Origin of the sequence: Cryobacterium sp. TMT2-18-2 (assembly GCF_004402245.1) — a bacterium.
In the GTDB taxonomy this organism is placed as follows: Bacteria; Actinomycetota; Actinomycetes; order Actinomycetales; family Microbacteriaceae; genus Cryobacterium; species Cryobacterium sandaracinum.
Genome location: NZ_SOFU01000030.1, coordinates 1 through 52,254, shown reverse-complemented (window position 1 = coordinate 52,254; position 52,254 = coordinate 1). Strand labels below are relative to the sequence as shown.

Genomic DNA, 52,254 nt, shown 5'->3' with positions numbered 1-52,254 from the left:
TCGTCCACGCCGACCGAGGCACGTCGATGACGAGCAAGACCGTCGCCGCGCTCCTCTCAGATCTCGAGGTCACCAAGTCGCACTCCCGGCCCCGGGTCAGCAACGACAATCCTTATTCGGAGTCGTGGTTCAAGACGCTGAAATTCGCCCCCGTGTTCCCGGAACGCTTCGGCACCCTCGGCGATGCCCGCCGCTTCATGAACACCTTCGTCGAGGGCTACAACCACAGCCACCGGCACACGGGCATCGGGCTCAACACCCCTGCCGACGTCCACTATGGCCTCGCCGCCGGCAAGGCCGTCGAGCGGGCGGCGACCCTCGCCACCGCGCGCGCCCGAAACCCCGAGCGCTTCAGCACCAGCTGCGACCCGAAGATCCTCGCCACCCCCGACGCGGCCTGGATCAACAAGCCAACCGAAGCTCAAAACGTGGAGCCGAAACTAGCCGCCTAAACTCACGCTGGCCTCATTCACCTTGACAAATTCCGGGCCGGCAGGTGGGGACCGGTACCTCAGGGATTAGGTCAGCACGTGTTTGAAAAGCGCTGGGTGCTCATCATCAGCTAGGTCCAAAGACGTCGCCTCGTCCAAACTGAACCGGCTTGAAGCGTCGTGTCCATCGGGCGCCGCATTGACGATGTTGCCGACCCACCCGTTGACCCTCCACGCCTCCAGGAGGGCGTCAGCTGTTCGACGCGTTAGCAAAGCGTTTCCATCAGGTGGGGTGATCTCCACGCCCAATTCTGCTCGACGTTCTCTCACGAGAGCCTGTCGACTACTCTCGCCTGGTTTGACGTGACCTCCCGGCAGGTCCCAGACATCGGGGAACCACGCTTTCGATGGTGATCGGTGTACGAGGAAAACGTGCCCCGGGCGTACGAGCAATCCGCACGACACATGATGCGTCATGTGTTCATCCATGGCACGAGCCAACGGACAGCCCATCCGTTGAGATCACAGGACCGCCGCTCAGGAGCGGAACGTCTACATGGCTTCTCCTAAACTCGGACCAATGACTGGCAATGTGGTTCGGGATGCATACGCCGGTCGGGCGAAGGAATACACGGCGCTGCTCGGATCGATGGCTCACACGCACGAAGCCGATCAGCGGCTTGTCGCCCAGTGGGCGCGCGACCTGCAGGGCGCGGTCATCGACGCGGGGTGCGGTCCTGGACATTGGACCGATTTCCTCAAGCAGCGTGGTGTCGATGTGGAGGGTGTCGATCAAGTTCAGGCGTTCATCGGGCGAGCGAGAATAAGATTCCCGACGGTCCCGTTTCGAGTCGCATCACTGTGCGATCTCGAGGTCCGAGACGGATACACAGCTGCAATTCTTGCGTGGTATTCCGTTATCCACCTTGCCCCGAGTGACTTGCCGGCGGTTTTGCGCGAGTTCGCCCGCTGTATTGTTCCTGGAGGCAGCCTCCTCCTCGGTTTCTTCGCGGGCGACACCGTCGAGCCGTTTCCACACGCCGTTACGACCGCCTACTTCTGGCCGATCGGAGAGATGAGCACGCAGCTCGAGGCCGCAGGGTTTCACGTTCACGCGGTGAACACCCGAACCGATCCGGGCAAGCGGTCCCACGCCGCGATCATCGCCCATCGATTAGATGGTTCAGTGCCCTCAGAAGCTCCGTGCTAGCCACAAGCTCCGGCGCCGATTCGTCCAAGGAACTTCAAAGATCTAAATCTGAGCAGCCTGTGTCAGGGGCCAAACCCTGACCGGGTACTGTAAACCGACTAAGTCCTTCGCTGGCCCTCAAGAATCGGAATTTACGCCAGTTCTTTCCGGAACCAGTGGTTCGCGTATGGGTCCGTGTTGTGCGGCGCTCCTTCGATGTAGCCAAGGGACGCGTACAGGCTTCGCGCTTCGACGAGGTCCGTGCGTGTGTCCAACTGCAATGCATCGAGTCCTAATTCGCGGGATTCGCGTTCCAGTTCCTTCATGAGAAGGCGTCCGACGCCCAAACCCCGTGCCGCCGGTTCCACGAAGACTCGGGTTACCTCGCCGATGTCGCAGGGGCGCAGCCGCATTCCTGCACAGCCGAGAACGGTGGCTCCTTGGCGGGCCAGCAGAAGGATGCCCAGCGGTGCGACCAGGTCGTCACTGGGGTATCCGGCCTGGGCGTCCAGGGTCTCCTGTCGAGAGGCGGGGCGCCCGTGGTAGCGACTCACAATGTCCTCATAGTACCGATGTGACACCACCTTGGCTTCAGCAGACGTCGGTGATGTCGCAAAGACAAGGATCGGCATCGTTGAAGTCATGCGTTCCACAGTAGTTCTCGAGCCACCGTCCAAGCGTGAGCCTGCTCCTACAGGGCGGCGTCCGGCTGCTGTTAGCGGGTGCCAGGCCCGGCGAGCCTGCGGCCCAGAGACGCTTGGAATCGGATCAAGTATCCATCCGGGTCCTGCACCAGGAACTGGGTAACGCCGGCCTCGGTCGTGCCGGTCCGGTACCACTTCGTCTCCGGCTCCATGAAGTGGGCCTAGCTCGCGCCCTCAAGAGCACTTAACAGTGGTTGTATCGACGCCACAGTGATCTGTAAGTTGATCCCGCGGCCGAGAGGCGGCTCCAGCGGGGCAGGTATCCAGTTCCGTCCTGATCCTCTTTGTTCGAGCATGATGTGCGCCGTGCCGCTGGTGATGTAGGCAGACCCCGCGTCGGGGCGGTCGTAGAGCACCACGAATTCGCAAAGGCGGCACCAGAAATCCAGGCTCGCCTCGAGAGAGGTGATCAGTAGCTCTGGGACTAGGGCCGGCCCTGGGGTGCTGTCCGCGTCTGGCACGACTTCGGTTTATAGCGAGATTTCTACCTCGCGGACGTGGGCCGATGCCGCTGGGACAAGGATCGGCACCGTAGGCATCATGCGGTGCACCTTACGCCGGGCGGATGTCTCGCGGTTTGGCCCTCGAAACCGAACATGATCAGCATCAGGGCATCCGATGCATGTCGTTCTGGTCGTACCTGCAGGAAGGATGCGTTCTCATTGTCGAGGGACAGGACCGGCATGCTACCCGCCGATCGCGAGCGGTCTTTGGAAAGCGAAGCTCACGGTTTCCGAGGTGCCTTAGTGTCAAACCATGGATCTCTCTGTACCGCGCACGCTCACAGGTGCGCTCGTGACCCTTGAACCGCTCTCTCTGGATCATGTGGGTGATTTGTGTGTGGCGGCGGACGAGGATGAACTCTGGCGTGCTTGGTACACCGCGGTACCGCACCCCGAGTCGATGGCTGGAGAGGTTGCCCGCCGGCTCAGTCTTCACGCACAGGGGCTTGTCCTGCCCTGGGCCACCCGGCTTACATCAACGGGACGGATAGTCGGCATGACGACCTTCATGAATCCGAACGCCGCTGCCCCGCGAGTGGAAATTGGATCGACGTGGCTGGCCAGAAGCGCTCAGGGCACAGGGGTGAATCGAGAGGCCAAGCTTTTGCAGCTGGGCTACGCCTTCGACGACTTGCACTGCATTGCGGTGGAATTTCGCACTCACTGGCACAACCGCCAATCGAGAAAAGCGATTGCGGCATTGGGCGCGAAGCAGGACGGGGTACTTCGCAGCGACTCCGTCGGACCAGACGGTGCCCTTCGGGACACCGTCGTATTTTCAATTATTCAAAGTGAGTGGCCCGCCGTTCGGGTCGGTCTCCGACACTCCCTGGCAATGGGCGGATTCTCCGCAGAATAGTTGCGCGATGGCAGAGACCGCCTCACCAGCTTGGATTCGTCTCCATCCCCGAACCTCACTCAATTCCGCTCGACGTTAGCGAAAGCGCTCCTCGTCGAACTGCTGAGTGCCGCCTTACATGGTCCATGCTGCGACAAACGGCATCAGGCCTCAATTGTGGCGACGCGAACGCCCTCGGCGGTCGGAAGAAGCACCCTGATGCCTGGGTAGTAATCGAAAAGGACCTGCCTGTCACGCCCGCACGGGCCGACAACGCCGCGTCCGTGATTGCCAACAGCGACGATTGTCTTGATTTCTCGGCCGCCCTGTGCACGCGCCGCGCCCAGTGCATCCAGCTCGGCGCACGGACCGCCGGGGAAGTGGAACAGATGCACCCCAGCGAACATACGGCCGTCGGCGTCTCGAACTGCCGCGCCCATAGTGTGTGCACCATCTTCATCGGCTCCGGCATCCGTGTTCGCGTCGATGACCTCTCTTGCGAGCTCAACGAGCTCAAGGTCTTCGGCCGTCGGCACTGCGAGTTCAGCGTTTGGGAGCATGAGGGTGATCCTACGGATCGAACCGGATCCAATTCCCGGCTACCCTGTCCGCAAGCCGGATCCTTTGGGACTCAAATTCAGCCGTCAGGCCATTCGGTCTCGCGAGTGCAGCTGGGGTCTCATTGTGGAACGCCCTACGGCACAGGGTCGCGAGCCTCGGCACGTAAAATCACCCCATGACTGACCACGGAGAATTCCAGATTGCTGAGTACGGTTTTCCGGGCCCACTTCGGGATCGGCTGGTCGCCTCAATCCTGGCCGGCACAAAGACATCGACAAGCTCGACCCGCGTGGAGTACTCGATAGAGGACGAACCGTTGCCGGTCATCGGGAACACGCAGACGGTCGTTGATTCACACAATTTCGCCGTGGCGACCATTCAGACAGTTGGGGTCGAGATTGTCCGACTCGCTGACGTCGGCCTCGAGCATGCGCACAACGAGGGCGAAGGATTCGTCTCCGTAGCAGCCTGGCGCCGCGGTCACGAAGCCTTCTGGCACAGCACGGAGATGCGGGCCTTCCTCAACAGCCCAACCTTCACAGTCGATGACGACACGCTCGTCGTGCTGGAGCGGTTCCAATTGATTGAGGCGCTCGGCCAAGCAAACCGATAGCCCTCAAACCGGCAGCCCGACGCCGTGCGGGCGATTACTCGTGAACGTTGGCTTCTGGTGTGCTGAGTTTGCTCACGGGTCGGATCAGCGCCACGCGCGGCCAGGCTTCGAGCCCTCGCGCAGCTTCTGAATCCATTCGAGCGCTCATCGTCGGGCCCCAGTCACGTGGCAAAAAAGCACGGAAGCCGAGGCGCTCGTAGTATGGCGCGTTCCACGGAACGTCTCGGAATGTGGTCAGTGTCACAGCGGGGAGTTCGCGTTCCCGTGCCCAAGAGTCAGCCAGGACAATCAGTTGCGCTCCGATGCCCTGACACGCGTGCTCCGGGTGGACCGTGACCTGCTCAATATGGGCAGCTCCGTCCACCTGCTCGAGGAGCACGTAGGCGACGATCACACCGTCGACCAGCCATACAAACGCTCCATGGTCCGTGACGAAGTGCTGGAAATCCTGCCTGTTGATCGGTTGATCATCGGCGACTATCGCCATGTTGATGTTGCGGAACATTTCGCCAGCGGCTCGCTCGATCTCGGTGATCCGGAAGTGGTCCTCGAGACTGGAAAGACGTCGCACCTTTCGATCCTCCCACTCCAGCTCAGGACCTACCCACAGGTCGAACCTCCATCGAGACGGTCCGGGTCTGATTCTTCAGAGCGATGCGTGCCAGGTTCGTCGAGTGGCGAACCGGGCGGTCAGGAAGAGCGCAACGCCAATGACTCCGAGGATCGCGGCGAACGTGATTCCCCAGTCCCACACGCTCGACTGGGTATGCACAAGGAGAAGTTCGCGGTCGCTCGTGAAATAGGAGCATCGGACCCCGACGGGAAAGAACGAAAATGCACCGTTCGCGGTCCAGCCTGCCGATGGCAGAGCCAGATTGCCTAGCTCGGGATTCTGATAGCAGGATTCACCGATACCCGCATGTGAGATGAACGCGAACTGCAGCGCAGCCATGGCCATGAGGGCCATGGACGGAATGCCGAGGATCCACGACCGCGCAGTCACGGCGAGGAGCACGGGGAAAGTCGGTCTTTGCAGTTGCATTCGCACCCCCCCTCCTTAACGAAGTACGTGCTTCCCGACACCGGGTAAGCGGTTGAAGACTGGAAGGAAGAAATCGCCGGCCTACAGAGTCAAGGCCCGTAGCCGAACCCTACGCGGGGCGCCTCCCGCCCACTACCTTCCTGGGCCAGTGCCTCCCTGACCTTTTGTTGATTTGTTTGCTTCAAGAATCGCGCTCCTGCGCCGTCCCCAGCGAATGACGAGCGCCAGAGCCACGATGATCCCACCCACAAGGAAAACCTGAACGACTACCCAAAAGTTCCACCAAGACAAAGAACCGAATTCCATCTCGACCATCCCTCGGCTCGCGGGCATTCGATTGCCCTTTCTAGCGCGAGCCTACGACCCGGTGGCGGCCCCGGGCAACGCGCTGCCGATTGCAAGCCAGGGGAAGCGTCTCGCGCAAAAGGCCAGGGCGCTACCCGCCCAAGGACACCTTGTGGCTTGATTTCGCAAACCGATAGGTTTGCCTCAATCAGGGGAGAAAAATGGCCGGCAAATGGACGTTTGTGTGGCTAGTCGCAATGTCGGCCACGGTATTCACACTGATGGGCTGTGCACCGGCCGAGGGCTTCTCCGACCTGCGTAGTACGCCCAGCGCTGAGGATGCCGTCCCTAGTGGCCTTCCTGATTACGCATTAGAGGATTTCGACGCCGACAGCCTGCGGTTTGTCAGTGCCGTTGACGAAACGCGGCTGTACTTGGCACGAGGGCGCGACTTCCCGGTCTGCCTGCTCGCCTATAGGACGGCCACCGACTGGCAAGGCGCGTGCGGCCAGAGTATGACGACCATGAAGTCGCCAGGATTTGAAGTCATGGTTGTGCAGGATGGCATGCCCAATCGAGAGGGCTGGAGCAAAGCAGGCGAGAACCTCCGCATCAAGGACCAGTAGGTCCAGTGTCACCGAAAGAGAACCTTCGCCGGGACGTGGTTCCCTGGGGACGGTTCAGCTGGTGGGCTGGCCTGCCCGCCAGGTGCGTGCATGGGTCAGTATCTGCTGGATGACGGCACTCTTGGCATCGGCGTAGTGGTTCATGTCGCTCCAGGTGTTCGCCGCGAGCATCCGCTTCGTGGATTCGTAGAGTGCACGGTCTGCAGCGCTGACCCGGAGCCAGTCGCGGAGGTCGAGGTAGTCGATCTGCTCAGCGGTCTCTGGCGGAAGGACGTGCACATGGAAGTCCAACTCCGCCGTGCGGAGCATCCGGTGGCCGTGTTCTCGGACACGGAGCCGCAACCCGATGGATTCCAATGGCACAAGGTAGGACTCTTCGTCGTCAATGTCGGCCACGACAAGCAACATGTCGATCACCGGTTTCGCAGCCAGGCCAGAGACTGAGGTCGAACCAATGTGTTCGACCGACAGCGCAGCTGGGCCCAAGGAGTCCTGGATCTTGCGCGCCATGGAAGCTGCCTTCGAAGGCCAAGTGTCGTTGTAATCGACGATGACGATCGCCCGTTGCTCACGACCACCGATCAGGATGGTGTCGAGTTCCGTGTCTCTTGCCTGGTCCATCCAGAGAGTCTGGCACGACAGGCTCGGCCGTCCAGGCCTGACGGAAGTCCCTCAGCAGCGGAACCGTGACCGCGTCACGCAGTCACCAGGTGAAACGTCGCTATGTCCACGACGGTTTATCCCTCAGACGGTGAGATCTGCCCAAACGAAGTTTGTGGTCTCGCCCGATCCCCAATCTTGACGAGGAATCGCTTAGGCGGCTGATGCCAACGGGCGCGCGCCGGTCACGGGCCAGCCCTCGCGGTAGTGAGCTTCCTTGATGACCCTGAGCGACGCAAAGTCTTACGCATCGCGATGTTGTCTTCGCGGGTCTGCCCCTCGAATCGATTGCCATCGCTTGAATACATCGGCGGTGAGGGCCTGCAGAATGGGCGCGCCCAACCCGCGGCCCCGAGCGTTCGCGGATAGCCGCAGGTCGAACAAGGGTGCGTCGTCGAGGAGGTCTTCGAGGATCACGAGGCCTACGCGCCCTTCGGATTCCGACTGGACCCAGAAGCTCGCGTGATCGGGGCCGCCACATGCTCCCTCGGAGGTCTTTCGCTCGAGATCCGTGCGGGACGGTCTGGCGTTCACGTGGAAGGGGAACTCGTCAGACATCATGAACTGCATCAGTGCAGCGTGGTCAGCTGGCAGGTCGAGCGCGGTAAACGTGATGTCCAGGCTGCTGTCTCCTCAGTGATCGCGTGAGAGGGTACCGTTTGGGCTGAATCGAGCCCGTTCAAGCTGGGCCCGATGTCGTCAATGACTCGATCTACCCATTCGAACCGATCGAGCTGTTGATCTGGAGGGGAAAGAACCAGACGACAGCGGTCGACTCCTCCGTTTCGAGGACTGGCAGTTCCTCGGCAAGGCGGCAGAGGTAGGCGGTCGTAAGGTAGCTCACGACGTCACCGTTCGGATACTCGTTCGTCAAGTCGACCGGCGTAACCTTCGATTCTGCATCTGGCGTCGTGACCAACAATCGATCCGCGATAAACAAAAGCGAACCTTGGGGAGCAGCCCGGGGCCACTCCGCCCACAGCTACGTCGGGAGACAGGCCCCAGCTTTTTGCCGTGTAGGAGCTTCGGATGTCCCGTGAGAGGTCGCTCAGTCGTAATTCGTTCAGGGCCGCTGTGAGATCGGTAATCTGCATACCTGATCGGTATTGGACCCGGCATTTGGATACTCGCTAATTAATTGCATCCTCCGTGCCTGCAGAGGCAAGAACCGCTCTCGGCCTGCAACTTACCGTCCTCGTGACGGGAGAAATCGATGAACCCGAGTACCTTTGAGGAGCGGCTGAATGGTTCGGCGGCGTGCTCGGGGGAGGACACGTGGTGGTGGATCCGGTCGCTGCAAACGAGGCAAAGCTCAGCATTGAAATGACTGATGGCGGGCTTCTCCATCTGCGCTGGCTGCCCGGGGTCCACGTTCAGGTCGAGGACGCTCGGGCAGCGATGGCGAAAGTCAACGAGGTCTGCCAGCAGGAAGAGCATCCCATGCTCGTCGATATGGCAGCAGTCGGTTCGGTTAGCCGTGAGGCCAGGGCTGTTTGGTCCATTCCTTGCAGCGCCTCACGCATTGCTCTGTTAGGCGAATCGCCTGTAGATCGGGTCCTGGCGAACTTCTTCCTCGGTGTGCACGTCCCGCCTTGTCCGACTCAATTTTTTACATCGCGCAGCGAGGCCTTGGCCTGGCTTAGTGCCCGTGCGTGAGCGCCGGGAAGTGCTGCCTGCCGAGATGAGGGCCACACCGGGCGTCTGTCCTTCGAGCGGGGAACCGCCGGTGGCGGTTCCCGACACGTTCCGGCCAACCGGCAGGGTTACTGACCGCCCGTCGGGCTGGCAGGCGCCTTCGGGTGGGTACTCCTCTTGGCGGAGTATCGATAGTGGGCCCACATCCGAGGTTGCTGGTGACCGCAGGATTCAGGACGTGACAGATCGATTCAGGGCGACCCCGGGGCAGTTGCCAGTTCTTCAGCCGGGGTCTGCAAAGGGCCAGACTTCCCGTCGTGGATTGCACCTTTGGACGTCATGAGCTCGGGAAAGGCCGCTGAGGACCCGCGCCTGCAGCAGTTGGTGGAGGGCATTGTCCGGTTGGCTGCCGGTGAGCTGGACACACGCATGAAAACTTCGGAACGTAGGGATGACATCGATGCTGTCATCACGGGTGTCAACCTGCTCGCGGAGGAACTTGACCATATTTATTCGGATCTGGAACGGCGGGTTGCCGACCGTACGGCCATGTTAGGGCGAGCGCAGGCTGAGCTGGAACAGATGGCCAAGACGGATGCCTTAACAGGCCTTGCGAATAGGACCCTGCTCAACGAGCGGATCCAGGAGGCAATCCTGGCCAGTGCGGACAGCGGGAAAGCCCCGGCCGTGCTGGTGCTGGATCTGGATTCTTTCAAGGCCATAAATGACACTCTGGGCCATGGTGCCGGTGACGCCGTGTTGGTCGAGGTTGCCAAGCGTCTCCGGTCCGCCGTCAGGGCTGCCGATACAGTGGCCCGTCTGGGTGGGGATGAATTTGCCATCGTCATCACTGAGGCCACGGAAGAAGAGATCCTGCAAATTGCACACCGGGCATCCGAGCAACTGCAGGACAGTGTGCGTGTCGGAACCGAAACGGTCTGGGCAATGGCCAGCATCGGGGTTTGCATCGGCACGCCGGGGTATCCGGCCGAGGCGCTGATGCGCGATGCTGACATCGCCATGTATCAGGCGAAGGAGCAGGGTCGCAACAACGTCCAGCTCTTCCACCCCGATATGCTCGAGGCTGTCCGGGAACGCTCACGCATAACCGCCGAACTGCGTAGCGCTGTTGCCGGCGGCGAACTGGCACTGCGGTACCAGCCGGTGGTCGAATTGGCCTCCGGCAGGGTCATAGGCATCGAAGCCCTCCTTCGGTGGCATCATCCCGTGCGCGGAATTATTATGCCGGACAGCTTCATCCGCATCGCGGAAGAAACCGGCCTGATCCTAGAGCTGGGGCGGTGGGTGCTGCATGAAGGAGTCGCCCAGATGAGACGCTGGAGCGAAACCGCACCTGACCTGACGGACTTCCGTCTGCACATCAATCTTTCCGCTGCCGAACTGCTTCGCAGCGATCTGCTGGAGGACATCAGGGATACGCTGGACCGGCATCACGTGCCTCCGCGGCGTTTGGTTTTGGAGATCACCGAGACCGTGTTGATGTCCAGGGGAACGGCGGAAGAACAGGTCTTCAGCGGGCTGCGGGACATGGGCGTGGGGCTGCAAATTGACGACTTCGGTACCGGCTATTCGTCCATCAGCTATCTCCGGTCGCTTCCCGCGGACACGGTGAAGGTCGACCAATCCCTGATTCAGGACATGGGCTCGGACCCGCAGCAGCTGAAATTCATTGCTGCCATTCTTCAGCTGATTTCCTCTGCGGGACTGAAAGCGATCGTGGAAGGCATCGAAACCGCCGAGCAGGCGATCCAGTTGCAGGCCATGGGTTGCCTTTACGGGCAAGGCTATTACTACAGTCACCCGCTGCCGCCCGCGAAGGTACTGGATCGGCTCCGGGGTCTCGCGCAGCGTCGGTAGAGTTAGGGCATGTCAAAGCTTTGGGAACAGATGCTGCTTGTCCCAACAGTAGTACGCCTCACTTCCCGGGTGCCGAGAGACCCGGCGGCCGCGTGGGATGGGTACTGGCGCGGAATCCACACCACCGGCCGTTCCGGAGACGTGCTGTGGGACTCCGGATCCCGGACCGAGCATGCGCAGTACTCCGACGCCGTCGTAGCCCACTTTGATCCGGCTCTTCCGGTGATTGACGTTGGGTGTGGCAACGGCACCTACACCCGCTGGCTTGCTGGTCTTTTTCCAAGCGTTCTCGGCATCGATGTTTCAACCGGCGCGGTCGAGTTGGCGAGGAGGGAAACTGAAGGCGTCCAGAACGCCGACTTCATGGTCATGGATGCTGCGGAAGTAGGTGCGGGAGAGCACCTGTTGGAGTGGATGGGGCCTGCCAACGTTTTTGTCCGCGGAGTTTTTCACGTCCTGAAACCCGACAAGCAGTCCAGCTTGGCTGCCAACCTGCGAACCGTCATCGGGCGCAGCGGCCGGGTGTTACTCGCCGAAACCAACTTCCAAGGAAACAGCCTCGCCTACCTGCAGCAGCTGGGCGCCACGCCGCGAAGCATACCCCGGCAGTTGCAGAGCGCCCTGGAAAACCTGCCCCGCCCCGGGCGTTTCGGCGCCCAGGAACGGCACCGCACATTTTCGGATTCGGACTGGCAGTTGATCGCGGACGGGCCGGTGAACATCGAAGTGGTCCTGATGAAATCCACCGGTCTTTCGCAGCAGATTCCGGGATATTTCGCTCTTCTAGCCGGCAAATAGATCTAGCGAACGTCCGCCCTGAGCGTCAAACGGTGGACTTGCTCTGAGGTACTGGCGAAGCGAATCGCGGTCCGCCTCGCCATAGCCAACGATCTCGACTGTGACGGAGTCAAAGGTAAAGCTCAGTGCGCGCAGGGGGGTTCTGCGACGTGATGTAGAACAACCCTGGCCACGCGAGGCCGCCGATCGGCGGCCCATCAGGATCGGGGTTAGCGAGAGTGACGCCAAACTCGGCGGCTAAGTCACGGCCGACATGGAACGGGAGCCCGACAGTATCCGGCACAGTCACACGATCCGCCAACAGCTCATCCACAGCAACAAGCTACTCGCCGCCCGCCACGAAAACACCCCGCACCAGATCCGCGACCGTTGCATCGGTGGAACCGTCGCCGGGACGTGGGTACGTGGGGACGGTTCAGCTGGTGGGCTGTCCTGCTCGCCAGTTGCGTGCATGGGCCAGTATCTGCTGGATGATCGCACTCTTGGCGTCGGCGTAGTGGTTCATATCGCTCCATGTGTTCGCCGCGAGCATCCGCTTCGTGGATTCGTAGAGTGCACGGTCAGCCGCGCTGACCCGGAGCCAGTCGCGGAGGTCGAGGTAGTCGATCTGCTCAGTGGTCTCTGGCGGAAGAACGTGTATGTGGAAGTCCAACTCCGCCGTGCGGAGCATCCGGTGGCCGTATTCTCGGACACGGATATCCGCCGTTCTTGGCCTACTTTTCAACCGTCGCTGACAGCCGTAACTGCGTTAAGCAAGTGTCTCGCCCTTTGTGACCTGGGCTTGTGATCCGCCAAAGGAAGGCCCGTTCTCCGGTCGAGTCGAGAACGGGCCCAGGCCAGGGGGAGGTTGTGAGCACTGCGCCGCAACGGGGTGCTGACTGTTTGTAAGCCGGACTCTCACGGGCTCTGTGCTGAGCCTCTTCGTCGTGAACCACGACGCCGCAACCGTGGCGGTGCTATTTTTACTTCTTTCGCGACGGGAAAAGACCAAAACATGACTCCAGCGCCCAAAGCGAATGCCACGCCAAGGGCGATCGCAAGATCCATAACTTGTCCCCCATATGGTTGTGATCGAGAGCCTACCGGGGGTGGATCCCCCTAACGACGAGCTACCGCGCAATCAAACCCGTCGCCGCTTCAGCGGCCGCTTTCTCTTCGGCTAGCCAGTCGAATCCCAACGGCAGCAAGTCGGTGATTGACACATTTCGGACCCCCATCGGTGTGGGGACAATAACCCGAATGTTGGGGTGGTAATCGGCAAGGACTTGGCGATCGCGGCCGCATGGGGCTTTCACACCGCGACCGCTGTCGCCCACGGCCACAATCGCCGTTAGCTCGCGCGCCCCAGATGTTCGTGCCGTTCCCAGCGCGACGAGCTCAGCGCAGGGCCCACCCGTGAAGTGATAGACATTGACTCCCACGTGGATACGCCCCGCAGCATCCCGAACAGCAGCTCCGACTGTGTGCACCCCACCTTCAACGTCCGCGTTGGCATCAATAGCCTCCTCCGCTTTCGCAATGAGTTCCCGGTCTTCATCGGTGAGTTGGCGCATATCCATGTTGTTGAGCGTATTGCGCGTGCAAGCTCTGTGCGCGGAACGAACCCCTGTGGATCGCTGGAGCGATTCCGTCTTCTACAAGGGCGAGACCTGCGAGACTCACCACATGACAACTCCGACAAGTGCTCAGATACGACGTGCTGTGTCTCCGGTGCTCATCGGGTTCGTGGGGATGATCGTCGTTCCACTCTGTATTGTGCTCGCGACCACCTCTTGGGATGCACCAGACGGAGCAGATTTCGTACGGATGGCCTTCGGTATCGTAATCGCCACCACCTTGGCGACGGTGGCGGCGTGGTGGCTGGCGTTTAACCGGATGAAAGCGGGTCGTAGTGACCGCTACTGGTTCTGGGGTGTTGCTGGGATCGTCACTCTCTCCTCGGTCGGCAGCATCTTCAGTGTGGCTGAGAATCTGCTGGCGCAACTCACCCATCTATAGAGCGCCAATCCGCCACACGGCAAGTAGCGCTAAGCGAGCTCTGGGCGCCACCGTCCTGGTCCTCGGACCAAGGGAACTGTCAGCTGTAGTTCGCGGTGACCGTCCGCGCGCGACCGTCGAGGCGAATTCGCCCGCCGTACGGCAGGATCCACTGTGGGCGGGTGTGACCGAAGGGCACACCGACGCAGACCACGGCCTCCGGGTTGTAGCGCGTGATCTCGCTGATAACCGCATTACGTTGAGCGGCGCGACGGCGCGCACGCTCTTCCGCGGTAGGGAGAACCTCAGGGCTGCTGACGGGAGGTCGCGCAACGATGAGACCGTCCACTGCATTGAGGATGCCCCGCTCTCCGAGGGAGCGTATCCATCGCTGCACCCACACGGCTGGTGGTAATTCTTCGCTGGACTCGAGGATCAGGATTGTCCCTGCCAGATCTGCCAGTGGCGGCAGACGGTCAGCCATCGCCATCTGGTCGACAACTTCAATGCAACCGCCCCAGGTGCGACCGTTGACCTCGCGTTCCGGCCCGGCCCAGGTCCACGGTTCTGTGGGTTCTCTGTCGCCGAACTCGGTCAGGGCTCGCGGGGACAGCCAATCGTGTCCGAAGTCCTCCGACTCTCCTGGCTCGAAAATGTTCAGTTCTCCGCCGGTGAACAGTGCCGCCCTGAGCGAAGCGAGGTGGACGTCGTCGATCTGCGGTCCGGGCCCGAGGTGCACCTGCGTCGACCCGCCGTAGAAGCCGACTATTCCGAGTGACCAGAGCCAGTTCAGGATATGGGTGTTGTCGCTGTAGCCAAGGAAGATCTTGGGGTTTGCTGCGGCAAGTTTCGCATCAAGGTGAGGGATTACGGTGATTTGATCATCGCCACCAATGGTCGAGAGGATCGCACGGATCGTGGGGTCACCAAACGCCGCATTGATGTCAGCAGCACGACCCTCGGGTGTGGCGCCCAGTCGGCGGGTGGTGGCATACTCCACGGGGACAAGTCCAGCTGCCGTGATGAGTCGGCGCATCGCCTGCTCGTGGACCGCTGGCGCGAATCCGGGAGCAGCGAACGAAGGCGAAAGAATAGCGACCCGATCGCCTGGAATCAGTTTGGGCGCGGATGACAGCGCGTGATGCTCAACCATTGCCTCATCTAATCAGCACGAAAATCGAATCGGTCGCGGACACACGCGCGTACGTGATCTCGGTGCCGAAGGCAGACCGTCGCGCATTTGTCCAACAGGCCGTCGGACAAATGCTCCACAAGCTGAAGTTTGTGACACTGGAAGCTGAAGGTCGAATGCCTGCCTGCCTGCCTTCTGCACTGCGCCCAGCAGATAATCCCGCAGCAGTGAGCCACGATCGCTCCGGCAAACTCGTTTTCTTCCGGGGCGCGACACAACGGTCGCACTGACCGCCGCGGGGTCCGAAACCAGATGGGACGATTCCGAACCGGTCCCGTCATCCGCTCTCGCAGGCGTGGATCAGCCCGGGAACGCCGCGTCGTAGACCGCGCGGAGCTCGGCACTGTCGGCCCCGGTGACGCCGCAGCCGGTGATCGTTCCATCGACTGCACCGACGAGGTAGCTCTGGCCGACCTCGAAGGGCACGCCCGAGAAATCGGAGGTGATCGCGTCGACCTGCGTTACCTCCACACGGTCGGCGACGTTGCCAGCGAAGCGCTCCGTGACCTCTAGAAGAACGGTGTCGCCCTGGATCTGCAGCACCGTCGCGGCGAAGGCCTGCTCCTGCGCCGCGACGGTCGCCGGCTCAAGTCTGAGGCAGCTGCCGCTCGCGAGGCCTCCGCCCAGGGGAGGCTGGAGCGCCTCGACGGTGGGTTCCGGGCCGCCGACGACGAGGGGCACGACGATTGCGGCGGCGATGGCGAGGCCGGCGGCGACGCCGACCACCGGCATCCACCGCCGGAAGGCGCGTCGCGGCGCCGTAGGGGTGACGGTCGTGGTGTCAGGGGATTGGTCGGTCATGATCTGCTCCATTCTGTGGTCGAGCCATGTCGGCGAGGCAGGGGGTAGCGTGCGGGCCGGATCGGCGGCGCGCAGCTGATCGCGCAGCGCACGGTCATCGTCGTGCATCGTCGCTCCCTTCGTCGTACCGTACATGTCCGGTCGGGTCGCCGGATTTCAGTAACTCCTGCTTGAGGCGCGCCTTCGCACGGTGCAGGCGGATCGCCGCTGCGTTCGCGCTGATGCCGAGCACGACGGCAATCTGCGGGCTCGTCAACTCGTCCCACGCCCACAGCCGCAGGATTTCGGCCTCGTTTCGACGCAGGCCGGCGAGGGCGGTGGTCACGCGGGCCGCCTCGGCGGCGCCATCGACGGTGGCTGCTGCGGGGTTCTCGTCCGCAGCGGATGGCGGCGGGTCGACGGCAATGATGCGGCCGACGAGACGGATGCGCCGGCGCTCGGCGCGTTGAGCGTTGCTGAGGCACTGTCGAGCGACGACGATCGCCCAGGGGAGTGGGTCGTCGGGCACCTCGTCGAGGCGGCGCCAGCACACCAGCAGGGTGTCGCCGATCACGTCGTCGGCCGTCGCGGCGTCGGTGCGGCGGTGCAGGTAGCGGCGCACAGGGTCGACGACGAGCACGACGAGGTTACGCATCCGCTTCTCGCGATCGGTGTCGGTCACAACTCTCATACTGAGGGATGTCCGGCAGGGGCGCGGGGATTTCAGGCGTGGTGCTTTCGCACTGCAGGAGATCGGCGATGAGCGTAGGCCGGCTGCAGCGAGAAGATAATTCGGGAAGGCGGCTCTGTCACGAGAGTGGTCACGCCACATGTTCGGTGTGGCGTTTTTCTCTGCCGTTTTCTAGGAGTTCCCATGTCCGCACGACCCTGGCTCGTCACCTCAGCTCTCACGGTGGCCGCCATCACCCTTGTCGGCTGCGCCCAGCCCGCGACGGAGTCGAGCAAGCCACCGGTGGCGGAGCCGGTGCACTGGTCGTACGACGGCGCGAGCGGCCCGGCATCGTGGGCGGAGCTGGACCCCGGCTTCGCGGCCTGCGGCGTGGGCACCGCCCAGTCCCCGATCGACCTGCCCGCGACCGTGCCCGCACCGAGCTCGGTCATCCAGCTGAGCGCGGAGGACGCGGAGGCCGATGTGTTTGACACCGGGCACGCGGTGGAGTTCGAGGCCGACGGCGAGGGCGAGACCCTGACTTTCGCCGGCGACGAGTACAGTCTGCAGCAGATGCACGCCCACGTGCCATCGGAGCACACCGTGAACGGCCAGCCGGCGGCGGCCGAGCTGCACCTGGTGCACGCGGATGCGGCTGGCAAGCCACTGGTGCTGGGCATCCTCGTAACCGAGGGGCAGACATCCGATGCCCTGGCGCCGTTCATCGACGCGGCCACGCATCTGGCTGACGACGAGGACGTGACAATGGATATCGCGGCCGTGCTGCCGCGGTCGCTGGAGCACTACGAGTACTCGGGAAGCCTGACCACGCCGCCGTGCACCGAGGATGTGCAGTGGGTCGTGATGAGCACGTCCATCTCGATGTCGGCGGAGCAGATCGGCATTCTCGAGGGCGCACATAGTCATAACGCCCGGCCGACGCAGCCGCTGGGGGGCCGGGATGTGGTTGGCGGATCCGCGGAGCTCGGGTTCGAGGGGTAGCGGTCGGGTCGCGCCGTGCCGGCGCGCCGGGGTTTCCGGACCCGCCCCAATGTGCCGGGGCCCCGAACTCACAAGATGCGTTTGTGAGCAGGATGCAGTTCGCCAGCGGCATGGCTGCGCCGACAGGCTTGGCGGCCGACGACAAAATCGGGAGGAACGCACACTGCTAGGTTTGCGTCATGGACGAAATTTCAGTCCGCGACGAAATCGCAGCCTTCGTCGCCGAGCGTGATTGGGCGCAGTTCCACAGTCCCGAGAACCTGGCGAAGAGCATCGCCATCGAAGCCGGTGAACTACTCGAGTGCTATCAGTGGAACGCGGATGCCGACGCCGCCCGGGTACACGATGAGCTGGCGGACGTGCTTACCTATTGCATCCTGCTGGCCGACCGCCTCGGAGTCGATCCGAACCAGATCGTTCTCGACAAGCTGGCCAAAACCCGCGAGAAGTATCCAGTCGACAAAGCCCGGGGGCGCAGCGTCAAATATGACGCACTTTGAGATCGAGCGGCTCGACTTCACGAAAGAAGCGGTCCGGGCCTGGGCGCCGCGCGACCACCGCAACACGAACTGGCCGGTCGTGTACGTTCTGGACGATGCCAAAGCCGGCGGCAAGCCCGCGGTCAGGGGCGGGCTCAACGACGTCTACGTGGGGGAGTCGCGCAACGCGGCCGGGCGCATGCGCCAGCACTTTGAATCGTCCGAGAAGCAGCACCTGAGCACGGTCCGGGTCATCGTTGACGCCACGTTCAACAAATCGGTGTGCCTTGACCTGGAGTCCTACCTGATTCGGATGCTTGCCGGCGACGGTTTCTATCGCGTTCTGAACCGCAACGACGGAATCACCGAGGCGGACTACTACGACCGCGGTCGGTACCGCGAGACCTTCCGGGAGGTGTTCGACGAACTCCGGCGAGACGGAGTCTTCACTCGGAGCATTCCGGAGATCGAAAACAGCGACCTCTTCAAGCTGTCACCGTTCAAGGCGCTCTCGCAGGACCAGGCCGTCGCCGTCGACGGCATCCTCGAGGGGCTCTTCGAAGATCTGGAGGCCGGCCTTGACAGCACGATCGTCGTGCAGGGTGACCCGGGCACTGGCAAAACCGTGGTCGCCATCTACCTGCTCAAGCTGCTCGTCGACATTGCGGCCTTGACGCCCGGCGTTGACGTGGACAGCGACTCCCTGTTCTCCGAATTCTTCTTGCCGGGCTATCGGGAGCTTCTCACCGACATCCGGATCGGCCTGGTGGTGCCGCAGCAGTCGCTGCGTGAGTCGATCAAGAAGGTGTTCCGCAAGACGCCGGGGCTTCGGCCGGAGATGGTCATGACCGCGTTCGAGGTCGGATTCGCCGAGGAAGACTTCGACCTGCTCATCGTCGACGAATCCCACCGGCTGAACCAACGAGCCAATCAACCCTCTGGTGTCCAAAACAGGAACTTCAGCCTCATCACCCAGAAGCTCTTCGGGAGCGACGACAAGACGAAGACCCAGCTCGATTGGATCACCGCGAAGAGTAAGCATCAGATTTTCCTGCTGGACGCGGCGCAAAGTGTGCGCCCGGCCGATGTGCCGGCAGAACTGCTGAACAGCCTCGTTCTCGAAGCGCGCCTCACGAAACGTCACTATCCGCTGATGTCGCAAATGCGAGTGCAGGCGGGTTCGGACTATGTCGGCTACGTCAGGCGCATTCTCGACGCGACGACCGCGATCAGCAGGCCGCAAGCCGTGGCTCCCGAGGTTTTCGAGGGCTACGACTTTCGGCTGTTCGACAGCCTTGTGGAGATGCGCGCGGAGATCCGTCGCAGGGATGCCGAGGTCGGCCTCTCACGCTTGCTCGCCGGCTACGCGTGGGCCTGGAAGACCAAGACCGACAAGACCGCGTTTGACATTGAGGTCGGCGACTGTCAGTTGCGCTGGAACAGCACGCAGACCGACTGGATTGCCTCACCGAAGTCCGTGGACGAAGTGGGCTCGATCCATACCGTGCAGGGGTATGACCTCAATTACGCCGGCGTGATCATCGGCCCGGACCTTTGCTACGACGCCAGGGTGAGCAAGCTGGTCATCGATCGGGGCTCGTACTTCGAGAAGAAGGGCAAGGAGAACAACGACGTCCTCGGCAAGAAGTACACCGACGACGACCTTCTGCGGTTCATTACCAACATCTATGCGGTTCTTCTGACCCGTGGTATCCGGGGGACTTACGTCTACGTCTGCGATCCAGCACTTCGCGCCTATCTGCGGGGATTCATACCGAGCGTTGTGTAACTGGAACTTGCTGGTTCCCCGTTCTGGGGTGTTCGCCTGCTGATCGGCCAATCCCTGCCTCCAGTACGTTTCAAATAGGCGTGTCTGCACTCTCGTCGAGCGCTTTGAAATGGGGGATCAGATGATGAAACTTGGCAAGAAGAAACCGGAGCCGGCCAAGACCCTTATCGACGGGCCGTCGACCGCCGAAAAGAAGGGGGCCAAGCCGAACCTCAGTACCTGGATCCTCGGCGGGTTGGTCGCTTTCTTCGCTCTGATGTACGCCATCCTCGGTGGATTCCCCGCAATTCTCGTCATCCTGGGAATGGCTGCCCTCGTGACGGGTGTGTACGCGATCTCTGGTCGCCGACCGTGGGCATCCGTATCAGCCCGCAAGACAACTGCGATCGCGGTGGCTGCCAGCCTGATCCTCTTCATCTCAGGTGGGGTCGCTGCTGCGGCGCCCGGCGCAGTTGATAATGCTGTTTCCGAGCAGCCCACGGCTAGCGCGATACCGAGTGCAACCCCAAGCCCAACCCCTACCCCGACCAGATCACCGGGAACGGAATTCTCCGAAGAAGCACCGGTTGACCCCTCGATCGTCTCCGCTCCGATTGAGGTCGCATCAGTCGTCACCGCTGACACCAGCTCCACCGACACCACGGCGCTCGCGCTCCTCGCAACCATCCCCGTCAAAGGCAAGGCAGCGAAGACCGGCTACGAGCGCACCGGCATGTTCGGCTCCGCCTGGATCGACGTGGACCGCAACGGATGTGACACCCGTAACGACATCCTCGCTCGAGACTTGAGCCCTACGACCAAGTCGGGGACCTGTCGAGTGATGACCGGTTACTTCGTCTCGCCGTACACCGCCACGCCAATCGCCTTCGTTCGGGGTCAGGACACGTCAGCGTTGGTCCAGATCGACCATGTAGTCGCTCTCTCGAATGCGTGGCAGACGGGCGCTCAGCAGCTCACTCAGGCTCAGCGCGTTTCTCTGGCGAACGATCCCATGAATCTCCTCGCCGTCGATGGTCGCTCCAACGCGCAAAAGGGCGATGGCGATACCGCCACCTGGTTGCCGTCGAACAAAGCAATCCGCTGTGGCTACGTCGCACGTCAGGTGTCCGTCAAAGCAACGTATGGTCTGTGGGTCACTCAGGCTGAGCACGACGCTATGACCAGCATCCTCGGCTCCTGCAATGGTGAGATGGCACTGACCTCCTCGTTCACGCCGGCACCAGCTCCGGTTGTTATTGCCCCGCCGGCACCGGCTCCGGCACCGGCTCCTGCTCCAGCACCCGCTCCGGCTCCTGCACCCGCTCCGGCTCCTGCACCTGCACCTGCACCTGCACCTGCACCTGTCGGGGTCACCTACGCGAACTGCGACGCTGTGCGCGCTGCGGGAGCGGCACCGCTGTACGCGGGAGAACCGGGTTACGCACCCAAACTCGACCGCGACGGTGACGGCATCGGCTGCGATACCTGAAGAATCACTGACTTCTGTCGAAACGGCTCTGGTGACTGAAGTCGCGCATTGGGCTGGAGCCGATCTGAAGAAGCCAGAGGGCGGGGCACGTCCGTGTTAGCGGCTGACCAGGTGAGTGGGCGGCAGTTCCCTGAACGCAACGTTCTGGTCAATGTCAAGCGTCAACGCGTCATCCCGAAACTCGAGCGTGTACGTGCGCGTGAACGGCGTGCCCACGTCGTGCGCCCGCACGACCAGAGTGCCGGGGGAGACCCACGCGCCGCTCGCCAGAACCTGGGCATCCGCGGACGCCAACCACTCGCCGTACCCGAAGGCCAGCGGCGTGCTCACACCGCCACGGATGATCGTGAGCAGACCCGGCTCGAGAGTCGCCGCGGTCACCCCCGGATCGTCGAAGTCGAAGCGGATGCCGGCCACCCGCGCCGCCGTCGGTGACGTGGCGTCGCCGATGACGGTCGGCAGGGTGAGGGACGCCAGCGTCTCGGCGAGACCGGACGACACTTCGGCGAGCGGCTGGTCGCTGAACGCGGGCAGCAGGTGTTCCCAGACGAGGTCGAGGGCGCGCTGCGCGGTGGGGAGCGCAGAGGTCAGCACGATCACGGCATCCGTTTCTGGCAGCACCAGGCAGAACTGGCCGAAGGCACCCTCGGCCCGGTAGCCGGTCGGCCGGTTCAACCAGAACTGGTAGCCGTAGCCCTGGCGGCCGTCGAAGTCGTGGTCGGTGCCCGACGTGTCCACCTGCGCCGAGGTGGCCTCGTCGATCCACTTTGCCGGAACGAGTTGCGTGCCGTTCCACTCGCCGCGTTGCAGCAGCAGCTGGCCGAAGGTCGCGAGCTGCTCGGTCGTGAGGGCGAGCCCCCAGCCGCCGGCATCGATTCCGCGCGGGCAGCTCTCCCAGGTGGCGCCGACGATGCCGAGCGGCTCGAACAGTCGAGGGGTGAGGTAGTCGAGCAAGCGCTCTCCGGTGAGCCGCTGTAGGATCGCCGAAAGCAGGTAGCTCGCGCCACTGTTATAGACGTAGTGGGTGCCCGGCGCGAACTCGAGGGGCTGGGCCAGGATGGTGCGCGCCCAGTTGTCGCCGTGCGAGTCGTCGGCGAGCGACACCGTGTCGGTCGGATGCCCCGTGGTCATGGTGAGCAGGTGGCGCACGTTCAGCGCCCCCAGATGGGGGTCGATCTGGGCGGGCAGGTCCTCGGGGAGCAGGTCGACGACGAGGCCGTCGAGCGTGAGCAGTCCCTCACGGATTGCCAGCCCGACGGCGGTTGAGGTGAAGCTCTTGCTCACCGAGAACATGAGGTGCGGATGTTGCGCCGCGAAGGGATACCACCAGACCTCAGCGATGACGCGGCCGTGTCGAACGACCATCAGGCTGTGCAGGCTCTCGAGCAGTTGCTCCGCCGCGGCGACGAAATCGAGAATGGCGGTGGAGGAGATTCCCTCGGCTTCGGGGGTGCTGCGGGGGAGCGGGGTCATGGTCCAATTCTGCAGGATGCGATGTGTTTGGCTCAATCCGGCAGCCGCACAGTCCCTAACTGGGGTATGTACAGTCCGGACCCCTATTGACAGGATCTTCAAGATCTCGCCACCGACACCTAGCGGTGGCATGGTCTTGCTCGGAGGAACTTGCACCTTCGAGAAACCCGACTAGCTAAAGGCCCCTGTCTTGATTCCTGTCAAATTTCGTGTTGGTGCGATCACTGCCCTGAGCGCCATTATTCTCGCTGTGTGCGTTTCACCTGCTTCTGCCGCCACTAACTCGCTAACGATCACCCCCACCGAGTGGAACGTCGTCGGGTTGGACAGCAACAGTGTCACGTCAGGGCCCAACCAGTTTTCGGTTGGTGCCGAGGTATGCAACGTAACCGGCACGGCAGTTACCGGTGTTGACGTGGCATGGAATTGGACGACTGCCAATACCTACATCAATCTCGACAGCACTTCGACAAAGAGTGTTCCCTCTATCGCTGCGAATTCGTGCACCAAGCTGTGGTGGACGGTCGAGATCACACGCAATGCGGCGGCCTACAACGCCAAACGTGGCTTCACGATTTCGGCTGCGGCCCCGGGAGTCACGACAGTGAGCACCCCGACGACACGCGAGATTTACGTAGAGAAGCTCGTCTCTCAAAACCGCAATGCAGTGACCTCCGTGACGGGACCGACAAATGTTGTTGTTGGTCAGACAGTCAGCTACTCGCTGACGGGAAAGACTGCCACGCAGGGTTACGAGCAACTGTCCGCTGGGCCCTCGCTTGACGGCACCATTTTTGAAATCCTGTCCGTGATTGGCACCTATACGCAGCCAGAAACAGGTGCCGGCGGGCCGCCGACCGCCGGTTTCTACGCTGACGCGTGCACATGGGACCCGGTTACGACAAGTGGGTCCTATCGGTCCTGTCTAAGGACGGGCAAGGCAGGCGGCAACTCGATTGTGGTCACGGTTACGGCCTTGGTAAAAGCTCCAGGTACCGGTCTCGTCAATGCAAACATTTACGACTATTCGGGCTCCTCATACCACTACAACTCCGATCTCGGCACGTATACCAAGTCCGTCACCGCCACGAACCCGGTGGTTCCGTCTTCGCCGGTGGCTGTTGATGATGGGCCGTTTGCGGTGACTTCTGGGGTGGCCCGGACGGTTGATGTTCCGGCGAATGACACGGATGTTGATGGCGACCTGGATCTCACCTCCGTCGTGGTGACGACGCCGTCCGCTCACGGCCCGACGTCGGTCAACGCGACCACGGGTGTTGTCACGTACACGCCGTCGGGGTCGTATGTTGGCTCGGACTCGTTCGAGTACCGCATTTGTGATGGGCGATCGGTGTGTGACACCGCCACGGTGACTTTCAACGTCACGGCAGTTCCGGTGGTACCGGTGGTTCCGTCTTCGCCGGTGGCTGTTGATGACAGCTCGCCGGCCGTCTCCGGTGTCACCCTGGTGTTTGATGTCGCGGACAACGATTCGGACGACGACGGAAATCTCGATGTCACGACCGTGTCGGTGACTGTGGCGCCATCACACGGTGCCGTCTCGGTCGACCCTGTTTCTGGTGAGATCAGATACACCGCGGACTCGTTGTACACAGGGACCGATACGTTTACGTATGAGATCTGCGACACCACAGACCGTTGCGACACCGCAATCGTCACAGTCAGGGTTACGGCTCCTCCGGCAACCAGTACGCCACCAGTTGCTGCAGACAACGACGTGACCACGACTACCGGCAAACCAGTAGTCGTCGATGTCCTCGGCAATGACACTGACCGTGATGGTGATCTTGACCCGACTTCGGTCTCGATCGTTGCCGGACCCAGCCACGGCACCGTCGATGTTGACCCTGATGCCGGAGAGGTAACCTATTCGCCCGACTCCAGCTACACCGGCACCGACTCCTTCACCTACAAAGTTTGTGACGTTGACGGCAATTGCGACACCGCCACTGTCACAGTGAAGGTCGGCGTGGTAGCAGGCGTGGTAGTCGGCCCGCCAGTCGATGCTGGTCGATCTCTCGCAGTCACGGGCGCCGACTCTGGCCAACCGATAATTCTTGCGACTCTGCTCTTCCTGACGGGACTTCTCCTCGCCCGCGAACGCCGTCGATCTATCTGAGGAAGCCTGCTTCGAGAAGATCGGTTCACAACGCACTATGCGATAACCCAAGATGAGTGCCGTTTGAGAAATTTGAAGTGGGGCAGGATGGTTTGATGAAGATATTCAACCCTCCCCGGACAAATCTGCAGGCATCCAATGTCATCCTCGGCATGATGAGGATCTCGGACATGGACGATCGAGAGATTCGCGCTCTTGTCGGCACTGCTCGGGATGCCGGCATCAATTTCTTTGATCACGCCGATATCTACGGTGGCGCGCACGGCTGCGAAAAGCGGTTCGGTGACGCGGTCACGTTCACGGACGCAGAGCGTGAGGCGGTCATCATTCAGTCAAAGGTCGGCATCCGTCAAGGCTTTTTCGATTTCTCCAAGGAGCACATCCTCCGCTCGGTCGACGAGTCTCTCGCGGCGCTGAATATCGACTACCTGGACATTTTGCTGCTGCACCGTCCGGACACTCTGGTTGAGCCCGAGGATGTTGCTGCGGCGTTCGACGCGCTGCACGCCGCGGGGAAGGTGCGTAACTTCGGTGTCTCCAACCAGACGCCCGGGGTGATCGAACTGCTCAAGCGTTCGGTCAACCAGCCGCTGGCCTTCAACCAGGTGCAGCTGAGCATCACCCACGCGCCGCTGATCGCGCAGGGAGTCGCAGCCAACATGGCCGGGCTGGAGCAGTCGGTTGTGCGGGACAACGGGCTCCTCGAGTACAGCAGACTGAACGACATCACCCTGCAGGCCTGGTCGCCGTTCCAGAGCGGCAGCTTCGACGGCGTGTTCGTGGGCGACCGGGAGAATTACGGCCCGCTCAATGACGCCCTCGATGACATCGCCGCCGCCCACGGGGTCACGCCGACGGGGATCGCGGTCGCCTGGATCACCAGGCACCCGGCCAACATTCAGGTTGTCCTGGGGACGACCAAGCCCGCGCGAGTCGTGGAATCTGCCGCAGGGTCCGAAATTCCGCTCAGCCGTGAGGAGTGGTACCGCCTCTTCACGACTGCTGAGCACGTCCTCCCGTAAACAGGAGGGCACCCGGGCCTACACTGGCGTGCATGACGAACTCCCCGCGCGTGAGGTTCAGAGGCCGATCGGCGTGAGGGCCGTCGTCTACGACCGGTACGGCCCGCCCGGCGTGCTGCGGATCGAGGACCTGACGGTTCCATCGCCTGGCACGAACCAGGTGCTCGTGGAGGTGGTCGCGACATCCGTCAATCTCTCGGACTGGGAGGGATTGCTGGGGTCACCGTTGTACGCCCGGATCGGGGGACTTCGCGCCCCCAAGCGACGGGTCCTCGGTTCCGATATTGCCGGTCGGGTTGCCGCGGTCGGCGGCGGCGTGACCCGGTTCCGCGTCGGCGATGAGGTGTACGGCGACAACCTTGCCCTGATGGGCGGTTTCGCCGAGTATGCGGTGGTTGCCGACGGGATGCTGGCGCACAAGCCGGAGGAATTGACGTTCGCTCAGGCCTCGACCCTGCCGCAGGCAGGCGCGATTGCGCTTCAGGGCACGGCTCGGGTGCGACCGGGCCAACGGGTCCTGGTCAATGGCGCAGGTGGCGGATCGGGAACGTTCGCGATCCAGCTCGCCGCCCTCGCCGGGGCGCACGTGACCGGCGTCGACAATGCGGGCAAACTCGACTACCTTCGCGAGCTCGGCGCAGACGACGTGGTCGATTATCGCCGCTCAGACTTCACGAGACTCGAACCGTTCGACCTCGTGCTCGATCTCGTGGCCCACCGATCTGTCTTCGCCTACCGGCGGGCGCTAGCTCCGGGCGGCCGCTATTTCTGCGTTGGCGGTGCAGTGCCGACTTTGCTCGGGGTCGGGATGATCGGCGCGGTGCTCGGCCGGCTGACCGGGCGCCGGATGGGTGTCCTCGCCGTCAGGCAGGGACCGGCTCACTTCCTGCCGGCCTCCGAACTGTGTGTCGCCGGCGACCTGCGCATCCGAATCGACCGCACCTTCACGCTCGACGAGGTGCCGCAGGCCCTCGCCTACGTGGGGGAGGGGCGTGCGCTCGGCAAGGTGGTCGTCACCCCGAAGGGGTCGCCCGTTTGAACCGAGACCACACGGATGCTCGCCGAGCCGATACGGTCACGCGCAGGGGAACCATTCCGAGATTGCGTTGGCGGAACGGCGATGCTCCATGAATCGGCGGGTCACTTCAGCGATCGCATCGGCAAGCGGGAAGATGTCTCTCGTTACGAATTGATCGTCGTGGTCGGCGGCCACGGGATGCCAGTAAACGCCGTCGGCGGTGATCGTCACCTCGGGTATGAGCGAGTCAACGGTCAGTTCTATGCCGGTCTCAGCGACTCCGCGGTGGGCGAGTGCGCGGATTACCTGGTCGTCCCGCAGGATACCGAGAGTATCGAGAAAGGCGTGAAACGGCTCGAGTTCGTGCATCTGGTCGGAAGGCAAAGTGGCTGCGACCTTCACTCGGAATCCCTCGTCGTGTGCGATTCGGATGCCCGCGACGGCCCTGGCCCAGGACCCGGAGCCGCGGTGGCTGTCATGTATCTCGGGTGTGGCAGAGTCGAGACTGATCTGCAGCACGAGCTGGGAGCTGTCCATCCGACGCAGGCGCTCGCGCCGCCTGCCGTGAAAAAGCATGCCGTTGGTGAGCAACGTCGTGGGCAGTTTGTTCGTGCAGGCATTGACCAAATCATCGAGGTCATTCAGCAAGAACGGCTCTCCGCCGGTCAGGATGAGCTCCTTGACCTCGGCAGCTGTAGCCTCGTGCGCGATCTGCCGGACTCGATCGATTCCGATTCCTCGCCGCGCTGCCTTCGGAGACGACCGAACGCAGCAGTAGTCGCAAGCCAGATTGCAATCGAAGTTGGTGTACACCCAGATCCGGGATCCTGGGAGCTGACCGGGATCGAGGCCGGCGAGCAGGTCAGGCGAGCGGCCGCGGAGCACGGTGATGGCCGACCCCTCCATGCTGACGATCTCATTCCCAGTCGAAAGGCACCACGCTGCGATGAGTCCCAGGGCGGCGTCCCGATCGCATGTCCCGAAGTCGACAGAAGCCGTACGACCTGTTGCCACCCGGCTCAAGTTCTCGACCAGGTCGAGGAGCAGGCCCGCGCCTACCGGCGGGCTTGCGGTCACCATCGGTCTGATACTTTCTGTTCCCGCACGGCCGCGATGAGCGAGGCATACCCGTCAAGTTTCGGCGACACCCACGCCCGCAGGCCTTCCATCTCAAGGATTCGCTGATGTTCGGGGTTCTCCCAGTCCATCGCGAAAAGGTTTGCCACCCACTCGTCCGACCGGTCGATCGTCAGCGACGGCATGGCGGTGAAGGTGCAGTGGCTGTACTCGGGGGAGATCCAGAAGGACTCGAACGCGCCGGGGAGGAGCTCACCGCGACCGATCGCCTGCCACGTGTTGATGCCGATCGCCGCAGCATCCGCCCGATCTTCGAGCACCGCGCGAAGGGCGTCGAGCTCGCTCCTGCCCGTATCACCGTGTTTCCCGACATCGCTATTGATGCGAGTGAGATCGACATCCGTCTCGCCGATCCCCGCCTCACGCAAGAAATGCACGGGAAGGATGGCGGCTTGCGCTGAATCGCGCGACCCCAGGGCAAGTCGACGTCCACGAAGACTCTCCAGCCCGGTGAAACCACTGCCGGCTCGGGCGACGAACACCGTCTGGAACACGAGGTCCGTATCCCGGGATGCGAGTGCACGGCATGCTCCATCCGTCTGGGCGACGGTGCGCACCCAGGCCAGATTGGTGTTCCAAGCGAGATCGATCGTTCCCGCGATGAGGGAATCCACCAGACTCGCATAGTTGGAGAACAACATGAAGTCGATCGGCGTCGAGGTCTCGGCGAAGTAGTCCCGCATCCCTTCCCAGATGGGTACGACATTGGGAGAGTACGCAACGGAGCCGATGATCAGGGGCGCACTCATGCTGCAGCTCCCGTAGAGGCCGTCTCACGAGTTTGCGCGGGGGGTGCCGCGGCGGTTTTTGGGGCGTCGAAAAGTGGGCGGCCAGTGATCGCCCTGCCGTAGAACTCATAGAGCACATCGGATGTCGGAGCCATCACGTGGCCCGCGCGGGCATCGCGAAAGTACCGATCTATTTGCAGGTGCTCCGAGAACGCCGCACCGCCGCAGACGCGCATCGCGGCATCCGTAATTCGCAGTGCGGCATCGTTCGAGGATGCCTTGCTGCCGAGCACGAATAGGGGAGTATCCTCCTGCGGGTCAGCCACGCGACCGGCGGCCCGATCAAGGTACGCGCTCGCATTCGCGAGATCGATTGACATCTTCGCCAACTGCGCCCGAATTGTCGGTAGCGCTGACAGGCTGTGGTCGAGATGCTCCAGCCGGGTTCCCACCGTATGCCTCACCGCTGCGTCGACGGCCGCACGGCTGAGCCCGATGGACACAGCCGAGTTGCCGAGATTGAACCACGGCAGAACAGAACTCATCATGAGATCGAATCCGCTACCGGCCGTCCCGAGACGGCACCCCTCGGAAGAATCCACGTCGATGGTCATCGGGCTCGAGGAGTTCCCCCGCAATCCCATACCGCTCCACGGCCGGTCGACGCTGACGCCCGGGCTATCTGCCGGGACTGCGAATAGGTCGACGGTGTCGGCATCCGCAGTCCCGGTGGAGATGATGTAGACATCCGCGTGGCCTGCGGAGGTCACCCAACTCTTTTTCGCAGAAATATGTATTCCGTCTGACGTCGAGGTCGCGCGCGACACCGGAGTCCAGAAGTGTGAGCGGGAACCCGCTTCAGAGAAAGCGAGGGAGGCAAGAGAGCGACCGCTGGCGAGATCCTCGAGGAGTGCGGGCATCCCCGTTGGTGGTGCGGCTGCGACGGGCATGGAAGCGCTCACATGCATCAGATAGATCATGGAGGTCGACCCGCACGCTCCCGCAAGCTGGCTGATGATCTCAACGAGCTCGCGTGGCCCCGCACCAAGACCACCAACCTCAGTGGGCAGAGTGAGTCCGAGCAAACCGGACTCGCGCAGGGCCGCCACGGCCTCATGTGGAAAACGCCCGTCGGCATCTACTGCGTGGGCGTGAGTTCGTGCAACGTCGAGCACGGGCTGAACGCGTGAATTCAGGTTCATTGAGGCTTACCTTTCGTCGTAATCGTGGGTGCGAATGGGCGAACGGACAGCGCGGGCGAGCATGAGAAGCGCGATGCCGAGACCACCGGTGACCGCCATGGTGGAGGCGTCGCCGCCCAGCGGCCTGAAAGACGCTGCGAGCCCTGCGAGTTGGACGAGCGCGGCGACGGTCAGCAGAACACCGGCGGCAGTGTAGAGCGCGGGGCGCCGCGTGGTACCGCCGGCGATGGCGAGTGCGCCACTCACAAGTAGAACGACAGCACCGGTTGCCCCGATGTGCACGAAGTCGAATTCGGTCGGAAGCTGGGCGCCGAACACAAAGCCCGCAAACACAAGTGAGGCCAGGCCGAGAAGAACGCTACCGCGGTCGAAGGCGCTCGAGCCGGCTGGTGATCGCCTCATGACAGCCTCATCATCAGTCGGGCTGCGCGCCCTGAGGATTGCACCCACTGCTGGCGAAGGACACCGTCGATTCCATAGCTTCGCCCAGCTGCGGTCGCGAAGATCGCGAGGTGAGCAAGCGCCATGAGATAGTACGACCAGTGCCATTCGTTCGGGGCGAAAAGTACTGAAAGCGTGATTGCAAGGGTCTGGCCGATGCCGACGACAGCCCAGAAACGCGTGGCAAGGCCGATGAGCAGAAAAGCCCCGAGTCCGCCTTCGACGAGGAGGGTGAACCACCCGAAGACCTCGATATTGGGCAGGATGACGGCTTCGACGAGTGAGGAGTAGGGCGGCAGAACAGGATGGGCGACCGCCTGGCTCGCCCAGAAGTACAGCCCGTTCTCCTGTGATCGGCCGAAGTCCGGAGGAATCTTCCAGGCGACATTCTGGATCCACATCAGTGCAACACCAACGCGGAGCACCGCGATCATGACCCCTGTGGCGCGGGGAACGGGGACCGCGACAACCGGCGCATCACTGAGACGGGACATAAGAACCATTCATCTCCAGCATCCAAGCGGCACGGAGAGCAAACCGCAATACCGGGACGATGACTAATCCCAAAAACTTCCCATCGAAAACCCATCATTTGCCCAACCGTGCGTTGCGCTCGGTCTGCTGACCGGAGAGTGAAGAGGGCAGGCAACGGCCGGCGAGGAGCTGCACCGCGTGAGCGGGTCGCGTAGCTCGTCGCCGGCCGCCGGGATCTACCGGCGCTATAAGGCCGAGGTCTGCCCCGCGTGCTTCGCTTCGTCGCGCACCTGGCCGGCAGCGTCGGTGGTCTCGGTCTGCACGGTGCCTGCCGCATCGGTGGCCGTTTCCTTCACGGCCTCTGCTGCGTCGCTGAGCGGCTGCTTGAGGTTCTCGCCGACCTGCTTTGCGGCGTCGGTCACCTCCTGAACGAGAGGCTCAGCTGCTTCAGCAACATTTCCGGCGATTCGCTTCTCTGTGGGGCTCGCCGGAACCAGCGACGACGCCAGCCAGTCGACACCGAAGGCGATCAGGCCGATGGCCAAAGGGGTTCCCTTCGCCTTCTGGGCGGCCTGGTGTGCGAGGCCGGAGGCGTCTTCGCTCACTCCATTAAGGGAATCGCCCGCGTCGGATGCCGAACCCATCAGTTTGTCTTTCACAGAGCCCACGGCTCCCTTCACTTTCTCGGTCTGACGTTGCATGATTTTGTCGGGCGTGACCTTGTCAGCCAAGGCGTCGACGTCGCTGCCGAGTTCGCGGCGGGTCTTTTCGATCTCGGCGCGAAGAATGTCCGGATCGGTGTTCGTGCCGGAAGTGAAATCGGTGCTCATCGGTTTTCCTCATTTCGTTTGAGTGCGTCTGGAATGTGCTTCAGAGAATCGACGGTGCGCGGCGCCGGCATACCCCGCACCCCCGAGCAGTCCCGATCCCTTGCCGGCGCGGGTGGCAGACTGGCGCACTTCCGCCTTGGCCAGAGCAACCTCCTGGCGCATGAGTGTGGACACGTCACGGGTGACCTCACCGAGCAGGTCGCCCAGGGAGGTCTCGGCGGCCTTGCGTTCGGAGGGAGTGTGCAGGTCAGTCATCGGGGCAGCCCACCGAGGCCGGGGGTGGTCGAGGGGAACCCGGCGTTGGAACCGTAGTCGGAGCCAGCGGTGAAATCGGGGTTGGTGGCGGTGTAACCAGGGGTGACCGTAGACTCGGGAGTGGAATCTTCGGCAGAGTCCTTATGCTCCTCGATCACTCCGCGCGTCAGCCGTCCGGCGAGGACGCCCGCCACCGCCGCGATGGCGATAAAGGTTCCGGGCTTGCGCCGGGCATAATTCTTAACCTCGCTGAGGAGGGATCCTGGATCGCGCTGGTCCAGCCAGTCCGCGATACCGGTAGCCCGCGTCGCGGCCTGTTGGGCAAGGTCGCTGGCCACTCCCTGCGTTTCGGATGTTCCGGCCATCGCGCCAAACTCGTCGGCGAGCGATCGGATGACCGACGCGACCCGCTTCTGCTGGGATGCGGCCTGGTCAGCGAGCTCCGTCTGGGTCTCCCGGTACAGGGCCTTCGCCTGACTCTTGGTCTCAGAGCCGACCTTGTGCAACTCCTGCTTGGTGACACCGGCGACGTGCTGACCGGCGGCGACCGACGTGTCCCGCACGTCGGAGGTCCGGTCGCCAACGGTAGGGCTTGGGCTAGCAGTGACGTGGGCTGCGCTGGTATCGAGAGCGGTGTTCCCCGTGGCGGTGGTGGATTCAAATCCGGCGTTAGCGGGGGCGAATGTTGGATCGGCGTTCGACATGGCTCTCCTTCGAAATGTGGACGGGGCCGTCGACGATCGTCGACGGCATTCCCGGATGGCACTTAACATGATTCGGCGCCCGGAGGCAGCGCAAGCAACCTGAGAAAACAGACGAATTCTGCCAGAGTGTGTGACGAACCGGGATAAATTGCGTCACTAAGAACTGACTTCCCGGCCTTCTATGAACGCCTGCACGAGGCACAGCGGGCGACAATCGTGGTCACCCATCGCATGATAAATTCGAGTGTTCCGGTACCGGAGCGTCACATCACGCAGAACATCGTCGAGAGGCTCAAGCATGAGCGAGAAACTGAGCTTCCGAGTCCGACGCCTCACTAAGAGGCATCGTTCTGCTTTCGTCGCGTTGTTCACTGAACACCCGCAGGCCGAAGTCGATGACGCGCCTGAGATCTATTTTGACGACACCATCGAACTCCAAATCGCGTCCATGGCTCTCGCCCTCGTCGCCGAAACTGATGACGGTCGGCTTCTCGGCGCTCTTGTCACCGAACCGGACAGTTACGTCGACGAGAATCAGCTCGACGAAGACTCCACCGACGATGACATCGACGATGCAATCGTCAGCGACCACGGCACCGCCGTCTTCGAGTTGCTGATCACCGGTGGATCCGCGCAGGTGTGCCGAGAACTCCTCAACACTCTCGCACCGGCCCTCACCACCCGCGGTTTCGCTCAGGTGCATGCCAGCGTCCCACCAGACCTCGCCGAGGTGTTCCGCGGTCAAGGGTGGGTTGTCCTGCCAGAAAACACGGGCATCGCATGGATGGGCATGGACCAGTCAGACGAGCAGGTGCGCGATTATGAAGCGATCCCGAGCAGCTCGCTGGCCGCGTTCCTCGTGATCGACCCTAACGTGTACATGTCTTGGCCGTATGACGCCCCTGACAACCCCGAAGATGACGACTCGCGACAGGAGAACATCGCCACAGGCATGGAGGAGTTCGCAGCTCGGGTGGAGGCAGAAGCATCCTCAGATTCTTAGTGGATGACGGCGAGCAGCACGCCGACGCCCACGAAGAGTACGCCGAAAATGCGGTTCAACACGCGTTGGCCGCGATCATCGCGGGTGAATCGCTGGAATGAACGCGCTGTTCCGGCGAAGAAGAACCACATCACCAGAATGTCGATCGCAACGACGGTGGCCGCGACGATCAGATACTGAGTCGGCATCGGTCTGTCCACTCGGATGAACTGGGGTAGGAACGCGAGGAAGAACACGACCGCTTTGGGGTTGAGTATGTTCACCCACAGCCCGCGTCGGAACATCGACCAACGGGGCTCAGCGCTCAGGGCTCGGGTGCGCTCGCCATCAAGTTCCGGCTTGGCCAGAAACTGACGGATGCCCAGATAGACGAGGTAGGCGGCACCCGCGTAGCGAATGACGTTAAAGGCGATCGGAGAACCGGCCACGAGCAGACCGACACCGAGTGCCACGATCACGATGTGGATGAGAAGCGCGGCCTGCTGGCCCAGGATTCCCCAGATGGAGCGGCGGAAGCCCGCGTTGAGCGCGTTGCTCATGGTGTTGATCGCCCCCGCACCGGGCGTGAAGCTGATCAGGGTGCCCGCGCCGACAAGGGCCACCCACAGGGAGAACTGCACCGGGACATCCTCGTTTCATGCTGTTTGCGGCTTGCCAGCCGGCGACGGAATCAGGCCGGTACGCGGTGGGACCGACTCTTCTTGCGAAGGCGCGAGATCCCGAACAGGGCCGCGGCAATGACCAGACCGAGAATGAGCCCGAAAACGAGCGACATCGCAGTGTCGGTGACCCAGGCAATGATGGGTCCCGCAGGTTCGACCGCCTGCGTCACGGCGTGCAGAAAGTCGTAGGGAACGCTCCAGATCGTGTCGTTCAGGTTCACGATCACCAGATGGCCTCCCACCCACAACATGGCGACCGTGCCGATGACGCTGATCACTCGGAATACGGCCGGCATCGATCGCACAATGCGCGCGCCGGTGCGTCGGACCCGTCGTACCGGGTGCTTCATCAGCGTCAGCCCGATGTCGTCGATCTTGACCAGCAGGGCGACCGCGCCGTAGACGAGCACCGTCATCCCCAGACCGATCACGACCAAGGCGCCGAGCGTCATCCAGATCCCAAAGTCGGGATCGAGACCCGCCAGTGCGATGAGCATGATCTCCGTGCTGAGGATGAGGTCGGTGCGAATAGCGCCGAAGACGAGCTTTCGCTCATCCCTCATCTCAGGGTCATCAGTGCCGTGATGAACTCCGAACCACTCGGTGACTTTCTCCGCACCCTCGAAACACAGATAGGTGCCGCCGATGATCAGCAGCCACGGCAACACCCACGGCGCGAAGGCCGAGAGGAGGAGTGCGAGCGGGATGATGATGACGAACTTGTTGAACAGGCTACCGAGAGCGATCCGCCACACGATGGGAAGCTCGCGCGCCGGTGACAGCCCCTGAACGTACTGAGGCGTGACGGCCGCATCGTCGATCACGACGCCTGCGGTCTTCGCGCTCGCTTTGAGAGCGGCGGTAAGTATGTCATCGACAACGGCGAGCAGGCCGACGGACATCTGGTTCTCCTCGGATTCAGGGGCATCGTCCCGGTGCAGGGCGACGGCACTGGGGTCAACATTACCGCGCGGCAGGGTGGGCACAGGCGCCTCCCAGACGGTGGAAAGAAGATTGAATCTGGTTTTGCTGTCAGGTCTCGAACGATATATCGTTAACTATCGTCGAGCCTGATGGCTTCGGCGCTGAGGAGGACATCATGAGTGGTTCATTTATGGGTGACGGGTTCGGGGCACGCCGGGGCGGTGCTGGTGAGGGCTGGCCCAGCGGGATGTGGGACGCCATGGAGCAGCTGCGCGGACAGTTCGACCGCAAGGCCGGTCCGAGAATGGCACGCGGGGACGTGCGTGCGGCGGTACTTGCGCTGCTCGCTGAGAAGCCGATGCACGGCTACCAGATCATTCATGAGATCGAGGAGCGCAGCAGTGGCGCTTGGAAGCCGAGCCCCGGCTCGGTGTACCCCACGCTTCAGCTGCTTGCGGACGAGGGCCTCATCAACGCGGAGGAGTCCAACGGTCGCAAGACCTACTCGCTCACGGACGAAGGCCGCGGGGTAGCGGATGCCACGGCCGACCAGCCGGCCCCGTGGGAGGCCCAAAACGCCCGGGGCACCGGGCGGGCGACCGCGCTGCCCAAGGCCGGCATCGACCTGGCTCAGGCCGCCGCGCAGGTCGGACGCTCTGGCAACCCGGAGCAGGTGAAGCAGGCTGTCGCCATCCTGGATGAGGCGCGTCGCAAGCTGTACGCCATCCTCGCCCAGGACTGACCGAGTGCCCACAGCACGTCGGCATCACGGAGATCAGATGACCGACGTCGGGAACTTGCGTGCCCGCTCCCGCCGTATTTTGCGGTTCGCCGCCCTGTATCTGGCGCAGACGTGGTGGTACGAAGTTCTTCTCCCGCGGGTCGGGCTGGCGCGGGTCGCAGCACGAAGCAGATCGGCGCGCCTGCAGCACATCGCGCAACGCTTTCACGTGCTCGCGGTCGACCTGGGTGGCCTCATGATCAAGGTGGGCCAGTTCATGTCGTCGCGCCTCGACGTGCTGCCTCCGGAGATCACGAAAGAGCTCGAGGGTCTGCAGGACGAGGTTCCGCCGGTGCCTTTTCCGGCGATCCAAGCCGTCGCCGAAGCCGAGCTAGGTGTGACGCTCGAGCATGCGTTCTCTTACATCGATCCCACGCCGCTGGCCGCAGCATCCCTCGGTCAGGTGCATCGCGCTCGGCTGTCGGAACTGGATGCCGCCGAGACAGGCCTGCTCGACGTCGTCGTCAAGATTCAGCGGCCGGGCATCAGCGAGATCGTCGCTGTCGACCTCGGCGCTCTCCGACGTGTCGCCCGCTGGCTCAGCCACGTGCGTCTCGTCTCGGATCGCGTCGACATGCCCGCCCTGGTCGAGGAATTCGCGTTCACGAGTCATGAGGAGATCGACTACCTGCACGAGGCGGCAAGCGCCGAACGATTCGATCAGAACTTCACAGACGACCCCCGGGTCAGCGTTCCCGAAATGGTGTGGGAGCGCACCACCCGGCGCGTGTTGACCCTCCAAGACGTGACCGCGATCAAGATCAACGACGTCGACGGGCTGAGGGCAGCCGGAATCGACCCGTCGGAAGTTGCCTATGACTTCGCGGCGGTCATGTTCGACCAGCTCTTCGTCAATGGCTATTTCCACGCCGACCCGCACCCCGGGAACATCTTCGTCACGCCGCTCGCCACCGGTGTACCCGAAACGAACCACGGCCGGGCCTGGAAGTTCACCTTCATCGACTTCGGGATGATGGGCGACGTGCCCGATGTCTTACGTCGGGGCCTGGTGAATCTGCTCATCGCCGCCGCGTCACGGGACGGAAAGGGGATGGTGGACGGCATCCGCGAAGTGGGTGTGCTCCTGCCGTCCGCTGACACCGCCGAACTCGAGCGCGCGATGACGAAGCTGTTCGCCCGTTTCGGTGGGATGGGTTTCGCCGAGTTGCAGGATGTCGACCCACGCGAGTTCCGCGCCTTCGCCATCGAGTTCGGTGATGTGGTTCGCTCGCTGCCGTTTCAGCTTCCGGAAAACTTTCTGCTCATCGTGCGCGCGATGTCGCTGACCTCGGGAATGTGCAGTTCGCTCGACCCTGCGTTCAATATCTGGAATTCCGTCGAGCCATATTCCGCCCAGCTGATCCGCGCCGAGGGTGGGAACGTGGTGCAGTCGGCCGCAAAGCAAGTGGCGTCGGTTGCGGCCATCATTGCGCGGCTTCCCCAGCGGCTCGACGACCTCACGACGCGATTCGACGAGGGTACCGTCTCGGTGCAGACTCCCCGGATCGAGCGTCGCTTGGTCGCCATCGAGCGAACCGCACGTCAGATCGTCTCGGCAATCCTCTTCGCCGCTCTGCTGATCGGCGGCATTCTGCTGCGGGCCGAAGATGTCGTGCTCGGAACGGTGCTCGTAGCCGTGTCCGCGGTCCCGCTGTTGCACGCCCTCTTCGCCGGGTTATCGTCGCGGCGCGGACCGCTGCCTTAGTCCCGACTGCGCGGAACGCCATTTCGGTTACTGAGATGCCCATGTCTGGTCAGAACGAAAAGCAGGATGCGGGGTCGCCGTCGGCCTCGAGGTCGCGACGCGCGCCTGGTCGCCGACCTCACCGCGGCGGCGTCAGAAGTGACCCGCGAGGCGAAAGCCGCGGTCCAACGCGGCGGCAGCACCTGTGGGGCAGCCGCCTTCTTCATCGGGTGGGTGATGCGACCGCGCTCGCCACGGTGGGGTTGGCTGTCGCATTCCTCACGGCGCTGTGGCTGATGGTGGGCTTCTTGGTTGGCTTTCCTTCCTGGTGGAACAACGTTCTCTACAGCGTGACGTCCTCGATCACCCTCGTCATGGTGTTCGTCATCCAGCACACTCAGGCTCGTCAGCAGGCAGAAACCGAAGCCCAGCCATAACTGTGAGTGTGACCCCGCTGAGGCAACGACCTGCTGTTCATCGGGCGGAGATGATCGGCGGGTGGCTGAACAACTGGCAAACTCCGGCGGGTTACGTCGGGTCCCGGATAGCAGTCGGGTGATCATTTGGGATGAGCACCATTCCTGACGCCCCACCCAACCGCGTGGGGCGGGTCGTGTGCCTGGCAGACCTGGCTACCAGCGTCCAACAGGTGACGGCCACGACGCCGGTCAGCGAAATCGACCGCATTCTCCGTGCGAACCGACAACTTCGTTCCCTCGTCGTGCGGGAAGACGGCAGTTTCTTCCTGTTGACACGGGAACAGGTGGAATTCACTCTGAGCGGACGGTTGGGCTACGGTCGCGGCCTGCATGCCCGGTCGACGGCCATCCAGATGGTGCCGGAAAATTCCTTCGCCCTGCCCGGTGCGATGAGCCTGGCGAATGCGGCGCGGCGCATCCTGGAGCTGCTGGAGGGCAACCGTTACCGTGACGTGCTCGTGCTGACCGACGAGGGGCCACGGGTCGTGTCGGTGTCTCAGATCTTCGAACGGTTGTCGACAGAATTTCGATACGCCGCACTCCACGATTCCCTGACCGGACTGCCCAACCGCCGGCAATTGGAGGAGAGCGGAGCCGCGTCGATTGAGGGAGCCGTGGACATGACCCGCATCGCGGTTCTCTACATCGACCTTGACGGTTTCAAAGCGATCAACGACACCTTCGGTCACCAGGCCGGGGATGAGATCCTGGTCGGCTTCGCAGACCGGCTGCGCGACATCGTTCGCCCCGCCGATGTGCTCGCCCGCATCGGCGGCGACGAGTTTGCGGTGTTGTTGGTCGACGTGGATGACGTGCAGCTTCTCGCCATCGCGGATCAGGTCGTACTCGGCGCGTCGGTGCCTTTCGTCTGTGGCGGCCATCTGCTGCATGTTTCGGCATCCGTCGGCATCGCAATGGCCGGTGATGTCGGAGCAGAACGGGAACTGAGCTGGCTTGACGCGTTGCTCCGCTACGCCGATGGGGCCATGCTCAAGGCCAAGCAGGCCGGAAAACGCCAGGTCGCCCGTCTCGATGGGCACGGCGAGGCCGCGCCCATCGTTCGGAATGCGCTCATCCGGCGGCGCCTGCCGCAGGCCTTCGCGACCCGCGCTTTCAACTTGCACTACCAGCCGCAGATGGACCTGGCCAGCGGCGACCGTTCGGCGGTGGAGGCGCTGCTGCGCTGGACCGACCCGATTCTGGGCCCCGTCTCGCCCGCCGAATTCATTCCGATCATGGAGTTGTCCGGCGACATCCACCGCATCGGGCAACGGGTCCTCAACGAGGTCTGCGCCCAGGCCAGACTCTGGTTGGATGCGGGAACCCCGCGCCGAGTCGCAGTGAATGTGTCTCCACTCCAACTGGCGGCCCGCACCATCGTTCCCGAGCTCGTTGAGGCACTCCACCGGCATCGCATACCGGCGCACCTCATCGAGGTTGAAATCACCGAGGGCGCCGCGATCACCGATCTGCCCCGGGCGATCGGACAGCTCCAACAGCTCCGGGAGGCGGGGATCAGCATCGCCCTGGACGACTACGGCACCGGCTTCTCTTCGCTTGCCCTGCTGCGTAGCCTGCCGCTGACCACGGTCAAGATCGACAAATCCTTCGTCGACAACATCGATTCCTCACCCTCGGACGCCCTGCTCGTGGGCGGGATCATCGACACCGCTCATGCCATCGGGCTCTCGGTCACAGCCGAAGGCGTCGAACGTCAGGACCAACTCCAGCTTCTGCGTGACTTGCGCTGTGACGCCGTGCAGGGCTACCTCATTTCGCGGCCCGTCGCCCCAGAGGACCTTCCGCAACGGTGCTCCATTTGACGCGCTGAACCGAACACGGCTGGGCAAGCGAGCAGAAAAGACGCACTCAGGGCCGTCGCAGAGGTGGTCGATCGTCTCGCCGAGAGATTCCCGCATGTTTCGCGCACGAGTATCGAGAGGGCGGTCCTCGACGAACGCCGAGCCTCGGACGGACCGCCGATCCAAGACTATGTGCCGTACTGGTTGAACACGGTGCCACGGGCCGCCTGCTCGGGCGCGGCAGGACAACAACCTCCTGGTGTGGGGCGCGGCAGCACCTCGTACTGAACGAATCCGACGGAGATTTTGCTCTAAACAGCGCGTTGAGGCTCAAAAACGGGTGTCTGACCCAAAATCTCCGTCGAATTGGTGCGAGGCCGGGCATGGCGCTGCAACAACCTCCTCGGCGCCGAGTTCACCGCGCGCTGGATGCTGATGTTGCCGAATTGGGTGCGCGCACGCACCGTGACGGTCGGCTCGGACGCGTCGGGAGCACGTCGCCATCGAGCTTGTTGCGCACGTGCCCTTCCTTCGAGGTCAGGTCGAGCCAGGCGGCGACACCGGGCCGCACGCCGATGGTGCTCTGGCCGAATCCGCTCTCGACCTGGCACTAGATCTGACCTTCCGGGAGCCACAGACCGATCGGCTAGCCCCGGGGAAGGAAGATCGAACCGGCAAGTGTGATCACCGTTCTGCGTGGGATGAACGTGACGAGCGACGCGGTGACTCTGTTGCGCGCACCGACAACCACGGACGGCACCGATTTTCTGGCGCTGATGGCAGCCAGGGTAACGTCGACGACATTCGAGGCCGGCACTCGCTTGCCGGGTGACTGCGAACCGGCGACGTCGAAAAACTCAGTGTCGGTGGAACCCGGACTCACCGCGAAAACCCGCACTCCGGTGTTGTGAGTCTCGCCCCAGACGGCCTCGGTGAACGACAGGACGAACGCCTTCGTGGCTGCGTAGACCGCCATCCCGGGCACGGGCTGGTACGCCGAGGTGCTGGCGATGTTCACGATGATGCCCGAGTCTCGGGCCACCATGCCCGGCAGGAAGGCAGCCGTCAGGTCGACCAGCGTGCTGACGTTCAGAGCGATCTCCGAGTGAAGGCGGGCTCGGTCTTCGTCGACCAGGCGCGCATTGGTTCCGAAGCCGGCGTTGTTCACGAGAACATCGACGGTGATCTGCTGGTCGAGGAGTTGGTGCTCGACCGCGGCGGCCGCACCGGGCGCGCTCAGGTCCTGCGAAATGACGTGGACGTCGACCCCGTTCTGCTTGCGCAATTCGGATGCGAGAGCCTCCAATTCGTCGGTTCGGCGGGCCACCAGAATGAGGCTCGTCCCCTTCGCGGCGAAGGCTCGGGCGAAGTGACTGCCGATGCCCGAGCTGGCGCCGGTGACGAGGGCTGTCTTGCCTGCGAGATCGAAATTCATTCAGCTGCATCCTGACGTAAACGGTGTTCACACCCTAGAGGAGCATCCAGTCGGCCAGTCAGGCGCTCACCAGTCCGTAATATCTCGCTGCGGCCAATGGGGGAGTGGCCGTGCGAGAATAATCAGCAACCCTCACCGCAGGCTTACGGCCTGCGTCCCCATCCAGTTCGGCATCCGCGCCTCCCGTTGCGCCCGTGCCGGTGGCGGTGCATCGGTGTGTTCTCGACTCGAAGAGGTTTTGATGTGTTGGACTTTCTAGGGGATCAGTATGAGCAGATCCTATTCAGCAGTTGGCAGCATTTCAGCCTTGTCGTTCAGTGCCTGATCCTGGCGACAGTCATCGCCGTCGTGCTGGCTTCGCTCGTCTACCGCAGTTCCGCGCTCACCGGGATCGCCAACTCGGTGTCGGCCATCGGCCTGACCATCCCGTCGTTTGCCTTCATCGGGCTGCTCATCGCGCCGCTCGGCTTCGGTGTCCTTCCGGCCGTCGTCGTGGTGGCGTTCTTCGCCACGCTGCCCATTTTGCGGAACGCGGTCGTGGGCCTGTCGGGTATTGCTCCATCGATCGTGGAATCCGCCCGCGGCATCGGCATGAGCCGGTTTCGCACGCTCCTTCAGGTGGAACTGCCGATCGCCTGGCCGATCATCCTCACGGGCGTTCGGGTCTCCGCTCAGATGGTCATGGGTGTCGCCGCGATCGCCGCATATTCCCTCGGCCCGGGCCTGGGTGGATTCATCTTCTCCGGCCTCTCCCGCCTCGGCGGCGCCAACTCCCTCGAGTCGGTACTGACGGGCGTCATCGGCGTTGTCGTGCTCGCTCTTATTCTTGATCTCCTTCTCGTCGGCCTCGGCCGCCTGACCACACCTCGAGGTATCCGTGTCTGAGTTCATTGCATCCAACCCTGCTGAATCCAGCAGCACCGAGGAATCCGTCACCCCCACCGGCATCACCGGTGCAAGCATCCTGTTGGACCACGTCACCAAGCGGTTCCCCGGCCAGGCGCGCCCCGCCGTCGACGGTCTCACCATGGAGATCCCGGCCGGCAAGATCGTGATGCTCGTCGGTCCCTCGGGCTGCGGCAAGACCACGACCCTCAAGATGATCAACCGGCTCATCGAACCGACCGAGGGTCGCATCGTCGTCGACGGTGACGACGTCACCGACATGAACGGCGACACCCTGCGCCGAGGCATCGGCTATGTCATTCAGGCCGGGGGACTCTTTCCGCACATGACGGTCGCCACCAACATCGGCATCGTGCCGAAGATGCTCGGCTGGGACAAAGCCCGCATCGCGGCCCGCGTCGACGAGCTCCTCGAGCTTGTTTCCCTCGACCCGGCGCTCTACCGCGACCGATACCCCAAGGAGCTCTCCGGCGGCCAGCAGCAACGCGTCGGCGTGGCGCGCGCGCTCGCGGCCGACCCGCCCGTGCTCCTGATGGACGAGCCCTTCGGCGCCGTCGACCCGATCACCCGCCTGCGCCTGCAGGACGAACTGCTCAACATCCAGGAAGAATTGCAGAAGACCATCGTCTGCGTCACCCACGACTTCGACGAGGCCGTCAAGCTCGGCGACTGGATCGCCATCTTCAACGAGGGTGCCCAGCTCGTGCAGTACGACACCCCGGAACGCATCCTCGGCGACCCGGCCAACGAGTTCGTCGAAAACTTCATCGGGTCCGGCGCCGGCCTCAAACAGCTCACCCTGACCCGGGTGGCGGAGGTCAGCCTCAGCGACGCAGTCGTGGGCCAACCCGGTGAACGGGCAGCGGATGTGCTGGCCCGCGTCGTCGAGACCGGCCACGGTCACGCGGTCATCGTCGATGAGCGTCGCCGACCCATTCAGTGGCTCTCCGCGCGCCAGCTCGGCCGCCTGGAGGTCATCAGCGACGTTCCCGACCCGAAACTTCCGGTCGTCGGCAAGCGGGCCACGCTCAATGATGCGCTCGACACGATGCTCGTCTCGAGCGCCGGGGCCGTGCTCGTCACGGGCCGCCGCGACATGTTCAAGGGCGTCATCGACGTTCAAACCGTGATGGACGCCATCACCCGGTCACAGTCCGCGGCCGTGCTTGAGTCAGACCAGGCCCCCGTCGGGCTGAACACCGGCCTGTTCCAGGCGCAGGTGTCGGCCGCCGAGGCAGACCTGATCGAGACCGATCCCAGCGGCGCTGACGCACGGTCCGTTCAGTGAGTACCCGCACCCCGCATACAGAGGCGGGCCTTGCCGGCGGCGATTCCGCCGTTGAAACGCCGGGCGACCCGACTGCGGCCGGCGTACCGGTCAGCCGTGCTCGCACGGTGTGGCGATCCTGGCGGGGTCTGGTCTACCAGCTGGTCGGCATCCTGCTCGCGTTCCTGGCGCTCGTGATCTGGCTGCTGACGGCCGACCTGTCGCCGATCGTGCTCACCACCCTCGCTCCCGGCGCTCTCTGGGTCTACACGGTGGAGCACATCCAGCTCACCCTGCTCGCCGCGGTGATCGTGTTGGTCATCGCGATTCCCTTGGGAATCGCCCTGACCCGCAAGCCCTTGCGGTTTCTGACCGCACCGGTGCTCGCCATCGCCAACTTCGGTCAGGCGGCCCCCGCGATCGGCGTCGTCGTGCTGCTCGCGTTCTGGGTCGGCTTCGGCTTCTGGGCCGCGACGCTGAGTCTCGTGCTCTACGCCGCGCTCCCGGTGCTGCGCAACACCATGGTGGGCCTGCAGCAGGTCGACGCCCGCCTCATCGAGGCCGGACGAGGCATGGGCATGAGCTCCGCCGCCGTATTGTTTCGGGTGGAGCTCCCGCTCGCCGTTCCGGTCATGCTGTCGGGCGTGCGCACCGCTCTCGTTCTGCTGGTGGGCACCGCCGCCCTGGCCACGTTCGTCAACGGCGGCGGACTCGGCATCCTGATCACTACGGGCGTCAATCTCAGCCTCGCCCCCGTGCTCGTCATGGGAGCGCTGCTCGTGGCTCTGCTCGCCCTGCTCATCGACTGGGTCGGCCGCGTTGTGGAACACATCGCTCGCCCGAAGGGACTCTAGATGTACCGCTCGTCTTCTCGCACCCGCCTCACGTCCCTCGGCCGCTGGGGGGTGGCGGCCGGTCTCCTCGCCCTGTCCGCAGTCGTTCTGAGCGGTTGCGGACTGAAGCCGGCAACCTCGTACGTTCCCGCGGTCGGACCTGGGTCGATCACCCCGCTCGAGGGTGCTGAGGGCGTCGACCTCACGGTCACGTCCAAGAACTTCACGGAGCAGCTTCTGCTCGGCAAGATCGCGGTGCTCGCCGGGACCGCCGCGGGATTCGACGTCACAGACCTCAGTAATCTGCCCGGCAGTCAGCCGACCCGAGAGCTGATTCTTTCTGGTCAGGCCGACGTGCTCTGGGAATACACCGGAACCGCGTGGCTGACCTACCTCGGTCAGGATGAGTCGATCGCCGACCAAGACAAAATGTGGCAAGCCGTGTATGACATCGACATCCAGAACGGCGTCACCTGGGGCGCACCGGCCCCGATGAATAACACCTACGCCCTGGCTGTGCGCAGTGAGGCGGTCGCCGAGCTCGGCGGCATCACGACCATGTCCGAACTCGCCGCGTTGCCGGTCGAGGATCGCACTTTCTGCGTCGAATCCGAATTCAACTCCCGCCCGGACGGCATGAACCCCATGCTCGCCCACTACGGACTCGAACGTGGCGCCGCTGATGGGGTGCCCGATGGCAACATCGGAATCTACGACACCGGTGCGATCTACAGCGCGACCGACGACGGAGCCTGCAACTTCGGCGAGGTTTTCACGACCGACGGCCGACTCGACGCGCTCGACCTCACAGTTCTGACCGACGATCTCGCGTTTTTCCCTGCGTACAACGTCGCGCCGGTCTTCTTCACCGAGTCGATCGAGGCCACCCCCGGCCTGGAAGAAATCTTCGCCCGGATTTCACCCAAGCTCACCGACGAGGTTCTGCGCGGCATGAACCGTCAGGTCGACGTCGACGGAAAGGAACCCGCTGATGTGGCCTATGCCTGGATGATCGACGAGGGGTTCATCACCGACCCGACCGACTGAGTCACGGAGAGTCCAGCTGACTGCACCGCGTGGACGGTGTCGGCGGTCAGCTTGACGGACGCGACGTGACATCCGGCCGCCTGAGGCATCAGATCGTCTGGCCGGGCGCCGTTCCCACCCCGCCTGTCTAGGCTGTACCCATGGCCACAGTCATCCTCGTGCGGCACGGTCGCACCACCGCAAATGCCACCGGAATGCTGGCCGGCCGCGCTGCCGGCGTTCGGCTCGACCAGATCGGGCAGGATCAGGCCGCCCAGACGGCCAAGCGCCTGGCCGTGGTGCCGCTGGTCGGCGTGGTGTCGAGTCCTCTGGAGCGCTGCCGGCAGACATCTCAGTTCATCCTGGACCACCAGGCCGGCTCGCTCGTGACGCCGGTGGAGGAGGGCATCACCGAGTGCGATTACGGTGAGTGGCAGGGCCAGGCCCTCGGCGATCTCGCCAAGGAGAAGCTCTGGTCGACAGTGCAGTCTCAACCTTCGGCCGTCACCTTTCCCGGCGGAGAGTCGATGGCGACCATGCAGGCCCGGTCGGTCGCCGCCATCCGTCGTCACGATGCGGCGTTCGAGGCCGAGCACGGTCCGGGCGCGGTGTGGGTGGCGGTCAGCCACGGCGACATCATCAAGTCCGTTCTGGCCGATGCGCTCGGCATGCACCTCGACCTCTTCCAGCGCATCAACGTGGGTCCGGCATCCGTTTCGATCGTGCGCTACGGCACCAGCCGGCCGAGCGTGCACGCCATCAACACGGATGCCGGCGACCTCGCCTGGCTCGGCGCCAGCGCCCCTCTGGCCGACGCGCCGGTCGGTGGCGGGGCCGGTCAGGCGCCGCACCCAACGGTCGCCTAAAATACCGACATGTCCACAATCGTCCATGAGTTTTCCTGGCCGGATCGTGTCGTCATCGGCACCGTCGGTCTGCCTGGTTCTCGCACGTTCTACCTGCAGGTGCGCACTGGAGCTCAGATCGTGAGCATCGCCCTGGAGAAACAACAATCGGCGCTGCTCGCCGAGAAAATCGACGAGATGCTCGACCAGCTGATGAGCCATGAGGGCAACCCGTTCAGCATCCCGAGCACCACCCCCGTCGAACTCGTCGACAACGAGCCGCTGGATCAGCCCGTCGCGGAGGAATTCCGCACCGGCGGGATGAGCCTGGGCTGGGACCCGTCGACCGTGCAGGTCGTGCTTGAGGCCTACCCGCTCGTGGAAGTCGATCCGGGCAGTGACGACGTGCCCGACGAGGATCTGCTCGACGCGATCATGCAGGAGCCGGCGGAGATGCTTCTGGTACGGATGCCCGTCGGTACCGCCCGGGCCTTCGCCACGCGCACCCGCGAGGTGGTGGGGGCCGGCCGCCCCCTCTGCCCGCTCTGCGGCGATCCCATCGAGGCCGACGGACACACCTGCACCCTCCCCGGCAGCCCCTGATGCACGATGCCGCCCTCGACGGTGAGCTCGACGGTGAGCTCGAGCTCACGGGACGCATCACGACGGCCTCGAACGCGACCTTCCTCGGAACCATCGGTGGATTCACGGTGGTCTACAAGCCCATCGCCGGCGAGAATCCGTTGTGGGACTTTCCCGACGGCAATCTTGCCAACCGCGAGGCCTCGGCCTACCTGGTCTCACAGGCCTTCGGCTGGAACGTCGTGCCTCGGACCTGGCTGCGGGGTGGCCCGATGGGCCGGGGGATGGTGCAGCTGTGGCAGCATGCCGATCCCGATCAGGATGCCGTCGACCTCGTCCCGTGGGAAGCCGCGCCGACCCCGGGCTGGCGTCGCGTCTTCGACGGCCGGGACGAGCACAATCGTGCGGTGACCCTCATCCATGAGGACTCGGCCGCGATGCGACGCATGGCCGTGTTCGACATCGTCGTGAACAACGCCGATCGCAAGGGCGACCACATCCTCGCGATGCCGAACGGGCACCGTCATGGCATCGACCACGGCCTCACCTTTCACGTTGACCACAAGTTGCGCACCGTGCTCTGGGGCTGGCTGGGCGACGAACTCACCGCCGACGAGCTGGACGGGATCGACCGGGTCAGTGCGCAGCTGACCGGCGAGCTCGGCGACATCCTCGCCGGGTTGCTCAGCGACGCCGAGATCGTCGCACTCGCTGCACGCTGCGACCGGTTGCGCACTGAGGGACGGTTCCCCGCGCCGCGCGGCGACATGCCCGCGGTGCCCTGGCCGCTGTTCTGACCTAGATCAGTTTCCGTTTCTCGATCTGTTCGAAGGTGCCGGTCGCGTCCGTGAGCCCGCCCCACAGCGTCACCTGTCCACTGGCCAGGGACTCCTGAACGTCGATGATCCGCTGGTTGCTGCTACCCCGGAACTGCAGCTTGAGGTCGCGCTGGGCGAGTTCGAACCGACCGTCGACCAGAACGTCGATCGTGCCGAGAAGGGCCAACTTGTCCGCACTCTCCCGCAACAGTTCTTCGAACGTGTAGCCGGTCCAGCACCACACATCCTTCGACGTGCCGAACTCCCGGCGCACGCGGTCGAGGAGGGCCAGGCACACCCCGGCGTTGAGGAACGGCTCCCCGCCGAGGAGGGTGAGGCCCTGGACGTACTCCTGGCCAAGGTCGGCCAGGATCCGGTCCTCGAGTTCCGGGGTGTACGGCTGCCCGTAGCGGAAACTCCAGGTGGCCTCGTTGAAACAGCCCTCACAGGCGAACAGGCAACCGGACAGGTACAGGCTGCACCGCACCCCCTCGCCGTCGACGAAGACGAAGGGCTTGTAGTCGCCGACGTACCGCTGGCTCAGTTTCTCCGACAGCCACTCGCCGGGCCGGGGGTTACGCATCCTCGGCGACGGATGCCGCGGCATCCGCCCCACGGATGCCGGTGGCGCCCGGCATGTGCTTGACCCGGGAGGTGATCTCGGTGTGCCGGCCGTGCACCATCGGGCGGGCCTGCGGGTTGCCGAGGTAGCCACAGGTGCGCTTGACGACATCGCAGGTCATCGGGTCGGCGTTGTGGCACTCGGGGCACTCGAATCCACGCTCGGTGGCGTCGAAGTCGCCCGAGAAGCCACAGGCGTAGCACCGGTCGATCGGAGTGTTGGTGCCCAGATAGCCGACGCGATCGTAGGAGTAGTCCCACACCGCCTCGAGCGCCTTGGGGTTCTGCTGCAGGATCGGGTATTCGCAGTAGTGGATGAACCCGCCGGAGGAGTACGCCGGGTAGACCTTCTCAAAGTCCAGCTTTTCGAACGGCGTCGGGCTCTTGCGAACGTCGTAGTGGAAGCTGTTGGTGTAGTAGTCCTTGTCGGTGAGGTTTGCCACGGCGCCGAACTTCGCGGTGTCGAGTCGGCAGAACCGGTCGGTCAGGCTCTCGCTCGGCGTCGAGTACACGCTGAACTGGTAGCCGTACTCGGCGCTCCATTCCTGGGTGCGCCCATGCAGCGTGCGCAGGATCTCGACGGTGAAGTCCTTCGCTTCGGGATTGGACTCCCAGTCACCGCCGTAAAAGGCCGCGGCCACCTCGTAGAGGCCGATGTAGCCGAGGGAAACGGTGGCGCGCTTGTTCTTGAAGAGGGTGTCGACGGGCTGACCGGCATTCAGGTGTTGGCCGAAGGCGCCGTAGATGTAGAGGATCGGGGCGTTCTCCGGGGTCGCTTCCTTGCACCGGTCGATTCTGAAGAGCAGGGCGTCGCGCGCCGTGCTTACCCGTTCGGCGAGAATGCTCCAGAACTTGTCCTTGTCACCGGCGGCCTCGAGGGCGATCCGGGGCAGGTTGAGCGTCACGACTCCGAGATTCATCCGACCCTCGGAGACGTCGTTGCCCTGACCGTCGGTCCAGCCCTGCAGGAACGAGCGGCAGCCCATCGGCACCTTGAAGCTGCCGGTGAGTTCGACGATCTTGTCGTAGTTGAGGATGTCGGGGTACATGCGTTTGGTGGAACATTCCAGCGCAAGCTGCTTGATGTCGTAATTCGGGTCGGTCGGTGCCAGGTTGAGGCCGCGCTTGATGGTGAAAATCAGTTTCGGGAAAATCGCCGTGCGCTTCTCACTGCCGAGCCCCTCGATCCGGATCTGTAGGATCGCCTTCTGGATTTCCCGCTCGAACCAGCTGGTGCCGAGGCCGAAGCCCAGGGAGGTGAAGGGGGTCTGCCCGTTCGAGGTGAACAGGGTGTTGATCTCGTACTCGAGGCTCTGCATCGCGTCGTAGATGTCTTTGAGGGTCTTCTCCTCGGCGTAGGACCGGTGCTGCGACTCATCCGCGATCCACTTGCCTGCGTCGACCAGGTGCTTTTCGAGGTTCTTCTCGGCGTAGGGGGCGAGAACTTCGTCGATGCGGTTCCCCGAGCATCCGCCGTACTGGCTCGACGAGACGTTCGCGATGATCTGGGAGATCTGGGCCGTCGCCGTCTGGATCGACCGGGGCGGGTTGACGTCGGCGTTGCCGATTCGGAAGCCCTGGCTCAGCATGGTCGTGAAGTCGATCAGGCAGCAGTTCGTCATCGGCGCATAGGGGTGGTAGTCGAGGTCGTGGAAGTGCAGGTCGCCCTTCTGGTGGGCGTTGGCGACGTGCGGGGGCAACATCTTCAGGCCGATGGCCTTGCCCACCGCGCCGGCGGTCAGGTCTCGCTGCGTGTTGAAGACGTCGCTGTCCTTGTTCGCGTTTTCGTTGACGACCGATTCGTCTTTGCTGATCAGTTTGATGATCGAGTGGTTGATGTCGGTGGCCTTGCTGCGGGCGAAGTCCCGTTGGATGCGGTAGTTGATGTAGGCCTCGGCGGCGTCATATTCCTTGCTGTCCAGCAGGGCGTGTTCCACGATGTTCTGCACTTCGTAGATCTTGACGTCGACCGAGAAGCGCGAGGCGATCTCGCGGTCGACGCGGGCGACCAGATCACGGATGGTTCGGTGCGTGAGCGGGGTCAGCTCGCCGTTGACTTCGGTGAAGCTCTTGGCCAGTGCCGCGTAGATGCGGGCGTTGTCGAAGGCGAGCAGGCGCCCGTCCCGTTTGGCCACCATGAGCGCGCCCAGAGCATGCTCGGTCGTGAGGTTTCCTGCGCCGGGGTTTTCCATTTTCAGCACGCGCTGCCATCTCCTTGGGGTCGGTACCCACGGCAATCGGGCGGGACGCTGAGTCGGGCGAAAGAACCACATCTAGTGGTTGGGGTGCGGTTCACATACTACCTGTAGGGTTTCGCCGTCATGCGCTTCGGCTCGCCGCGGGTGGCTCCGAGTTGGTGGAGCGATTGCCCGGCGGCGTACGATCGGTGAATGCCACCGCCCTCCCCGTTGCCACAGCGCCACGGGCTTGACGCTGCCTGGGTGTGCACGCCGGATGCGGACCGGGCCGGGCCGCACCCGTGGCCGACCATGGGTGCGTGGTTGCTCGAGCGACTCGCCGAGTTCGTCGATGTCGCCGGGTTTCTGACCGGGGAACGCTTCGCCTATCAGTCGGGTGCGCCGGTCGTCGGCAGCGACCCCTATGGCCCGCGTACCTTTGTCTGGTTTCATCGCGATCTCGCCGATGAGACAGTTGTGCCCGGGACCATCCACGTGGTGCATCGGGATGCCCGACTCGTCGTGATCGACAAGCCGGCCTTTCTCTCAACCATTCCGCGCGGCCGACACGTTGTACAGAGTGTGGTGGTGCGCTTGCGCGCCGAGTTGGGACTTCCCGAGCTCTCGCCGTTGCATCGACTGGATCGGGTGACCTCTGGCCTCGTGGTTCTGGCGACGGAACGGCGCTGGCGAGGGGAGTATCAATCCATGTTCCAACGTGGCGAGGTCGAAAAGATCTACCGGGCGCTGGCCCCGCTGCGGCAGGATCTGGATTTGCCCGTCACCGTGCGCAACCACCTCACGAGCAGGCGCGGCCACTGGCAGGCCGAGGTGACCGAGGACCCGGCCAATGCCGAGTCGCTGATCGAGCTGGAAACCGTTCTGCAGCACACGGGCGTCTATCGGCTGACGCCGCGCACCGGAAAGACCCATCAGCTGCGGATGCACATGTTGGGCCTGGGGATCCCCATCATCGATGACCCGGTGTATCCGGTCGTTCAGGATGTCGCGCTCGACGATTTCACCCGCCCGCTGCAGCTCCTGGCGAGCGAGGTGACCTTCACCGATCCGATCGACGGGGAGTTGCGCCGCTTCGAGAGCGTCCGGACGCTTCCGCTGCAGGCTGAGGTCGGGGCGCACCGACGGATGCACGTGGTGGGCTAACCACGGCACCGCGCTGACCGAATTACTTTCTATATTCGTGCGGAATCTCTTGACTGCAGATTAGTACACAGATACTATTAGGGCATGGCTGGGGCCCCCACTCCGTACCACCCCACCGCCTTACCGCAGGCGGTGCTCTCGCTCGTGCAGCAGCTGCAGCAGGTGCGTGACCTGGCCGCGGCCGTGCTGGATTCGGTGTCTTTTTCGCTCTTGGGTGAGGCGGACGCGATGATGGTGCTGGGCATGGTCGAAGACCTCGGCCGCCGGGTCGATGCGGCCAGGGTTGCCTCTGCCGCTGATATTTCGGTGCGGTCCCGCCGTATCCTGGGTCAGGAGTCCCTGGCGTATAAGAACGGGGCGAGTAGCGGCATCGACCTGATCATCCGTCTGAGCCGCGTCTCGTCGCGTGAGGCGAACCGGCGGGTGCGTCTGGGCGAGAACGTGACCGCGCGCCGGGCGGGCACCAGCATGCTGGCGCCCTACTACCCGGCCGTGGCCGACGCCCTCACCGCCGGGGACCTCGGCGTGGACGCGGCCGAGTACATCGTCACGGCCCTCGACCAGGTCGCGGCCCGCGTCGCGCCCGACGACCTCGGCACCGCCGAACGTGCCCTGGTGGCCAGTGCGACCGGCGCCCTCACTGAGGAAACCCGCGGGCTGCCCGGGGAGGGGTTCGCGTTTCCCGCGGACCTGGTGCGGGG

55 protein-coding genes and 2 pseudogenes are annotated in these 52,254 nt (G+C 63.4%); 31 read left to right on the top strand and 26 right to left on the bottom strand.

The annotated features are described in order from the left end of the window. Nucleotides 1–452: integrase core domain-containing protein (locus E3O22_RS09930; protein WP_166784618.1), on the top strand; the 452-nt coding region annotated here is incomplete at its 5' end. Between the two features lie 66 nt (nt 453–518). Here the strand turns inward: E3O22_RS09930 and E3O22_RS09925 are convergent. Next, nucleotides 519–908 (bottom strand): NUDIX domain-containing protein, encoded by a 390-nt coding sequence (locus E3O22_RS09925; RefSeq protein WP_198410597.1) that lies wholly within the window; start codon nt 906–908, stop codon nt 519–521. 103 nt (nt 909–1,011) lie between these two features. On the opposite strand from E3O22_RS09925, the gene E3O22_RS09920 reads away from it, so the two are divergent. Beyond that, nucleotides 1,012–1,641 (top strand): class I SAM-dependent methyltransferase, encoded by a 630-nt coding sequence (locus tag E3O22_RS09920; protein ID WP_134393622.1) that lies wholly within the window; start codon nt 1,012–1,014, stop codon nt 1,639–1,641. A 131-nt stretch (nt 1,642–1,772) separates the two neighbouring features. Here the strand turns inward: E3O22_RS09920 and E3O22_RS09915 are convergent, their stop codons facing one another. Beyond that, complete coding sequence (locus tag E3O22_RS09915; protein ID WP_134393621.1) at nt 1,773–2,264, bottom strand: GNAT family N-acetyltransferase; 492 nt, start codon at nt 2,262–2,264, stop codon at nt 1,773–1,775. Between the two features lie 816 nt (nt 2,265–3,080). On the opposite strand from E3O22_RS09915, the gene E3O22_RS09905 reads away from it, so the two are divergent. After that, nucleotides 3,081–3,686, top strand: a complete 606-nt coding sequence (locus E3O22_RS09905; RefSeq protein WP_134393620.1) for a GNAT family N-acetyltransferase — start codon at nt 3,081–3,083, stop codon at nt 3,684–3,686. Nucleotides 3,687–3,829: 143 nt separating this feature from the next. On the opposite strand, the gene E3O22_RS09900 is transcribed toward E3O22_RS09905, so the two are convergent. Beyond that, a complete protein-coding gene (locus tag E3O22_RS09900; RefSeq protein WP_134393619.1) occupies nt 3,830–4,225 on the bottom strand; it encodes a cytidine deaminase in 396 nt (131 codons plus the stop codon). A gap of 176 nt (nt 4,226–4,401) precedes the next feature. Here E3O22_RS09900 and E3O22_RS09895 point away from each other — a divergent pair, with 176 nt between their 5' ends. Further along, on the top strand, nt 4,402–4,839 hold the full coding sequence (locus E3O22_RS09895) for an ASCH domain-containing protein (protein ID WP_134393618.1): 438 nt from the start codon (nt 4,402–4,404) through the stop codon (nt 4,837–4,839). A 34-nt stretch (nt 4,840–4,873) separates the two neighbouring features. Here E3O22_RS09895 and E3O22_RS09890 read toward each other — a convergent pair whose 3' ends face one another. Continuing rightward, complete coding sequence (locus E3O22_RS09890) at nt 4,874–5,410, bottom strand: GNAT family N-acetyltransferase (protein ID WP_198410595.1); 537 nt, start codon at nt 5,408–5,410, stop codon at nt 4,874–4,876. Nucleotides 5,411–5,485: 75 nt separating this feature from the next. Then, complete coding sequence (locus E3O22_RS09885; RefSeq protein ID WP_134393617.1) at nt 5,486–5,881, bottom strand: hypothetical protein; 396 nt, start codon at nt 5,879–5,881, stop codon at nt 5,486–5,488. A gap of 506 nt (nt 5,882–6,387) precedes the next feature. On the opposite strand from E3O22_RS09885, the gene E3O22_RS09880 reads away from it, so the two are divergent. After that, nucleotides 6,388–6,792 carry a hypothetical protein gene (locus E3O22_RS09880; RefSeq protein ID WP_134393616.1) on the top strand — a complete coding sequence of 135 codons (405 nt, stop codon included), beginning with the start codon at nt 6,388–6,390 and terminating at the stop codon, nt 6,790–6,792. 54 nt (nt 6,793–6,846) lie between these two features. Here E3O22_RS09880 and E3O22_RS09875 read toward each other — a convergent pair whose 3' ends face one another. Further along, the gene (locus E3O22_RS09875; protein ID WP_134393615.1) at nt 6,847–7,413 is read right to left on the bottom strand and encodes a GrpB family protein; all 567 of its coding nucleotides are present in this window, start codon (nt 7,411–7,413) and stop codon (nt 6,847–6,849) included. A gap of 751 nt (nt 7,414–8,164) precedes the next feature. Next, complete coding sequence (locus E3O22_RS15920) at nt 8,165–8,326, bottom strand: hypothetical protein (protein WP_166784616.1); 162 nt, start codon at nt 8,324–8,326, stop codon at nt 8,165–8,167. 407 nt (nt 8,327–8,733) lie between these two features. Here E3O22_RS15920 and E3O22_RS09865 point away from each other — a divergent pair, with 407 nt between their 5' ends. From E3O22_RS09865 to E3O22_RS09855, 3 genes are all read left to right on the top strand, one after another. Beyond that, on the top strand, nt 8,734–9,108 hold the full coding sequence (locus E3O22_RS09865; protein ID WP_370448388.1) for an STAS/SEC14 domain-containing protein: 375 nt from the start codon (nt 8,734–8,736) through the stop codon (nt 9,106–9,108). Between the two features lie 318 nt (nt 9,109–9,426). Further along, nucleotides 9,427–10,965 (top strand): bifunctional diguanylate cyclase/phosphodiesterase, encoded by a 1,539-nt coding sequence (locus E3O22_RS09860; RefSeq protein WP_134393631.1) that lies wholly within the window; start codon nt 9,427–9,429, stop codon nt 10,963–10,965. Between the two features lie 9 nt (nt 10,966–10,974). After that, nucleotides 10,975–11,763, top strand: a complete 789-nt coding sequence (locus tag E3O22_RS09855) for a class I SAM-dependent methyltransferase (RefSeq protein WP_134393614.1) — start codon at nt 10,975–10,977, stop codon at nt 11,761–11,763. A gap of 415 nt (nt 11,764–12,178) precedes the next feature. Here E3O22_RS09855 and E3O22_RS09850 read toward each other — a convergent pair whose 3' ends face one another. Both E3O22_RS09850 and E3O22_RS09845 read right to left on the bottom strand, forming a co-directional pair. Next, a complete protein-coding gene (locus E3O22_RS09850) occupies nt 12,179–12,487 on the bottom strand; it encodes a GrpB family protein (protein ID WP_370448387.1) in 309 nt (102 codons plus the stop codon). A 385-nt stretch (nt 12,488–12,872) separates the two neighbouring features. Beyond that, nucleotides 12,873–13,322, bottom strand: coding sequence for a cytidine deaminase (locus E3O22_RS09845; protein WP_166784615.1), 450 nt, complete (start codon nt 13,320–13,322; stop codon nt 12,873–12,875). A gap of 106 nt (nt 13,323–13,428) precedes the next feature. On the opposite strand from E3O22_RS09845, the gene E3O22_RS09840 reads away from it, so the two are divergent. Then, on the top strand, nt 13,429–13,761 hold the full coding sequence (locus E3O22_RS09840) for a hypothetical protein (protein WP_134393612.1): 333 nt from the start codon (nt 13,429–13,431) through the stop codon (nt 13,759–13,761). 79 nt (nt 13,762–13,840) lie between these two features. Here E3O22_RS09840 and E3O22_RS09835 read toward each other — a convergent pair whose 3' ends face one another. The 3 genes from E3O22_RS09835 to E3O22_RS09825 all read right to left on the bottom strand — a co-directional run bounded on the left by E3O22_RS09835 (nt 13,841) and on the right by E3O22_RS09825 (nt 16,394). Further along, the gene (locus E3O22_RS09835; RefSeq protein ID WP_134393611.1) at nt 13,841–14,893 is read right to left on the bottom strand and encodes a S66 peptidase family protein; all 1,053 of its coding nucleotides are present in this window, start codon (nt 14,891–14,893) and stop codon (nt 13,841–13,843) included. Between the two features lie 339 nt (nt 14,894–15,232). Next, nucleotides 15,233–15,841 carry a hypothetical protein gene (locus tag E3O22_RS09830; RefSeq protein ID WP_134393610.1) on the bottom strand — a complete coding sequence of 203 codons (609 nt, stop codon included), beginning with the start codon at nt 15,839–15,841 and terminating at the stop codon, nt 15,233–15,235. Continuing rightward, complete coding sequence (locus tag E3O22_RS09825) at nt 15,828–16,394, bottom strand: RNA polymerase sigma factor (protein ID WP_134393609.1); 567 nt, start codon at nt 16,392–16,394, stop codon at nt 15,828–15,830. Before E3O22_RS09825 ends, E3O22_RS09830 begins: the two co-directional genes overlap by 14 nt. A 192-nt stretch (nt 16,395–16,586) precedes the next feature. Between E3O22_RS09825 and E3O22_RS09820 the strand changes: the two genes are divergently transcribed. The 4 genes from E3O22_RS09820 to E3O22_RS09805 all read left to right on the top strand — a co-directional run bounded on the left by E3O22_RS09820 (nt 16,587) and on the right by E3O22_RS09805 (nt 21,120). Beyond that, entirely contained in the window at nt 16,587–17,384 is a 798-nt protein-coding gene (locus E3O22_RS09820) for a carbonic anhydrase (RefSeq protein WP_134393608.1), read from the top strand. Between the two features lie 179 nt (nt 17,385–17,563). After that, a complete protein-coding gene (locus E3O22_RS09815) occupies nt 17,564–17,884 on the top strand; it encodes a nucleotide pyrophosphohydrolase (RefSeq protein WP_134393607.1) in 321 nt (106 codons plus the stop codon). Continuing rightward, nucleotides 17,871–19,652 (top strand): DUF2075 domain-containing protein, encoded by a 1,782-nt coding sequence (locus E3O22_RS09810; protein WP_134393606.1) that lies wholly within the window; start codon nt 17,871–17,873, stop codon nt 19,650–19,652. The genes E3O22_RS09815 and E3O22_RS09810 overlap by 14 nt, the downstream gene beginning before the upstream one ends. A 121-nt stretch (nt 19,653–19,773) precedes the next feature. Beyond that, the gene (locus tag E3O22_RS09805; protein WP_241976604.1) at nt 19,774–21,120 is read left to right on the top strand and encodes a DUF1524 domain-containing protein; all 1,347 of its coding nucleotides are present in this window, start codon (nt 19,774–19,776) and stop codon (nt 21,118–21,120) included. A gap of 96 nt (nt 21,121–21,216) precedes the next feature. On the opposite strand, the gene E3O22_RS09800 is transcribed toward E3O22_RS09805, so the two are convergent. Further along, nucleotides 21,217–22,593 (bottom strand): serine hydrolase, encoded by a 1,377-nt coding sequence (locus E3O22_RS09800; RefSeq protein WP_134393605.1) that lies wholly within the window; start codon nt 22,591–22,593, stop codon nt 21,217–21,219. A 190-nt stretch (nt 22,594–22,783) separates the two neighbouring features. Here E3O22_RS09800 and E3O22_RS09795 point away from each other — a divergent pair, with 190 nt between their 5' ends. The 3 genes from E3O22_RS09795 (at nt 22,784) to E3O22_RS09785 (ending at nt 26,794) form a co-directional block, all read left to right on the top strand. Beyond that, nucleotides 22,784–24,733 (top strand): tandem-95 repeat protein, encoded by a 1,950-nt coding sequence (locus E3O22_RS09795; protein ID WP_134393604.1) that lies wholly within the window; start codon nt 22,784–22,786, stop codon nt 24,731–24,733. 95 nt (nt 24,734–24,828) lie between these two features. Beyond that, nucleotides 24,829–25,755, top strand: a complete 927-nt coding sequence (locus tag E3O22_RS09790; protein ID WP_134393603.1) for an aldo/keto reductase family oxidoreductase — start codon at nt 24,829–24,831, stop codon at nt 25,753–25,755. 28 nt (nt 25,756–25,783) lie between these two features. Beyond that, nucleotides 25,784–26,794, top strand: a complete 1,011-nt coding sequence (locus E3O22_RS09785; protein ID WP_241976603.1) for an NAD(P)-dependent alcohol dehydrogenase — start codon at nt 25,784–25,786, stop codon at nt 26,792–26,794. 36 nt (nt 26,795–26,830) lie between these two features. Here E3O22_RS09785 and E3O22_RS09780 read toward each other — a convergent pair whose 3' ends face one another. The 8 genes and pseudogenes from E3O22_RS09780 to E3O22_RS09745 form a co-directional block, all read right to left on the bottom strand. Then, entirely contained in the window at nt 26,831–27,853 is a 1,023-nt protein-coding gene (locus E3O22_RS09780) for a radical SAM protein (protein ID WP_134393602.1), read from the bottom strand. After that, nucleotides 27,847–28,659, bottom strand: coding sequence for a phosphate/phosphite/phosphonate ABC transporter substrate-binding protein (locus tag E3O22_RS09775; RefSeq protein ID WP_134393601.1), 813 nt, complete (start codon nt 28,657–28,659; stop codon nt 27,847–27,849). Before E3O22_RS09775 ends, E3O22_RS09780 begins: the two co-directional genes overlap by 7 nt. After that, a complete protein-coding gene (locus E3O22_RS09770; protein ID WP_134393600.1) occupies nt 28,656–29,840 on the bottom strand; it encodes an acyl-CoA dehydrogenase family protein in 1,185 nt (394 codons plus the stop codon). The genes E3O22_RS09775 and E3O22_RS09770 overlap by 4 nt, the downstream gene beginning before the upstream one ends. Before the next feature lie 6 nt (nt 29,841–29,846). Next, entirely contained in the window at nt 29,847–30,242 is a 396-nt protein-coding gene (locus tag E3O22_RS09765; RefSeq protein ID WP_134393599.1) for a hypothetical protein, read from the bottom strand. Further along, nucleotides 30,239–30,715: a DoxX family protein gene (locus tag E3O22_RS09760; RefSeq protein WP_198410594.1), complete on the bottom strand. Its 477-nt coding sequence runs from the start codon at nt 30,713–30,715 to the stop codon at nt 30,239–30,241. Before E3O22_RS09760 ends, E3O22_RS09765 begins: the two co-directional genes overlap by 4 nt. Before the next feature lie 285 nt (nt 30,716–31,000). Beyond that, on the bottom strand, nt 31,001–31,585 hold the full coding sequence (locus E3O22_RS09755) for a DUF3618 domain-containing protein (protein ID WP_134393597.1): 585 nt from the start codon (nt 31,583–31,585) through the stop codon (nt 31,001–31,003). A gap of 63 nt (nt 31,586–31,648) precedes the next feature. After that, nucleotides 31,649–31,840 (bottom strand): annotated as a pseudogene (locus E3O22_RS09750) (phage holin family protein); the annotation flags it as partial. Then, complete coding sequence (locus E3O22_RS09745) at nt 31,837–32,544, bottom strand: hypothetical protein (protein WP_134393595.1); 708 nt, start codon at nt 32,542–32,544, stop codon at nt 31,837–31,839. The pseudogene E3O22_RS09750 and the gene E3O22_RS09745, both read right to left, overlap by 4 nt. 298 nt (nt 32,545–32,842) lie before the next feature. Here E3O22_RS09745 and E3O22_RS09740 point away from each other — a divergent pair, with 298 nt between their 5' ends. Further along, nucleotides 32,843–33,547 carry a hypothetical protein gene (locus E3O22_RS09740; protein WP_134397096.1) on the top strand — a complete coding sequence of 235 codons (705 nt, stop codon included), beginning with the start codon at nt 32,843–32,845 and terminating at the stop codon, nt 33,545–33,547. On the opposite strand, the gene E3O22_RS09735 is transcribed toward E3O22_RS09740, so the two are convergent. Both E3O22_RS09735 and E3O22_RS09730 read right to left on the bottom strand, forming a co-directional pair. After that, nucleotides 33,544–34,167, bottom strand: a complete 624-nt coding sequence (locus E3O22_RS09735) for a LysE family transporter (protein WP_134393592.1) — start codon at nt 34,165–34,167, stop codon at nt 33,544–33,546. The genes E3O22_RS09740 and E3O22_RS09735 overlap by 4 nt on opposite strands. A gap of 50 nt (nt 34,168–34,217) precedes the next feature. Then, nucleotides 34,218–35,111: a DUF808 domain-containing protein gene (locus E3O22_RS09730; RefSeq protein WP_134393627.1), complete on the bottom strand. Its 894-nt coding sequence runs from the start codon at nt 35,109–35,111 to the stop codon at nt 34,218–34,220. A gap of 197 nt (nt 35,112–35,308) precedes the next feature. Between E3O22_RS09730 and E3O22_RS09725 the strand changes: the two genes are divergently transcribed. From E3O22_RS09725 to E3O22_RS16740, 5 genes and pseudogenes are all read left to right on the top strand, one after another. After that, the gene (locus tag E3O22_RS09725; RefSeq protein WP_134393591.1) at nt 35,309–35,875 is read left to right on the top strand and encodes a PadR family transcriptional regulator; all 567 of its coding nucleotides are present in this window, start codon (nt 35,309–35,311) and stop codon (nt 35,873–35,875) included. A gap of 37 nt (nt 35,876–35,912) precedes the next feature. After that, nucleotides 35,913–37,619: an AarF/ABC1/UbiB kinase family protein gene (locus E3O22_RS09720; protein ID WP_134393590.1), complete on the top strand. Its 1,707-nt coding sequence runs from the start codon at nt 35,913–35,915 to the stop codon at nt 37,617–37,619. Nucleotides 37,620–37,828: 209 nt separating this feature from the next. After that, complete coding sequence (locus E3O22_RS15915) at nt 37,829–38,035, top strand: low affinity iron permease family protein (RefSeq protein WP_166784614.1); 207 nt, start codon at nt 37,829–37,831, stop codon at nt 38,033–38,035. Between the two features lie 131 nt (nt 38,036–38,166). Further along, entirely contained in the window at nt 38,167–39,900 is a 1,734-nt protein-coding gene (locus E3O22_RS09710) for a bifunctional diguanylate cyclase/phosphodiesterase (protein ID WP_134393588.1), read from the top strand. A gap of 60 nt (nt 39,901–39,960) precedes the next feature. After that, nucleotides 39,961–40,167, top strand: a pseudogene (locus E3O22_RS16740) (three-helix bundle dimerization domain-containing protein); the annotation flags it as partial. Between the two features lie 358 nt (nt 40,168–40,525). Here the strand turns inward: E3O22_RS16740 and E3O22_RS09700 are convergent. Beyond that, on the bottom strand, nt 40,526–41,314 hold the full coding sequence (locus tag E3O22_RS09700) for an SDR family oxidoreductase (protein ID WP_134393587.1): 789 nt from the start codon (nt 41,312–41,314) through the stop codon (nt 40,526–40,528). Between the two features lie 243 nt (nt 41,315–41,557). Between E3O22_RS09700 and E3O22_RS09695 the strand changes: the two genes are divergently transcribed. From E3O22_RS09695 to E3O22_RS09665, 7 genes are all read left to right on the top strand, one after another. Next, a complete protein-coding gene (locus tag E3O22_RS09695) occupies nt 41,558–42,199 on the top strand; it encodes an ABC transporter permease (protein ID WP_104101578.1) in 642 nt (213 codons plus the stop codon). Between the two features lie 61 nt (nt 42,200–42,260). After that, on the top strand, nt 42,261–43,508 hold the full coding sequence (locus tag E3O22_RS09690) for an ATP-binding cassette domain-containing protein (RefSeq protein ID WP_134393626.1): 1,248 nt from the start codon (nt 42,261–42,263) through the stop codon (nt 43,506–43,508). 107 nt (nt 43,509–43,615) lie between these two features. Further along, nucleotides 43,616–44,341: an ABC transporter permease gene (locus tag E3O22_RS09685; RefSeq protein WP_134393625.1), complete on the top strand. Its 726-nt coding sequence runs from the start codon at nt 43,616–43,618 to the stop codon at nt 44,339–44,341. Further along, entirely contained in the window at nt 44,342–45,367 is a 1,026-nt protein-coding gene (locus E3O22_RS09680; RefSeq protein WP_134393586.1) for a glycine betaine ABC transporter substrate-binding protein, read from the top strand. 140 nt (nt 45,368–45,507) lie between these two features. Next, nucleotides 45,508–46,212 carry a histidine phosphatase family protein gene (locus tag E3O22_RS09675; RefSeq protein ID WP_134393585.1) on the top strand — a complete coding sequence of 235 codons (705 nt, stop codon included), beginning with the start codon at nt 45,508–45,510 and terminating at the stop codon, nt 46,210–46,212. Nucleotides 46,213–46,221: 9 nt separating this feature from the next. Further along, nucleotides 46,222–46,794 carry a DUF3090 domain-containing protein gene (locus E3O22_RS09670; RefSeq protein WP_134393584.1) on the top strand — a complete coding sequence of 191 codons (573 nt, stop codon included), beginning with the start codon at nt 46,222–46,224 and terminating at the stop codon, nt 46,792–46,794. Continuing rightward, complete coding sequence (locus E3O22_RS09665; RefSeq protein ID WP_134393583.1) at nt 46,794–47,570, top strand: SCO1664 family protein; 777 nt, start codon at nt 46,794–46,796, stop codon at nt 47,568–47,570. The genes E3O22_RS09670 and E3O22_RS09665 overlap by 1 nt, the downstream gene beginning before the upstream one ends. Nucleotide 47,571: 1 nt before the next feature. On the opposite strand, the gene nrdG is transcribed toward E3O22_RS09665, so the two are convergent. Beyond that, nucleotides 47,572–48,174 carry an anaerobic ribonucleoside-triphosphate reductase activating protein gene (nrdG, locus tag E3O22_RS09660; protein ID WP_134393582.1) on the bottom strand — a complete coding sequence of 201 codons (603 nt, stop codon included), beginning with the start codon at nt 48,172–48,174 and terminating at the stop codon, nt 47,572–47,574. Beyond that, a complete protein-coding gene (nrdD, locus tag E3O22_RS09655; protein ID WP_134393624.1) occupies nt 48,167–50,404 on the bottom strand; it encodes an anaerobic ribonucleoside-triphosphate reductase in 2,238 nt (745 codons plus the stop codon). The genes nrdG and nrdD overlap by 8 nt, the downstream gene beginning before the upstream one ends. A 309-nt stretch (nt 50,405–50,713) precedes the next feature. On the opposite strand from nrdD, the gene E3O22_RS09650 reads away from it, so the two are divergent. Next, nucleotides 50,714–51,553: a pseudouridine synthase gene (locus tag E3O22_RS09650; RefSeq protein WP_241976602.1), complete on the top strand. Its 840-nt coding sequence runs from the start codon at nt 50,714–50,716 to the stop codon at nt 51,551–51,553. 84 nt (nt 51,554–51,637) lie between these two features. Beyond that, a partial coding sequence (locus tag E3O22_RS09645; RefSeq protein WP_134397095.1) for a DUF222 domain-containing protein occupies nt 51,638–52,254 on the top strand: 617 nt, incomplete at its 3' end.

What these genes read in the sequence shown, in the direction of transcription:
- E3O22_RS09670 (WP_134393584.1), top strand. Translation starts at nt 46,222, where the DNA reads ATGTCCACAATCGTCCATGAGTTTTCCTGGCCGGATCGTGTCGTCATC.
- E3O22_RS09745 (WP_134393595.1), bottom strand. Translation starts at nt 32,544, where the DNA reads ATGTCGAACGCCGATCCAACATTCGCCCCCGCTAACGCCGGATTTGAA.
- E3O22_RS09855 (WP_134393614.1), top strand. Translation starts at nt 10,975, where the DNA reads ATGTCAAAGCTTTGGGAACAGATGCTGCTTGTCCCAACAGTAGTACGC.
- E3O22_RS09755 (WP_134393597.1), bottom strand. Translation starts at nt 31,585, where the DNA reads ATGAGCACCGATTTCACTTCCGGCACGAACACCGATCCGGACATTCTT.
- E3O22_RS09680 (WP_134393586.1), top strand. Translation starts at nt 44,342, where the DNA reads ATGTACCGCTCGTCTTCTCGCACCCGCCTCACGTCCCTCGGCCGCTGG.
- E3O22_RS09875 (WP_134393615.1), bottom strand. Translation starts at nt 7,413, where the DNA reads ATGGACCAGGCAAGAGACACGGAACTCGACACCATCCTGATCGGTGGT.
- E3O22_RS09765 (WP_134393599.1), bottom strand. Translation starts at nt 30,242, where the DNA reads ATGAGGCGATCACCAGCCGGCTCGAGCGCCTTCGACCGCGGTAGCGTT.
- E3O22_RS09800 (WP_134393605.1), bottom strand. Translation starts at nt 22,593, where the DNA reads ATGACCCCGCTCCCCCGCAGCACCCCCGAAGCCGAGGGAATCTCCTCC.
- E3O22_RS09915 (WP_134393621.1), bottom strand. Translation starts at nt 2,264, where the DNA reads ATGACTTCAACGATGCCGATCCTTGTCTTTGCGACATCACCGACGTCT.
- E3O22_RS09845 (WP_166784615.1), bottom strand. Translation starts at nt 13,322, where the DNA reads ATGGATATGCGCCAACTCACCGATGAAGACCGGGAACTCATTGCGAAA.
- E3O22_RS09740 (WP_134397096.1), top strand. Translation starts at nt 32,843, where the DNA reads ATGAGCGAGAAACTGAGCTTCCGAGTCCGACGCCTCACTAAGAGGCAT.
- E3O22_RS09895 (WP_134393618.1), top strand. Translation starts at nt 4,402, where the DNA reads ATGACTGACCACGGAGAATTCCAGATTGCTGAGTACGGTTTTCCGGGC.
- E3O22_RS09815 (WP_134393607.1), top strand. Translation starts at nt 17,564, where the DNA reads ATGGACGAAATTTCAGTCCGCGACGAAATCGCAGCCTTCGTCGCCGAG.
- E3O22_RS09905 (WP_134393620.1), top strand. Translation starts at nt 3,081, where the DNA reads ATGGATCTCTCTGTACCGCGCACGCTCACAGGTGCGCTCGTGACCCTT.
- E3O22_RS09805 (WP_241976604.1), top strand. Translation starts at nt 19,774, where the DNA reads ATGATGAAACTTGGCAAGAAGAAACCGGAGCCGGCCAAGACCCTTATC.
- E3O22_RS09900 (WP_134393619.1), bottom strand. Translation starts at nt 4,225, where the DNA reads ATGCTCCCAAACGCTGAACTCGCAGTGCCGACGGCCGAAGACCTTGAG.
- E3O22_RS09710 (WP_134393588.1), top strand. Translation starts at nt 38,167, where the DNA reads ATGAGCACCATTCCTGACGCCCCACCCAACCGCGTGGGGCGGGTCGTG.
- E3O22_RS09860 (WP_134393631.1), top strand. Translation starts at nt 9,427, where the DNA reads ATGAGCTCGGGAAAGGCCGCTGAGGACCCGCGCCTGCAGCAGTTGGTG.
- nrdG (WP_134393582.1), bottom strand. Translation starts at nt 48,174, where the DNA reads ATGCGTAACCCCCGGCCCGGCGAGTGGCTGTCGGAGAAACTGAGCCAG.
- nrdD (WP_134393624.1), bottom strand. Translation starts at nt 50,404, where the DNA reads ATGGAAAACCCCGGCGCAGGAAACCTCACGACCGAGCATGCTCTGGGC.
- E3O22_RS09810 (WP_134393606.1), top strand. Translation starts at nt 17,871, where the DNA reads ATGACGCACTTTGAGATCGAGCGGCTCGACTTCACGAAAGAAGCGGTC.
- E3O22_RS09780 (WP_134393602.1), bottom strand. Translation starts at nt 27,853, where the DNA reads ATGGTGACCGCAAGCCCGCCGGTAGGCGCGGGCCTGCTCCTCGACCTG.
- E3O22_RS09700 (WP_134393587.1), bottom strand. Translation starts at nt 41,314, where the DNA reads ATGAATTTCGATCTCGCAGGCAAGACAGCCCTCGTCACCGGCGCCAGC.
- E3O22_RS09790 (WP_134393603.1), top strand. Translation starts at nt 24,829, where the DNA reads ATGAAGATATTCAACCCTCCCCGGACAAATCTGCAGGCATCCAATGTC.
- E3O22_RS09775 (WP_134393601.1), bottom strand. Translation starts at nt 28,659, where the DNA reads ATGAGTGCGCCCCTGATCATCGGCTCCGTTGCGTACTCTCCCAATGTC.
- E3O22_RS09920 (WP_134393622.1), top strand. Translation starts at nt 1,012, where the DNA reads ATGACTGGCAATGTGGTTCGGGATGCATACGCCGGTCGGGCGAAGGAA.
- E3O22_RS09880 (WP_134393616.1), top strand. Translation starts at nt 6,388, where the DNA reads ATGGCCGGCAAATGGACGTTTGTGTGGCTAGTCGCAATGTCGGCCACG.
- E3O22_RS09840 (WP_134393612.1), top strand. Translation starts at nt 13,429, where the DNA reads ATGACAACTCCGACAAGTGCTCAGATACGACGTGCTGTGTCTCCGGTG.
- E3O22_RS09820 (WP_134393608.1), top strand. Translation starts at nt 16,587, where the DNA reads ATGTCCGCACGACCCTGGCTCGTCACCTCAGCTCTCACGGTGGCCGCC.
- E3O22_RS09725 (WP_134393591.1), top strand. Translation starts at nt 35,309, where the DNA reads ATGAGTGGTTCATTTATGGGTGACGGGTTCGGGGCACGCCGGGGCGGT.
- E3O22_RS09760 (WP_198410594.1), bottom strand. Translation starts at nt 30,715, where the DNA reads ATGATCGCGGTGCTCCGCGTTGGTGTTGCACTGATGTGGATCCAGAAT.
- E3O22_RS09885 (WP_134393617.1), bottom strand. Translation starts at nt 5,881, where the DNA reads ATGCAACTGCAAAGACCGACTTTCCCCGTGCTCCTCGCCGTGACTGCG.
- E3O22_RS09835 (WP_134393611.1), bottom strand. Translation starts at nt 14,893, where the DNA reads ATGGTTGAGCATCACGCGCTGTCATCCGCGCCCAAACTGATTCCAGGC.
- E3O22_RS09665 (WP_134393583.1), top strand. Translation starts at nt 46,794, where the DNA reads ATGCACGATGCCGCCCTCGACGGTGAGCTCGACGGTGAGCTCGAGCTC.
- E3O22_RS09730 (WP_134393627.1), bottom strand. Translation starts at nt 35,111, where the DNA reads ATGTCCGTCGGCCTGCTCGCCGTTGTCGATGACATACTTACCGCCGCT.
- E3O22_RS09675 (WP_134393585.1), top strand. Translation starts at nt 45,508, where the DNA reads ATGGCCACAGTCATCCTCGTGCGGCACGGTCGCACCACCGCAAATGCC.
- E3O22_RS09770 (WP_134393600.1), bottom strand. Translation starts at nt 29,840, where the DNA reads ATGAACCTGAATTCACGCGTTCAGCCCGTGCTCGACGTTGCACGAACT.
- E3O22_RS09925 (WP_198410597.1), bottom strand. Translation starts at nt 908, where the DNA reads ATGACGCATCATGTGTCGTGCGGATTGCTCGTACGCCCGGGGCACGTT.
- E3O22_RS09720 (WP_134393590.1), top strand. Translation starts at nt 35,913, where the DNA reads ATGACCGACGTCGGGAACTTGCGTGCCCGCTCCCGCCGTATTTTGCGG.
- E3O22_RS09830 (WP_134393610.1), bottom strand. Translation starts at nt 15,841, where the DNA reads ATGCACGACGATGACCGTGCGCTGCGCGATCAGCTGCGCGCCGCCGAT.